Genomic DNA, 57671 nt, shown 5'->3' with positions numbered 1-57671 from the left:
ATCAGGGGATCGTCGGCGCAGAACATGGTAGCTATGAAAAACTGCAAAAAGCCATGGATCGGGCGCGTGATGAAGTTCGCGACAATTTTCGCCACGCCAGTAATCACTACTTTATCGGTCCCGGCTCGTTAGAACAGGTTGATGACTTTGTTGACCAGCAAATCGAGGCCCAACTAGGCGAAGCGATCAGCACGTCGCTGGGCGGGATATTGTCAGTTATTGGTGGCTTAAACAGCGCTGACGGTAACACCGAAGAGCGTATGCAAGCGCTCTCTGAACGGCTAGAGCAAATGTCTGTCACACTCGACAATGACGTTGGTTCGCGGGCCAACAATCTGCGTGATAAAGCCAAGTGGTTTTGTGCAAAAATCGAAGATCTAAACCGTGTTGAAGAAAAGCTGCACAATACCATTCCAGCCTTTAGTCGCTTTGACGTAATTGTCGAGAACGATTAGCTTTATATCCGGCGCACTGGCTATAACCTACCTTAGACACAGTGCTTCACCGCTATAGAATGAAAGCGAGTTGTTTTAGCGCATTTTTTTATTATATCGCTGCTGGGCGGAGTTGCTTATCCCGATTTTAGATTAATTACTTCACAACTCTTTGATATTGCAGATGCGATGCTGGAAAAATCGAAACGGTATAAAGTCAACTCACTTTAAACAAAATGCTCAAGCAGGGTATTGAGATAACGTCGGCCTAGCGCGGTGACTTGCCAGTGACTTGATGTCTGTGTGAGCAACCCTTTTTGAATACTGCTTTGAAGTGATTTATCGATAACGCTCATCTGTTTTGACGCAGCTGCGATACCGGTCAGTTGTTCCAAAGACTCGATAGGGCAAGGCTCAGTAAGACGGAACCGGTTCATGAAAAACTCAAAGGGTAAGTCATCAGTCGCCACCGGTGTTGCTGAATCGAGATAGTCTCTCCCCAATTGCATGTAGCCACGAGGATGCTTCACTTTGACCGTGCGGTGGATAGAGCCTGTCTTCGTATCAGTGATTTTGCCGTGCGCTCCACAGCCAATGCCAAGGTAATCGCCAAATCGCCAGTAGTTAAGGTTATGCTGGCATTCATGACCGAGCTTGGCGTAGCCGGAAATTTCGTATTGGTGATAGCCCGCAGCCGTTAACCGTTGATGGCCGGACTGCTGGATCTCCCATAGGACATCATCATCAGGCAGTGCAGGTGGCTTTGAATAAAACGGCGTATTAGGTTCCAACGTAAGTTGATACCAGCTTAAATGCGGCGGGTGTTGAGCAATGGCGTTGTCTAAATCATCCAGTGCATTTTGCACGGATTGCTGTGGTAAGCCGTGCATCAAATCCATATTAAAGGAACGCAATTTAGCCTGCTTGGCGTAGTGCGCTGCATTCAATGCTTGTTGGCTGTCGTGTATCCGCCCCAACGCCGATAAATGCTGCTGCTGAAAGCTTTGTACGCCCATTGATATGCGATTAACACCAGCTTGCTTAAAGCCGATGAACCGCTCACTTTCGACCGTACCCGGGTTTGCTTCCAATGTGATTTCTGCCTGTGCGTGAAGCGCGATGCGCTCTCGGATGCCGCGCAACAATGTCTCAATGGATCCCGCGGAAAAGAGGCTGGGTGTGCCGCCGCCGATAAAGATGCTGGTGACTTCTCGGCCCTTGACCCTGGCGGCATCGACGGCTAAGTCATCCAGCAAATGTGCAACGTATTCTTTTTCAGGCAAGCCACTTTTGAGCGTGTGTGAGTTGAAGTCGCAATAAGGGCACTTTTGCACACACCAGGGAATATGCACATAAAGTGATAAAGAAGGGGCAAGCATTGTCAGGCTTTTAATGCGGCAATACGGGGAACCAAAGCAGAGAGTGCTTTTCCGCGGTGGCTGATGCTGTTCTTTTCTAGCTTACTCATTTGCGCAGCCGTCGTACCGCTTTGCGGCACATAGAACACAGGATCATAACCGAACCCCTCCATACCACTGCGCTCCGTGGCAATTTCACCGTACCAACGACCTTCGCAAATCAGCGGCACGGGATCGTCTGCATGCCGCATAAACACCAAACAGCAATAAAAATGGGCAGTTCGCTGTGGGTTGCCATTAAGTGCGCGCAACAACTTGTTAATATTGTCTTCATCGGTGACCTGTTCGCCAGCATCATCCAACGCGTACCGCGAAGAGTAGATGCCTGGTGCGCCACCTAATGCATCGACAACCAAACCCGAATCATCAGCGATGGCGGGTAAACCCGTTTGAGCTGCTGCATGGCGTGCTTTGATGATGGCATTTTCAACAAAGGTCGTGCCCGTTTCAGGCACCGAATCCACTTTCAGCTCAGTTTGCGGCACGATCGAAATCTGATGTTCAGCAAACAACTGAGTAAATTCTTTGACCTTGCCTGAGTTGCCGGTGGCCAGAACCAGTTTATTCAATGATGCGGTCATTTCATTGGTCCTGTTTTGGGCTCTTGCCGCGCGTTTTGCCTTTGACCTTTTTGGCCGAACGTTTTTTGGCTTTGGCCGTCATTTTCTTCTTCACTTTAGACTTAGGCTTTTTAATTAACGCTGGCGCTTTATGTTTCGGCCGCAGCTCTTCAATAACGCGAGCCTTGAACGACTCTTTGGTATATCGGGCAACTTTGCCGACCATGGAAAAATCATGCGCTTCGATGAGCGAAATTGCGATGCCCTTCGCACCTGCTCGACCGGTGCGGCCAATCCGGTGTAGGTAAACATCGGCTTTGCGAGGCATGTCGAAATTAATCACGTGGCTTACATTGGGGACGTCAATGCCGCGCGCAGCAACATCGGTTGCGACCAAAATAGGAACTTGCCCTGATTTAAATTGCGCCATTGCTGCGTTGCGACGGTCTTGCGGCATTTCGCCTTGCAGCCACGCAACTTGAAAACCATCACGCGTTAGCATGTCTTTAATTTGCTGCAATCGCTCACGGGTTTTAACAAATACGATGGCGGTGGTGATTTGTTCGGCGAGAATGTGTTTCAGCAATGCGTACTTGTGTTCAGCGCTATCGGCAAGGTGATACCACTGCAATATTTTTGCTTTTTCTTTGCGCGAGGGCGACGCATCAAGTTCAACAGGCTCGTTTAGCAACGAATCTGCGAATCGGCGGATCCCGCCACCTTCCAGCGTCGCTGAAAACAGCAGTGTCTGCTTACGCCATCGTGCTTCAGCAGCAATCTGATTGACGATGGCTGAAAAACCCATGTCGAGCATTCGATCGGCTTCATCCAGCACGAGCCATTCAATATCACGGCACTCGGCGCTTTCCTTTTCTATGTGCTCAAACAGTCGGCCCGGTGTAGCCACTAATATGTCCAGATTTTGGCTTAGCGTTTCGCGATCCGTGCCGTAGTTGATCCCGCCTGTGATCACGCCGCACACTAAATCGGTGTGTTGTGTCACCGCTTGCGCCTGCTGATAGATTTGCAGCGCCAGTTCGCGAGTAGGAGATAAAATCAATATCCGCGTAGCACCAGGCTGTTTGCGCGGATAATCCAACAGGTACTGACAGGCCGGTAGCAAAAACGCCAGAGTTTTCCCTGTACCGGTGGGCGCGGAGGCAAGCACATCGCGGCCATTCATCGCTTCTGGGATGGCCAGTGACTGGATCGATGTTGGCTTGTTCAGCCCCATAGTGGCAAGCGCGGCACATAGCGCGTCGTCAAGATCTAACTCTTCAAACATAGCAGTGGGTAGTGGTGCATTCATGCGCGAATGATATCATCTGCTGAGCAAAAATAGGTTATCTAATTCGCCTTGAGTTGCGTCTGAATAGCTTTTAATCGAGCTTTTTCCAACTCAGGCTTAATGTGCGCCCCACTAAACCCTTGTTGAATAATGTGTTGTACATCAACCGCTGCAGCGGCGTGCGCTGCTTTTTGGATATCACGCAAGCGATTCGCCGCGTCTGGCTGCAGCATCGTCAAACAGTGAAGAAGGTCATCCAAACGGGTTTGTCGTCGCCAGAGGTCTATGCGATTGAACGATTGAAGCACGTTCTCTGCGCTTGTTTCAGTGTCATCCAGCCAACAGCGGGCTTCTTGCTGCAGAGCGCGAGCTAACCAGGCGCAATCATTGGGTATGCGCAGCATTTCGCTGATCAAAGACGCAGAGTCTTCATACTGCTGTAGCACGTACGACATACACGCAAACCGTTGGGGTAAGGTGGCTTTGAATGACGTAAATTGCGCTTCAATCTTTGCGGCCTTTTCTGCATTAGCACTGCGCCAGCCCGGAAACCAAAATGCCAGACAATCTGTCTGCGCCAGTACATCGAAATAGGTGAAAGGGTGCGGCTCCATCAGTGCGCGCGCTGTTTCCTGCCACACGCGTTCAGCCGCGATGGCTTTTATTTCCGCTTCAACCGCCATGTTACGCATGAGTGCCAGTGTCTCAGCGGCCAGAGTGAAGCCATAACCTTTATAGCGCGCCATAAAACGGGCAACGCGAAAAACGCGTAATGGATCTTCGCTGAAAGCGTTGGAAACGTGACGAAAAACGCGCGCTTCTAAATCCGACTGACCACCGTAGGGATCAATAAGCTGGCCACGCTCATCCATCGCCATTGCGTTGATGGTCAAATCACGACGCTGCAAATCCTGTTCAAGCGTGACATCTGGCGCTGCATGGCATTCAAACCCATGGTATCCATGGCCTTTTTTGCGTTCTGTGCGCGCTAGCGCATACTCTTCTTTTGTCTGTGGATGTAAAAACACGGGAAAATCCTTTCCCACCCGAGTAAATCCCATTTCGAGCATTTGCGTTTCTGTCGCGCCAACCACCACATAGTCACGCTCGGTCACGGGGCGATCCAATAATTGATCTCGTACCGCACCACCGACTAAATACGTTTGCAAAAAAGCGCTTCCCTGAATCCTGAAAAACTTTTGTCAGTGTAGCGCGGCAGGCTTTGACATCCAACTGTCGAGGGGCTAGTTTAAGCGTCGTTGTTTATTCATATAGCGCAGAACATGTACCTGAGTTACTTTGGTTTAAAAGATAATCCATTTTCGATCGCGCCCAACCCCGCGTTTCTTTATATGAGTCCTCGCCATAAAGAGGCTTTAGCGCACCTTACGTTTGGCTTACGTGAAAGTGGTGGTTTTGTGATGCTGACGGGTGAGGTCGGTACGGGAAAGACCACCGTGTCGCGGAAATTGTTGCAACAGTTACCCAACAACACTCAGGTAGCAATGATTTTGAATCCGACCTTGTCTGCTATTGAGTTACTCGCCACCATCTGCGATGAATTAGGCATTTCAGTTGACCAGCAAAGCCCTAGCCTGAAATATTATACTGATGCTATTTTAAAGAAACTGGCAAGCAATCATCAGCAGGGGCGCAACACAGTATTGATAGTCGATGAAGCGCAGCATTTGCTTCCTGAAGTGCTGGAGCAATTGCGACTGTTGACTAATCTTGAGACCAATCGCGAAAAACTACTTAAAGTCGTTTTAATCGGGCAGCCTGAGCTTCAGCAGTTACTCAAACGCAATGAGCTGCGTCAGTTGGCACAGCGCATAACCGCTCGGTATCACCTACTGCCCTTAAATGCAAACGAAGTGGGTGCTTACATCAGCCATCGTTTGCAGGTCGCGGGAGGCGATGGCAGTGTGTTCGACAACGCCACCATTGCCGCAGTATTTCGGATCACCGGTGGCGTGCCGCGGGTGATTAATCTTTTGTGCGATCGTGCACTCACACTGTCATTCACCATGCAAACGCCTGTTGTACGCAAGCATGTGTTTATCGCAGCAGCTAAACAGATACTCGGTGATGATGTCGTCGCACAACGCCGCAGCAAACGATTCGACTACACGCTGGTGATGCTGTTTATCATATCTATTGTCGCAGGTTATGCACTTGGAGGCTTATATGCTTAAAGTGATTAAGATCAGCGAATTGCAGCCAGGTATGATGATCACACAGGTGGTTGAGCAACAGGGTCCGGTCAAGATACGCAAAGTGGGTTTGGTGAAAAGTGCCGATATGGTGACCGGCTTGGCTGAAATGGGTGTGTTAAGTGTTGAGGTGGACACGGAGCAAACCATTGAAATGGAGGCGCCAATCGCAGCCACGTCAATGACGCAGAAACTGTTACAGGGCGAGTATGATCACGCCAGTCAGGTTGATAAGTCACTATCAGAGCAATTCAATCGCAGCTTGTTTCTTCCCTCTGTCAGTGAGTTACCCTCCGCATGGCAAATCTACGCGCGCCAAGTGGGAATGATTTTCGCTGTAGTTCTGATTGGCCTAGCTGTGGGTGTTTCCGGCGCCATTGCGCCTTCGTATATCAGCCAGTACATGAGTGAGGATAGGGCGATTGCGGAGGTTAAAGAGCCTGATGCTGTCGCTGTCGACGAGCCTGAACAACATGCTACAGTGCAAACACCTACCGATACGGCTGCCCAGCCAGCACAGTCGGAACAGGACGTTGTCGCGCAAGTACCTGCGGAACCAACGCCCATTCAAAATTCAGTCTCTGGCGAGGCACCATCGAGTAGTAGCGAAACTGTTCAGGAGCCAGAAGGAGAATTGTTAACACAGGGCAACGACACATCCACCGCACAAGTATCGCCTGAGTTGATGGCGCGGTTTAACAAAGCGTTAGCCGATCTTGAGAATGAGCCAGTTTCTACAGAACCAGAAACCACGGTATCCGTTTATGATGATATTCCGCGTGTCGACCAATTACCCGCACGCACACTGACATTATTGCCGAGTATGGCGTTTTCAGCGCACATGTATGCCTCGTCTCGTGACGCGCGCTGGGTCAGAGTCAACGGGCAGCAACTGTACGAAGGCGAATATATCACGGACGAGGTGCAGCTCATCAATATCGAACCACAGCGGGTCATACTCTCGTTTCGCGGGGATTTATTCTCAATGGCGGCGCTTACCGATTGGTAAGCGCAACAGGCTTTAAGGTACTTGGTGGATAAACACTTCACGGAAGAATTTGGTGAGGTTCATTTTAAACTCGTTCGGACGTACACTGGCCATAATCTCATCATCTGATTTAGCTAAATCGATGCGTTTAATTTCAGTGTGTGCTTGTGTGCGCAGGCTGTAAAAAGCCATCACAACCGGGCTGAGTGGGTCAGTTTTTCCGGCACTACTGACTAACGCTAACTTTTCACTTTTCAGCTTCACCAATGAGCCGACAGGGTGAACGCCAATGCACTTAATGAATTGCTGTACGAGAGTTTGGTCCAAGGTGGTGTCGGTCAACAATTTGCGCAATACGCCCGTCGGGGTCTGACCTTGTTGGTGTTTGCGGTCGGATACCATAGCGTCATAACTGTCAATAATTGCTGCCATACGGGCGTAGGTGGAAATCGACTGCCCCTGTTTGCCAACCGGGTAGCCGCTTCCGTCCATGCGCTCATGGTGATTTTGGATAACATCGCGAGTCACATCCGACAATTCAGCAATTGGTTCGAGCATTTCCAGCCCAGCCTCAACATGCCCTTTCATCAATTGCCAATCCTGCTTTGAAAGCTGACCGTTTTTCTGAAAAACATCCGCAGGAACAGTGGCCATGCCGACATCCATCAATAACGCACCCAAGCTTAAATCCTCAATAAGAGCTTTGTCGAATTCCATGTGGCGAGCAAATAAGCCCATGAGAATTGCGCAACTGACGCTGTGTTCGAGAAGATACTCGTCGGCGTTTTTGATCAGTGTTAAGCAAGTGATGGCATTGGTATTGTCAAAAATCGCATCGATAATCCCCTGACTCACTTGGGTGACTTTTTCGATGTCGGCACCAGAGCCTTTTTGCAACTGATCTACGAATTCGCCTTGGATCATAACGGCGTTGAGGTATAAGTCATTCGCGGCAGACAGCATATCTGAATTTGACTGCTCAGCCGGTTTAGAGGGCGCGCGGCGATCACGTAGCGAGCTTTGCGGCGTCGAGCTTGATTTTGCACTGGTGTCTACTTGGCTTTTAGTAATGTCTATCTCAAGTAATTCAATACCTTTTTGCTTCAACTGTTCGATGGTTGCCTGAGTTTTCACCAGCCCTTTAGAGCGCATTTTCAGCTTGCCAGACTGCTTAAGCACTTGATTAACGTACATGCCCGGCACTAGCTCAGCAATGGAAATCTCTTTTAACATCAATGGTTCCTGTTCACATTTACCCTGAAAGCTTAGCAAAGATTTCCGTTGCTGTTGAGCTAAATTAAACCATAGCAGACGCTAGGCCCAGTGTGACTGTTTCATTTCAAAATCGCTGATGTGAGCTTCTAGTTCAAGCGTCTGACCAATCATGTCCAAACCTTTTATCAGGTTGTGTTTATGTTGTTCGCTGATCGCAAACGAAAACTCATGCACACCAAAGGTCACCGTTTGCGACGGTAAATCGACATTAATCGTTGTTTTTGGGTCAGCATGCACCGCATCAAAGAGGGTATCCATTTGCGTGGTGGAAAGCGCGACCGGCAGCAATTGGTTGTTAATCGCGTTGCCGTAAAATATGTCCGCAAAGCTGGTCGCGATGATGGTTTTAAAGCCATAGTCAGCCAGCGCCCAAGGCGCATGCTCACGACTTGAACCGCAGCCAAAATTTTCACGCGCCAGCAAAATACTGGCGTCTGCATATTCCGGGAAGTTGAGCACAAATTCGGGATTCGGCTCTTTTTCATGCTGATCCAGATAACGCCAGTCATGCAAAAGGTGCTTGCCGTAGCCGGTTCGGGTGACTCCGGTGAGAAATTGTTTAGGGATCAGTTGATCGGTATCTACATTGGCTTGATCCAATGGGCATGCAAAACCAGAGTGGGTTTGAAATCCTGCGTTTTCCATGTCGCTCATGATTTATTTTCCTCATACTGTCGAACATCAGTAAATTTACCATTAAGCGCTGCGGCAGCCGCCATCGCCGGCGAAACCAGATGGGTACGCGCGCCACGACCCTGACGACCTTCGAAGTTACGGTTGCTGGTCGATGCGCAGCGATCCCCAGCGGTTAGCTTGTCATCATTCATGCCTAAACACATTGAGCAGCCAGGCAGTCGCCATTCAAAACCGGCATCCATAAAGACTTGATCAAGCTTTTCCTGTTCCGCTTGCTGTTTTACGGCTGCTGACCCGGGCACGACGATTGCGGTAACACCTGGGGCAACTTTACCGTGTTTGGCAACAACCGCTGCCGCGCGCAGATCTTCAATACGGCTATTGGTACACGAGCCAATAAAAACGTGCGACACGGGCGTGTCGGTTAATTTGTCACCGGGTGTCAATCCCATGTACTTTAATGCCTTGTGAGCGGACTCCCGGGCAATCGAATCGGTTTCGTCGGCAGGCTCGGGAACGGCTGAATTAACACCAATAACCTGACCGGGATTGGTTCCCCAGGTAATCTGAGGTTCGATGTCACTGGCGTCTAGCTCGACGACCTTGTCAAAGCTGGCTTCATCATCGGATTTTAGCCATTCCCAATAGGCAACTGCTTGTTCCCAATGTTCGCCCTTGGGTGCGAGTTCTCGGCCTTTAATGTACTCTACTGTGGTTTGATCCGGCGCTATCAGGCCAGCCTTGGCACCCGCTTCGATGCTCATATTACACACCGTCATGCGCTCTTCCATACTCAGCGAACGGATGGCTTCACCGGCATACTCAATCACGTGCCCGGTTGCGCCAGCGTGACCAATTTTGCCGATGATGGCTAAAATAATATCTTTCGCAGTGACGCCTAAAGGCAGTTTGCCATGCACGTTGATCAACATGGTTTTTGCCTTAGTCTGTTTTAATGTTTGCGTGGCGAGTACATGCTCAACCTGTGATGTTCCAATGCCGAAGGCCAATGCACCGAATGCACCATGTGTGGCGGTATGCGAATCACCGCACACGACTGTCATACCGGGGTGTATTAAGCCGAGCTCCGGGCCCATAACATGCACGATCCCCTGTTTTTGATGGCCTACTGGATATAACGTGATGCCATGCTTTTCGCAGTTTTTTGCGAGCGTTTGTAGCTGCAACTGATTTTCAGGGCCACACGCATCTAATGCCAATGAACGGGTGGATATGGAGTGATCCATGGTACCGATAGTGCGATCGGGTCGACGCACTTTTCGACCTTTTAAATCGAGGCCTGCAAAGGCTTGCGGTGAGGTCACTTCGTGGATCAGATGTCGGTCGATATAGATAAGCGTTTCGTCTTGGTTCTGGTGCACAATATGTGCTTGCCAGATTTTTTCAAATAATGTCGTTGGCATCAGTTAAGTTCTCCCCGCTAAAATGTGGGCCACAATGGCATCGCCAACCTGCTTCGTAGAGCTGGCTTTGTGACGGTTCTCGGCACTGAGTAGCTCGCCGGTTAACACGCCGTCTGATAATGTGCGCACCACGGCGCGATCAATCGCATCCGCAGCGTCATCTTGCTGTAAGCTATACCGCAGCATCATCGACGCGGACAGAATTTGTGCAATAGGGTTGGCAATCCCTTTGCCGGCAATATCCGGCGCTGAACCCCCGGCAGGTTCAAACAATCCAAACCCGCTGGCATTCATGCTTGCTGAGGAAAGTAGCCCCATTGAGCCCGTTAGCATGGCGCATTCATCAGAAATGATATCGCCAAACAAATTCGAGCAGAGCATGACATCAAACTGGGCAGGATCTTTGATCAACTGCATCGTGGCATTGTCAATGTAGATGTGTTCCAGTGTGACGTCGGGATAGTCTTCGGCAACCTCTTCTGTCACTTCGCGCCATAACCGGGAGCAAACCAATACGTTAGCCTTATCTACCGAAGTGACTTTCTTGCGGCGCAATTGAGCTGCTTTAAATGCGCTGTGCGCAATGCGACGAATTTCGGCTTTGCTGTAGCGCATAGTATCAAACGCTTGCATCGCTTCGCCTTCACCTTCCAGCCCTTTGGGCTGCCCAAAATAGATGCCGCTGGTGAGTTCGCGTACGACCAAAACATCGACGCCGCTGGCCGCAATATCCGCGCGCAAGGGACTGAGTGCTTCCAGGCCGGGATAAATTTTAGCCGGACGTAGATTGCTGAATAAATCAAAATGACGTCGTAAGGTTAGCAATGCCGCTCTTTCCGGGCGTTGCTCCAGTGGTAATGAGTCCCATTTTGGCCCCCCGATGGAACCAAAGAGAATCGCATCAGCGGCTTCGCACCCGGCGAGCGTGGCGGCGGGTAGTGCTTCGCCATGCTGATCAATAGCATAGCCGCCTACGGCATACTCGCTACGTTGTACTTCAAGCGAGAAACATGTCTCTATAGCATTTAATACTTTATTTGCTTCAGCCATAACTTCCGGGCCGATCCCATCGCCCGGCAATACCGCAATTTTATACGTGTTCATTCCATACCCTTTAGATTAACGTTTTGTTTTTGCTCGTCTATTTGGTCCGCGAGATAGGTGTTGTTGAGTACATGAATTAAGGCTTTAACGCCAGACTCCACAATATCGGTAGCGAGCCCGATGCCATGAAAACGACGTTTTTTATATTCTGCCACCACACTCACTTGTGCCAATGCATCAGCACCTTCACCTTTAGAGTCTAATTTGAAATCGACAATATCGATTTCATCATGACCCAGTACGCGAATAATCGCGTTGAAGGCCGCGTCGACCGGGCCGTTACCGATGGCCGACTCGGTGACCGGCTCGCCGCCAACATTCAGCGTGACCGTTGCGCTGGGAACAATATCACGGCCCGCGTTGGCGTGTAGATAAACCAACTCGTACTGCGCATGCTCCTGACGCTGTTGATCGAAAAATAAAAGCGCCTCCAAATCATAGTCAAACACCTGACCTTTTTTATCCGCAAGCCGCAAAAACGAGGCATACAAGGTGTCTAAATCATAGTCACTGTCTTTGTAGCCCAACTCGTGTAAGCGATGTTTTATCACGTGACGACCGGAGCGAGAGGTCAGGTTGAGGTGGTTCTTATTAAGACCAACGCTTTCAGGGGTCATGATTTCATAAGTATTTTGTGCTTTCAGCACACCATCCTGATGAATGCCGGAAGAGTGACTGAATGCATTCGCCCCCACAATAGCTTTATTTGCCTGCACCGGCATATTGCACAGTTGACTGACAAGACGTGAAGAACGTGTGATTTCCTGCGTATCAATGGACGTCGTGAAGCCCAGTAAAGATTCTCGTGTTTTCAGTGCCATCACGATTTCTTCCAATGAGCAGTTTCCGGCTCGTTCGCCTATCCCATTGAGCGTACATTCCACCTGTCGTGCGCCGTGCTGAACGGCTGCGAGGGAGTTCGCCACCGCAAGCCCTAAATCGTTATGGCAATGCACCGAGATGATGGCTTTGTCAATATTCGGCACGCGGTTGAACAGAGTCTCTATAATGTCGCCAAATTCGCTGGGTATTGTATACCCAACCGTGTCAGGGATATTGACGGTGGTTGCCCCAGCGTGAATAGCAGCCTCAACCATGCGACATAGATAATCAATGTGGGTTCGACCGGCATCTTCACAGGAAAACTCAACGTCGTCAGTGTAGCGGCGTGCCTGCTTAACAGCAGCAACCGCCATATCAACGATTTCATCCTGCGATTTACGCAGTTTACTGTTCACGTGAATGTCAGACGTGGCAATGAAAGTATGAATACGAAAGCGTTCAGCGACGCTCAATGCTTGGCCACAGGCGTCAATGTCGGCTTCGACAGCGCGGGAAAGGCCGCACACAATCGAGTTCTTCACTGTTTTGGCGATTTGCTGAACGGAGGCAAAATCACCGGGAGAACTGACCGGAAAACCGGCTTCGATAATGTCTACGCCGAGACGTTCAAGCGAGAGTGCGATTTGTAACTTCTCACGAGCGCTCAAACTGGCGGGTAGGGCTTGCTCACCGTCGCGAAGCGTGGTGTCAAAAATTTTAACGTGATCAGTGTCCATTGCGTCTCCATAAAAAAACCCGTGCGGGGCACGGGTTTTTGTGTTTGCGTCTTAGATGCAACCTACCCGTGCAGTCTTGCTGCCAATAGAATGAGTAGGAGTGCGCGGTCTAAAACAATCATCAATAATCTCTTAGGTCGAGTTGGCACTGTACAAACTTACGCCGGCGTAGGCAACCTTTGTTTACAATACGCTATATAACGAATAGTTATATAATGGGTATTTTTTGAATTGGGGTTGGGTAGCGTATTTATATCCCGCATTGAGTTGTGTGATAGAAGGTTTTTGCTGCAAAGGGAAGCCAGCCGCTGGTGCCAATGAACCCGAGTTTTAGGCCACTACTGGATAGCTTGAGTTGAAATAAACAATGAGTTCAGAGCTGTGCATATCTTACCAACCCGAGTTCGAGTTTAAACAAACTGCGGCTTGCCGGTGTAAGTAAACGTTTTCCAGTCGATCAGGGTGCTGAGTAACAACTCCCGTAACGTGAGTGTGCGAGGGGACAAACGGCCCTTGTGATTCCAGCAATGCCCCGCACAGGCCGCTAACATCGTTTTTTTACACGGTTTAACCAGTCTATGAATAACTTTATCCAATGGATTGTGTTGTGAACTTCGCAATACCACTGGCTCGCTGTCTGACTCGTCATTCAGCGGATGGCCAGTAAAACTAAACCAGCCGAAGCGATTTAAGTGAAGTCGATGATTGCCGCTGTCTATTCGGTCGACACAATCCAATTCAAGGTGTTCGTGATCCAGTGACTTCACGCTGACGCACACGGGTAAGCCGACACTGACGTTGTCAGTGAACCAACGATGAGTCTGCTCGTCAGTGATTGCTGTTGCCGGTGATCGGCTAGCCTGCTTTCCTTGCCAACTGCCATTATGTGCATCCACACTTAGGGGGGTCGGGTTTGCGACCAAATATTCTGCCGCGCGTTTAACATGATGGGAAAGCCCACCGAGGCGTCGCTTCATTAACGCTGCCTGCCCAGGCCCTTGCGTGGCAAGGTTCATTAGTTCGCGCTCATACAGGGCATTGCACACATCGGCGAACAATCGCTGCTCACTAATTTGCACAAAAATATCGGATTGCGGTGTGTTATCTGACGTCGACATGATTCCCGCGATAGCGGTATGAACTGATAATCGTGATAGCCTGCCTGACAGACAGGCTATCATCAAGTGGTTTAGCCGGTTTTACTGGCCTTTGATCTCACTACGGCCTTTATAGGGTGCTTTTTCACCCAACTGCTCTTCAATGCGCAACAACTGGTTGTATTTTGCCACCCGGTCAGAACGACACAATGAACCCGTTTTGATCTGTCCTGCTGCGGTGCCAACTGCCAGATCCGCAATGGTCGCATCTTCGGTTTCGCCGCTGCGATGAGAAATGACAGCTGTGTAGCCTGCTACTTTCGCCATTTTAATCGCATCCAGTGTTTCGCTCAGAGAACCGATTTGGTTGAATTTAATCAAAATGCTGTTGCCGACACCATTGTCGATACCGCGCTTGAGAATTTTTGTGTTAGTGACAAACAAGTCGTCGCCAACAAGCTGAACTTTGTCGCCGATTTTTTTAGTTAAGCTACTCCAGCCGTCCCAATCGCTCTCGTCCAAACCATCTTCAATCGAGACAATGGGATAACGCTTAGACAGGTCGGCAAGGTAGTCGCCAAAGCCTTCAGAATCAAACTTCTGACCTTCACCCGCCAAATCGTAAACGTCGTCTTTATAGAATTCAGACGCGGCACAATCCAGCGCAAGTGTGACATCGGTATTCATCGCGTAACCAGCGTTTTCAACCGCTTCTGTAATGACGGTCAGCGCTTCTTCGTTAGAGCCTAAATTCGGTGCAAATCCACCTTCATCGCCGACCGCGGTATTTAATCCTTTTGCGCTCAACACTTTTTTCAGTGAATGAAATATTTCTGCACCCATGCGAAGCGCTTCTGCAAAGTTTTTCGCGCCTACAGGCTGTACCATGAATTCCTGAATGTCCACGTTATTGTCGGCGTGCTCACCGCCATTGATGATGTTCATCATTGGCACTGGCATGGAATATTCGCCTTCTGTGCCATTCAGTTTTGCAATATGTTGATACAAAGGGATATTTTCGTCGTTCGCTTGCGCTTTCGCTACCGCCAGTGACACGGCGAGGATCGCATTGGCTCCCAGCTTTTCCTTATTTTCGGTGCCGTCCAGTTTAAGCATGGTGTTATCAATACCACGTTGGTCGGCAGCGTCCATTCCAGATAGTGCGGGTGCTATATTTTCATTAATGGCGGCAACGGCTTTCAAAACACCTTTGCCAAGATAACGGTTTTTATCGCCATCTCGAAGTTCCAAGGCTTCGCGTGAGCCTGTTGAGGCGCCGGAGGGAGCACACGCACGGCCCATGGCACCGCTAGACAAGTAAACGTCAGCCTCAACGGTTGGATTACCGCGTGAATCAAGTATTTCTCGTCCGACTATTCGACTAATGGTCGTCATGCTGCTTTCTCCTTAAAATTAATGATGTTGTTTTTGGTACTCGCCTGCTGCGGCGACAAATCCGGTAAAGAGCGGGTGGCCGTCGCGCGGGGTGGAAGTGAACTCGGGGTGAAACTGGCCCGCAACGAACCACGGATGATCTGGAATTTCAATCACTTCGACAAGCCTTTTATCAGTGGACAAACCACTGACTTTTAACCCTGCATCCTCAATTTTCTGACGTAAATTGTTGTTCACTTCGTAACGATGACGATGTCGTTCATAAATTTCTGCTGAGCCGTACAATTCGTGGACTTTACTGCCGGGGATAAGATGACACAGCTGACTGCCAAGACGCATCGTCCCGCCCAAGTCTGAATTGGTGTCGCGGTATTCTTTTTGCCCGTCTGCATCAAGCCACTCAGTAATCAAGCCCACCACAGGGTAAGGCGACTCTGGATCAAATTCCGTACTGTTGGCGTGCTCTAAACCTGCTACGTTGCGTGCAAATTCGATCAGCGCGACCTGCATGCCAAGGCAAATACCCAGATAAGGCACCTTGTTTTCGCGCGCGTAACGCGCCGCCGCAATCTTGCCTTCAATGCCTCGCTCGCCAAAGCCGCCGGGCACCAGTATCGCGTCTAAATCTTCGAGTATTTGCACACCTTTGCTCTCGACATCCTGTGAGTCAATGTGTTTAATGTTCACCGTCAGCCGATTCTTCAAACCAGCATGTTTAAGCGCTTCATTGACCGATTTATAGGCATCAGGTAATTCAACGTATTTACCCACCATACCAATGGTCACTTCGGCAGTCGGGTTAGACTCCGCGTAAAGTACTTGTTCCCACTCGGTCAGGTCGGCTTCTGGACACTCAAGACCAAAACGCTCGACAACCAGTTTATCCATACCTTGTGCTTTTAGCGCAGCTGGAATTTTGTAGATAGTATTCACGTCTTTCAACGAGATAACCGCTTTATCAGCGACATTTGTGAATAAGGCTATTTTCGAGCGTTCGTTGGCCGGCAAAGCATTAACCGAACGGCAGACTAAGATATCCGGCTGGATACCAATTGAGCGCAATTCTTTAACTGAGTGTTGCGTAGGTTTAGTCTTGACCTCACCAGAGGCTGGCATATACGGCACCAGCGTCAAATGCATGTACATGGCGCGATCGCGGCCCAGCTCAGTTCCCAATTGTCGAATCGCTTCCAAAAACGGTTGTGATTCAATGTCGCCCACCGTTCCGCCAATTTCAACAATAGCCACGTCACTGCCTTCAGCACCTAGAATGACACGGCGTTTAATCTCATTGGTAATGTGCGGGATCACCTGAATGGTTGCACCAAGGTAATCTCCACGTCGCTCGCGCCGTATGACTTCTTCGTAGACACGGCCCGTTGTAAAATTATTCCGTTTAGTCATGCGCGTACGAATAAAGCGCTCGTAATGCCCTAAATCCAAATCGGTTTCGGCACCGTCATCGGTAACAAACACTTCGCCGTGCTGAATAGGACTCATTGTGCCGGGGTCGACATTAATGTACGGGTCAAGCTTGAGCATAGTGACCGAGAGGCCTCGGGCTTCAAGAATAGCGGCTAATGAGGCAGCGGCAATACCTTTTCCAAGCGATGATACAACACCACCCGTGACGAAAATATAATGTGTCATGCGAAACCTAAGGCTTTGAGATTGAACGGCTATGTAACTGCACAAAAATGACTTGATTTGCTGACAAAAAAGCCGCAAAAAGACACGTGCTAGACGGCGTAATAGTATACGCAAAAGATTGCCGGTCTACAATTACAAAGGCAGGCTTTCAATCAATTCGCGCCGCTAATGTACTCGGTGTTGTGAACAGCCAGTCGTGTTTACTTCGCTATGAGTTTCTTCAATTCGTACAGCGCATCGAGCGCTTCACGCGGGCTCAAATTATCCGGCTGAAGTTGTTTCAAAGCCGTCATGGCTGGTGGTTCCAAATCGGTTAGTAGCGACAGTTGCGCCTCATCGTGCTGCCCTGATGCTGCTTTTTCGTTGGTTTCATTCTTGTTCGCTTCCAACGACGCCAGTTTCAACTTAGCTTGTGCGATGACTTGTGCTGGTACGCCCGCCAATTGGGCCACATGCAAACCATAGCTCTGACTCGCCGCACCTTCACAAATATTATGCATGAACCGGATAGTGTCGTTGTGCTCAATCGCATTAACGTTGACGTTAACGACGTTTGGAAGCTGTTCAGATAGCTGTGTGAGTTCAAAATAATGCGTGGCAAATAGCGTCAGTGCACCGCAGCCTTGTGCCAGATGATTGGCAGTCGCCCAAGCCAGAGAGAGCCCGTCATAGGTACTGGTGCCGCGACCAATCTCATCCATCAATACTAGGCTACGTGGCGTGGCATTGTGTAATATGTTGGCGGTTTCGGTCATTTCCACCATAAAGGTTGAACGCCCGGAGGCTAAATCATCGGATGCGCCAATACGCGTGAAAATGCGATCAATATCACCGATCACCGCATTCTCAGCCGGCACATAAGCGCCAATGTGAGCCATAAGAACGATCAATGCCGTTTGGCGCATGTAGGTGCTTTTACCGCCCATATTGGGGCCGGTGATGATCAACATGCGACGTTGGCCGTCCAGTTTGATTGGGTTGCCAATAAAGGGCTCGCTCATCACCTGCTCAACCACCGGGTGGCGACCATTCTCATAGAATAATGTCGACGTATCTGCAAACTGCGGTGCATGGTAATCCAATGCCAGTGCGCGTTCAGCAAGGCAATGCAAAACATCCAGCTGCGCAATCGATTGCGCGCAGTCAATCAGTTCGGCCAGTTTGGGTAAGCAACAATCAAATAAGCCGTCATAGAGTTGCTTTTCCAGTGCTAAAGCGCGGCTCTGGCTGGTCAGCACTTTGTCTTCATGGGTTTTTAACTCAGGAATGATATAGCGCTCGTTGTTTTTCAGCGTTTGGCGACGAACGTAGTCTGCGGGCACAAGGTGGCTGGACGCTTTGCCTATTTCGATAAAAAAGCCGTGTACTCGGTTGTAACCCACTTTTAACGAGCTGATGCCAGTACGCGATTTCTCACGCGTTTCCAACTCATCCAGATAGTCAGTGGCGCCTTGTGATAATGCGCGCAGCTCATCAAGTTCCGCGCTATAGCCTTCGGCAATGACACCGCCGTCTCGTATGACCACCGGCGGGTTGTCAATCACCGCATGGGATAACTCAGACGCGATATCCTCAAACCCCTGACAATGTGCTATCAGTCCATTGAGTCTGTGCTCAACGGGCTTTTCTTGTGCCGTCAGCCCTGCCATGGACGAGACCACGGTGCTCAATTCAGGTAAGGTGTTCAAAGCATCCCGTAAACGCGCGAAATCCCTGGGGCGTGCAGAGCGCAGGGCGAGACGAGACAGGATCCGTTCGATATCGCCGATCCGTTTTAAAATCTGTGTCAGCTCGCGTATCACCTGTTCATCAATTAGCATGCTTCGAATGGCATTCTGGCGCGCCATAATTTCCTTACGCTGTGTCACCGGATGATGTAACCAGCGTTGCAGCAAGCGACTGCCCATGGCTGTCGCGGTAGTATCCAGCGCCGACATCAAGGTGTGCTCAGTGCCACCAGACAGATTCTGGGTTATTTCCAGATTGCGCCGCGTGGCGGCATCCAGTTGCACCCAGTCACTTGGATTGTCTAACACTAAAGCGCGGATATGCGGAAGCGCACTGCGCTGAGTATCTTTAACGTACTGCAATACACAACCGGCAGCGCCAACACCGATGTGCGCGTGCTGTACACCGAACCCTAACAGATCCTGTGTACCAAATTGTTGGGTGAGTTGTTGCACCGCGGTACTGGCATCAAACTCCCATTCAGGGCGTCGCCTTGCTCCTTTGCGCTGACTGACGAGGTGCTGATATCGAAATTGCTCAGGGTACAATAATTCTGCGGCCGCGAGGCGAGTGAGGTGTGTATTTAATGCATCTTCACCCTCACATTCACACAATGTAAAGCGACCACTGCTGAGATCCAGTGCAGCAATGCCGAAGCTTTCCTTTAATGCGGTGACGGCCACCAGCAGGTTTTCCTTTCGGTCATCCAGCAGCGCCTCATCGGTGATAGTACCGGGTGTTACGATACGCTGCACAGCGCGCTCCACCGGGCCTTTACTCGTGGCAGGATCGCCTACCTGTTCACAAATAGCAACGGATACACCCAGTTTAACTAATTTCGCAAGGTAACCTTCGACCGCATGATACGGAACACCCGCCATCGGAATAGGATCGCCGCCTGCTTTTCCTCTGGCGGTCAGTGAGATATCTAATAACGCGGCGGCGCGCTTAGCGTCATCAAAAAACAGCTCATAAAAATCGCCCATGCGATAGAATAACAGGGTATCAGTATGCTCCGCTTTGATACGCAAATATTGACGCATCATTGGGGTGTGCTCTGGGTAGTCTGAAGCGGCTGTCGCAGAAGGTTTTTTTGATGGCATTGGATACTGTTTTTTTAGCTTAAGGTTAACGTATGAACAATTCAGATCGGCTCGCCGCCACGTTAGGCAAAACCCTTGAAAAGCAGGGGTTGCGTATTAGTTGTGCAGAATCTTGCACCGGCGGAGGTATAGCTTACGCGATCACCAGCATCTCTGGAAGCTCTAGCTGGTTTGATCAAAGCTGGGTGACTTACTCCAATCAGGCTAAACACGACCTACTGGGTGTCGACCTTGCACTGTTGGCGCGCTATGGTGCTGTTTCATCACAGACAGCAGAGTCAATGGTGGCGGGCGTGGTAAAGCGTACATCTGCGCAAGTTGCGGTCGCGGTGACCGGTATTGCTGGCCCGGATGGCGGCACACCGGATAAGCCGGTAGGCTTGGTGTGGTTTGGGTTTGCTATTCAAGGCCAAATAACGACGGTGGCGCAGCAGTTTTTAGGATCACGGGCGAAGGTGCGGCAACAGGCCATCGATTTTGCGCTGGCCTATCTGAACGAACGACTAGTTGAATGCGGTGGGCAAAGTACGGATAATTTAGCCGGTTAGCAGAAATCAGAAATTACACTTGATACTGTGTGCATGTACAGTATACTCTTACAGCATGATACGACGAACTCTGTTCTCGGTGAAAACGCTGAAGCAGTTTATCTCGCTGAGACTAAAAAACGATTGAGGAATATTGGGTGAACGATAATAAATCCCGCGCACTGAGCGCAGCACTGGGTCAAATTGAAAAGCAGTTTGGTAAAGGTGCAATCATGCGCTTGGGTGATAATCAAGCCATGGACATCGACGCCATATCAACCGGTTCTCTGAGTATCGATATTGCCTTGGGCATAGGTGGCTTGCCGTGTGGTCGCGTGGTGGAAATTTACGGCCCTGAATCATCAGGTAAAACGACGCTGACATTACAAGTTATCGCCGAAGCGCAGAAAAAAGGCAAAACCTGTGCATTCGTGGATGCCGAGCATGCGCTTGATCCGGTTTATGCAGAGAAACTGGGTGTTAATATTGATGACTTGCTGGTATCTCAGCCTGACACCGGTGAACAGGCGCTGGAAATCTGCGATATGCTGGTGCGTTCTGGTGCTGTTGATGTGGTGATTGTTGACTCCGTTGCAGCACTTACGCCGAAAGCCGAAATCGAAGGCGATATGGGCGACTCACATGTTGGCCTTCAAGCCCGGTTAATGTCTCAGGCGCTACGTAAATTAACCGCTAACATCAAGCGTTCAAACACATTGTGCATTTTCATCAACCAAATTCGTATGAAGATTGGTGTGATGTTTGGTAACCCAGAAACCACAACCGGGGGTAACGCGCTGAAGTTTTATTCATCGGTCCGTTTGGATATTCGCCGTATTGGTGCTATCAAGGAAGGCGATGAAGTCGTAGGTAACGAAACTCGGGTTAAGGTGGTCAAAAATAAAGTGGCGCCACCGTTTAAACAGGCTGAGTTCCAAATTTTGTACGGGCAAGGCATTTCTAAAGAAGCTGAGTTAATTGACCTAGGCGTGCAGCAGAAAATGGTTGAAAAGGCTGGCGCGTGGTATAGCTACAATGGCAATCGTATTGGTCAAGGTAAAGCAAACGTAGTGCGTTATCTGAAAGAAAACCCTGAAATCAGTGCTGAGCTAGAAAAGCGTATTCGAGAAGAATTGCTTCTTCCGAAAACGGTTAAACCAGAAGCGGTTGCGACAGAAGTTGCTGAAGAAAAGTAGTTTATAGACACACTCTCCCATGTTGTTAGCCGCGCAGTTGCGCGGCTTATCTTACTTAGTTCAACGTATCCACTCGGCCTAAAGAAAACCTAGCTCCGAGTGTCTACGCCACCTCCCGGGGGCTCCCAGCCTTCCGGTTTTTTACCTTGTAGTACATACGAGAAAGCGATGAGTTCGGCAATCACATAATACACTGACTCTGGGATTTCCTGGCCGAGATCTAAGGTTGCCAGAAAATCTGACAGGTAAGGATCTTCATGGATCAAAATACCATGCTCTTGCGCCAGCGCGATAATGTCGTCAGCTAACTCACCAAACCCTTTAGCGACAACCGTTGGCGCGTCACCTTTTTGTTGTTTTTCATAGCGTAAGCCAACCGCTTTTCTGACATTTTTTTTCATCGTTTTTCACCTAAGCCATGGTGTTTAGCAGTTGGTAAGGCTTTGGCCGTAAGCTTTCCGGCATTTTTCCGAGTTGGCATTGGCTACTGATCACGTCGAGCCCAAATACGGCCAAGCGACGCTTCAGCAGTGGCATAAAATTTAATACCGTGTCCCGTAAGGTTTCGTTGGAGGTGTAAATATCCAGACTGAGTTCAGCGTCCTCTAGCCGACACTTTGATAGCATCTCCCCCACGTCACCCACTTCAAATAGCATGGTCAGATGCCAGACACCGTGTTTAGTTTGTTCATTATTTTCTGGTTCGCGGTGGCCTTTTTCACGCTTAATAAGCAATTCAATATCCCGCTGTGATGATGTGGAATAGGACGGTAATGAATAGAAAAAGGCCTCTTGGCCCTGCGTAGTCGCTTCGTTACCAGACAACTTGTTCGCCTGATGCTGCCCTAAGGCTTTGGATAGCGTGCGTAGAAGCTGTTGGCGTTGTTCTAATTGAGCAAATTCCTGTGCTGGGCGGTTGCCAGAAGCTTGTGGTGTTGCTGCCGTTGCATTGCCACCAGTGGACGTTAGCAGGCTGGTTAATGATTGCTGTGCGCGTTCTGAAATTGGGTGTTGTGCACGTGATAGCCGACCACTCAGTGAAAGTTGAATTAAGGTGACCAAGCCAGTGAGTAAACTGTTAGTCGTCGACACCTGATTCAAAGCGGTAGTTGATAAAGGCATCGCGGGTAGTTGAAATAATGACTGAAGCTGCGCAGCATCGGGAAATTTTGTTGCCAGCAAAGGTGCCAGCGAAGTGGACAAAGAACTGGATAGCTGCTGCAAGGCCGGCTCCGGTGAAGCGGCAAGCACGGCCATAAATTGTCTCAGCGCAGTGGCCGATTCGCTGCTGCTACCGGATTGCCCGTAAGCGGTTCGAATTAATGCCTGTAGCTGTGTTTTTATATCCGTTGCGTGTTCAGCGGGAGCCGCCGACATTGCGGCTGGAGAAATCGATTTTTGCAGTGCTGAACTCAACAGACTGCTGATCTCTTGTGTTCCGCGGCCAGTGGCGCCAGGCGCATCAGGCAAGGAAGCAAAAAGAGTATTGAGTGTTTGCTGCAGACGAGGCGCAGTCGCCAGCTCTACTGCCGCCGTTTGCTTTGCGGTTAGCTGGGGTATATCCAATTGAGTCACCGGTTGATTGCTTTTCAGCAGCGAAACGGGTTGCTGTACCACGATACTCGCCCGTAGGGCCGATGTACTGTTCTCGGGTTGGGTTAGCGTGAGTCGAGGGGTAACCGCGGGCAGCTCCGATAATGTGCTCAACACATTCGCTTTTGCTTGTGGTAAGGCCGTCAATAAAGCGTTCAGTAAAGCCGATTTTTGAGTGACTGGTACGGTCAACGAAGCCGACGCCAATGCCTGTTTAACCACCTGTTGTGGCAAAGGGTGTTGCGCATCAAGTTTTCCCTGCAAGGGCTTGGCAGCGCTTGAGTCTGATGGTTGAGCCGTGAGTAGTTTCACAATCCATTGGCTGCCGTTTTGTTGCACGTGTAGGTTAACCACTTGGCCGGAAGCGAGCGGCGCACGTTGAGTGTCGACAGGCACGGACACCTGTTTAAGATCACCCAGTGGAGGCCTTAGTTCTAGGGTGACGCTATTCAATTGCGTTGCGATCACAACTCCGCTACGCAACGTCAGAGGGACTGGTGTTGCAGCTATGGATTTCAGCACGTTGGGTTGTTGTGCCAGCGCCCAGAGAAGCGCCTTTTGCTGCGCCGAAGATAGAAGCGCGTCAAACAGGGTTTTAGGCGGTGAATAAAGCGCGACATCCCCTTTATGCGTAGTGCTGGCATGCGACGCTTGTTTTAACAACGTCTCAGAGCTTGTCGCGTCGGCTGGCAGCGGCAAACTCACAGATTGATTTTTAGTCAGATCTGCAATCCGTATTCGGTCATTTTGTATGTTGACGCTAACGGGCACTGGTGTCACAGAGACCGCAGAACGGGCGGTTTGACCTTGGGCTGTCTCTGCCGATTGGGACAATGCTCGGCTGAGACTTGCCTGTGCTGCTGCGAGTAAATTTTGTAATGAGGATTCTGGCATACTCACTTATCGGTTAGCGCCGGTGAGTCTTGATTGTAGCGTATTTCGATCACGATGAGGTGAGTGTGAAAAATTTCTGACGATCCGGTCAGAAAAACTGACCGATTGCTACGGCATGAGCTTGATAGAGTATGCTATGATATGCCTCACTAAAAAACGTGTTATTTCACCGTGATTACACGGTTATTGTCGTTAGGGTTGTAAATTGTCTCAGTTGCAAGCTATTGATTTAACTTGTATCCGTCGCGATCGAGCGTTGTTCAGCGGAGTTTCTTTCGATCTCGAGCCAAGCGAGCTTGTGTTGCTTTCGGGCCTCAATGGCGCGGGTAAAACCAGCTTGTTGCGCATATTAACCGGCTTTATTCGCCCTGATGAGGGCCGTGTTATGTGGCAAGGCGAATCGATTACCAATGACATAACACGCCGCGCTTTTGCTCAACAACTGGTTTATATTGGCCATAAATCAGCGGTTAATCCGCTGGCTAGCGCACTGGAAAATTGTGTGTACTGGTGTGAGCAGCAACAGTTAACCACACCGCCATCGGTCATTTTCGACGTGCTGACGACGTTGGGTTTGGTTGGGCTGGAGGATGTGCCGTGTGGTCAACTTTCCGCGGGTCAGAATCGCCGCGTTGCATTGGCGAGGCTTTGGTTTAAGCAAAGCGCGACGGTGTGGATCTTAGATGAGCCATTCACTGCACTTGATGTCGCCGGTATCGCACTTATTGAGCAGCACATAACAGCCTTTTGTGCCGGAGGGGGAAGCGTTATCATGACGTCGCATCAGCCACTAGTATCCATTACGCAATGGCGCGATATTACGTTGGAGTATCGTATTTGATGTCGCCTTATGCCGCACTACTAAAGCGCGAGATGACGCTAGCGTTTCGACAAAAATCAGAGCTGATCCAGCCGCTGGTTTTTTTTGTATTGGTCATTACATTGTTTCCACTTGGCGTGGGTCCATCACCCGATATTTTGCAACGAATTGGACCCGGCGTGATTTGGGTAGCCGCCATCTTATCGTCGTTATTAGGCATGGAGCGGCTGTTTAGAGATGATTTTCAGCATGGCTGGTTGGAACAATTGGCGCTCAGTGATGCCTCAATGACGGGCTTGTTGATGCTCAAAGTGTTGAGTCATTGGTTGGTATCGTTTGTCCCGTTAGTGATTATTTCGCCGTTGCTTGCGCTGTTGCTCAACTTGACCGAACCCATGTACTGGGCCTTGATGGCAACGTTAGCCTTAGGCACGCCGTTGGTGAGCTTAGTTGGTGCGATTGCAGTCGGATTGACTGTGGGTTTGAATCGGGGGGGCGTGCTACTGGCATTATTACTAATACCCTTGTTCATTCCATTGTTGATCTTCGCCACGTCAGCCATCGAATCGGCCGCAATGCAATTACCTTATGGGCCGCAAATCGCTATTATTGCGGCGTTATTATTAACCACACTAGCGCTGTCGCCTTTTGCGATAAATTACGCGGTCAAAGTGAGTTTACATTAATGTGGAAATGGCTTCATCCCTACGCAAAGCCTGAGCGTGCGTATCAATTGTGTCATACGTTATTGCCTTGGTTTGCAACGGTTGCCGTGGTGAGTTTAATTATCGGCACGGTGTGGGGGCTGGTGTTTGCACCAGCGGATTATCAGCAGGGTGATTCTTTTCGAATTATATATATTCACGTGCCAAGTGCCATCTTATCGATGGGAGCCTATGTTGCCATGGCGATTGCCGCAGCCGTGGGCATGATTTGGCAATGGCGAACAGCCTACATGACGATGATTGCTATTGCACCCGTCGGGGCGGTGATGACGTTTATCGCGCTGTTTACCGGTGCAGCTTGGGGCAAGCCCATGTGGGGTGCGTGGTGGGTGTGGGATGCACGCCTGACATCAGAATTAATTTTATTGTTTTTGTATCTCGGTGTGATGGCGTTATACGCCGCGTTTGATGACAAGCTACAAGCAGGTAAAGCGGCCGGTGTGATGGCGGTTGTTGGGGTCGTTAACGTGCCAATTATCCATTACTCCGTCGAATGGTGGAATACGCTGCACCAAGGCGCCACTATCAGCAAATTTGGTAAGCCTTCTATTGCGCCGGAAATGCTATGGCCATTATTGATTAACCTTCTCGGCTTCGCGGCCTTTGTCGGAGCCATTTCACTGATGCGCTTGCGCAACGAAATTGTGCAGCGCGAGTTACATCGTCCCTGGGTGGCTGATTTAGTTGCCAATAGTAACGCTAGGGCGGAGAAAGAATGATGAGATTTGACAGTTTTTCAGAGTTTGTCGCTATGGGCGGCTACGGCTTTTTTGTGTGGTTGTCGTTTGGGGTAACCTTTGTTGTGATGTTATTGCTGGTTGTCGATAGTTTTTATGGTCAGCGGCGCGTACTGCAAAAGGCAAAACAAGAAATTGAGCGCAAGCAGCGTATTCTTGCTGCGCGTCGCGCAGCAGCAAAGGAGAGTCAAGCATGAATCCTCGTCGACAAAAGCGGCTTGCTGTTGTGGTGGGCATCGTACTTCTCGTCAGCGGCGCGATCGGCCTGATGCTGTACGCGTTAAATGAGAACATTGATTTGTTTTACACCCCATCAGAAATTATCGATGGAAAACCCGGGGCGGCGATCCCGCCGGTGGGGCAACGTTTGCGCATCGGCGGTATGGTGGTTGAAGGCTCAGTTAGCCGCGACCGGCAAAGTTTGGCGGTCAGTTTTGATTTGGTCGACGTAGATGTGAATAAAGCCGTGACGGTGAAATACGCCGGTATATTGCCGGATTTGTTCCGCGAAGGGCAGGGTATCGTCGCCACAGGGGTTCTGGTTGAACAGAGCACCATAGAAGCGCACGAAGTTTTGGCGAAACACGACGAGGAATACATGCCGCCCGAATTGGCTGAAAAAATGAAAGGGATCAAACACGTTAAACCCACTGAAGCAGGTTACTGAGCATGATCCCTGAACTTGGTAATATTGCACTGACGTTGGCACTTGTGCTGTCTATTTTGTTGTGTATTTATCCACTGTGGGGCGCGCAAACCGGTAACACGCGCTTGATGTCCACTGCCAAACCACTGGCAATAGGACTGTTTGTATTCACCGCTATCTCATATGCCTGCCTCACTTATGCTTTCGTGGTAGACGATTTCAGTGTTGCCTATGTGGCGCATCATTCCAATAGTTTGCTGCCTCTGTATTACAAAGTGACTGCGGTGTGGGGCGGGCATGAAGGCTCTTTCTTGTTGTGGGTGCTGATGTTGTCAGGTTGGATTATTGCGGTTGCCACGTTTAGTCGAGGCATTCCGCAGGCGATGGTGTCCAGAGTATTGTCGATACTTGGCATGGTGTCGGTGGGTTTTTATCTATTTATGCTGATCACGTCAAATCCATTTGAAAGCCTGTTACCGCTTTTCCCAGTAGACGGTCGAGATCTAAACCCATTGCTGCAAGATTTTGGCATGATTATTCATCCGCCCATGCTTTACATGGGCTACGTTGGGTTTTCGGTGGCGTTTGCTTTTGCGGTTGCCGCTTTAATTTCAGGACAGTTGGATTCTACATGGGCGCGGTGGTCGCGACCTTGGGTGATTTCCGCATGGGCATTTCTGACGCTTGGCATTGCATTAGGTAGTTGGTGGGCGTACTACGAACTCGGTTGGGGCGGATGGTGGTTCTGGGATCCGGTTGAGAATGCTTCGTTTATGCCATGGCTTGTTGGTACAGCGTTGATGCACAGCTTAGCGGTAACAGAAAAGCGCAAAGCGTTTAAATCATGGACCGTATTGTTAGCGATCGCCGCCTTCTCGTTGAGCCTATTAGGCACTTTCCTAGTGCGTTCAGGCATCATTGTTTCGGTTCATTCCTTTGCCAGTGACCCTGCTAGAGGCCTGTTTATCTTGGGAATTCTGGTGGCGTTAAGCGGTGGCGCTTTGCTGCTTTACGCTCTGCGTGCCAAATCGCTACGTAGTCGAGCGAACTACAATGCCTTTTCGCGCGAGGTTTTGCTGATTGGCAACAATGTGTTGCTCTGCGCTGCGACTCTGGTGGTGCTATTAGGTACTCTTTTACCCTTAGTACACAAAGAATTGGGCCTCGGTACAATTTCGGTTGGCGCACCTTTCTTCAATCAGATGTTCACACTATTGATTGTGCCTTTTGTGTTCATGCTTAGCGTCGGCCCGTTGTCGCGCTGGAAACGCCAGCCGATTGGCGCGCTGCGCAATCATATGCTGGTTGCCGCAGGCGTGAGTGTTAGCGCCGCATTGCTAATTAACGTTAGCTACGATGAACCGACTTGGATGGCGATGCTGGGAATGGTGTTGAGCGTATGGATTTTAGTCGCGACCGTGCAGGAAGTATTGCAGCGCATTGATGCGCAGCGCTCCGGCACGGCGCATGGCTCAGTCAATACCGCTGAGCCGTCCGTGGTGTTATCCTTGAAAAAACTCAGCCGCAGCCATTGGGGCATGGTGCTGGGTCATGTGGGTTTTGCGGTAACACTCATTGGGATCACTTTGGTCAGCAACTATGAGCAAGAGCGCGACGTGCGTATGGTGGCCGGTGACACAGTGGCGATGGCAGGTTATGAATTTGTTTTTACTGGTGTAAAGAAAGTGCAAGGGCCTAACTATTCTGCCGATGTCGGTGTGTTTGATGTGTTTGAAGACGGCCGTAAAATCGTGCATTTAGAGCCTGAAAAGCGCTTTTATCCTGTTCAACGGACTTCCATGACTGAAGCCGGAATACACGCAACTTTAACGCGAGATCTGTTTATTGCGTTAGGAGAGCCTCTTGATAACGGAGCATGGTCGGTGCGAGTTTACTATAAGCCTTTCGTGATATGGATTTGGGCAGGGGCGTTTATCATGGCGATGGGGGGCGCTTTTTCAATTGCAGACAAGCGCTACCGACTCGCGAAGGTTGCAGGCATTAAACGCCAATTCAGTAAACGCGGCAATACGCCAACGGAGGCACTGTCATGAATAAATCATTGTGGTTTGCGGTTCCAGCCGTCATTTTTACTTTGTTGGTGGTTTTCTTGTTTCAGGGGTTATTCGGCGATCCGCGTGAGCGAGATTCAATGGTACAGGGGCAGCCTTTACCGCCGTTTTCTCTGCCAGACCTAATGGATTGGGAGACATATTATACCGAACAAAGTTTGCTGGGCGAGGTCACTATTCTTAACGTCTGGGGTGTATGGTGCGTGACGTGCGCCGTTGAACTGCCTTACCTGACACAACTGCGCGAGCAACAGGGGGTACGATTTGTAGGGCTTTACTATGACCAAGACCTTGACCCTGACTTTGGCACAAAAACCCTAGAGAGAGTGCGCGGTGAAGTGAGTCAGATGCTACGCCGTTTAGGGGATCCCTACCAATTCCAAATTTTCGATGTGGTGCGAGATTACTCTCTTGATTTGGGTGTCACGGGAGCGCCGGAGCATTTTGTGATAGATAAGCGTGGGCATATCCGAATGCACCACGTTGGCGACATCAACGAACGGGTCTGGAAGCACAAAATAAAGCCGCTGTATGAACAGCTTCTTAATGAGCCTAAATTGGCAGTGCAGCCATGAAAATAATCGATTTTTCAATCATCGTAAAAATGAGCGTCGTGCTATTGATGACCAGTTGTATGGCGCTTGCTCAGGTACAACCGACTGAAAACTCACCAACGAAGGAGTCGTTAGATAGCTATCAGTTTTCAAGCGAGGCTCAGCGGCAAACGTTTTTATCGTTGACGGCTGAATTGCGATGCCCAATGTGCCAAAACCAGAATATTGCCGATTCAGATGCGATGATTGCACACGATATGCGCAGAAAAGTTTATCAATTGCTGCAGCAGGGGCGCTCTGAGCAAGACGTGATTAATTTTATGAAACAGCGTTACGGGGATTTTGTGCATTATCAACCGCCGGTCACAGCATATACGATGTGGCTTTGGCTCCTACCGGTTGTATTTGCCGTGGTTGCGCTATTGGCCATTACACGGAAACGTAATACGCAGTCTACCACTGATATCGATGAAAAATTGGCTGAAGCCGATAAACTGCTGGCGCGCGAGGATTAAATGAGTTGGGCTGTATTCTATCTAATTGTGGCTGGGTTTATTACGGCAGTCGCTGCCACGGTTTACATCCCTTGGGCTCGCGCTCGGGATCAACATGCTGTCGACCAGGTTCGCAATGCTCAGATTGTCAAGCAACGCCTCGCTGAGTTGGATAAAGAAGTTGACCAAGGGTTGATATCTGAGTCAGATAAACAGTCAGCGATCACTGAACTCAAGCTTGCGTTAGTTGAGGAGTCAGGTTCAACAAATGATAGGGCGACCGGCACGGCGGCGGCGCCTTTGATAATCGGCTTTATTGTCGCCATGGGTATTGGCGGCGCAGTGTATTCGCAATCAAACTACCTCAGCGAAGTGCAACAGATGGTGTCTGCGAGGGAGTCGATTGCTGAGTTGAGCCAGAAGTTGCTGGCGGTGGTTGAGAACGGAGCAGATATATCTCCGCAGGAGCTGCAATCGCTATCACTGGCTATCCGTCAGCGCCTTCGTGAGACACCCACCGACACGCAGGCATGGCTAAACTTAGGTCGACTTTACATGAGTATCGGCTTTGCTGAGCAATCGTTACAGGCCTTTGAACGCGCGTTTAACCTTGCGCCCGAAGACACCGCGATGCGCCTTAACTTTGCTCAGGCATTGATGCTCAGTGGTGAGGAGGATAACCTTCAGCGTGCCAAGCGCCTGCTTCAGTTTGAGCTAAAGCAACAGCCGAATAACGATAATATCATGTTGATGCTGACCGTTATCAGCTCACAGCTCGGGCAGTTATCAGAAGCCGAAGGTTATTTTGCAAACATTGAAAGCAAAATGTCAAAAGATAGCGCTATGTATCAGAGTATTGTGGCTGAGCTAAACGCGTTGCGTGGAAGCGGGGGCGAAACAGTTCAACAGCGCCAATCCGATTCAGCTTCAAGTGAAGCGGCTAGGGAAGGAATGACCGGCTTCCAACTAACGGTGACCATTGCCAATCAGTTTCGGGATCAAATTCCTACGAGTGGGTATTTATTTGTGTTTGCGCGCGATGCTGACAGTGAGATGAGAATGCCGGCGGCTGCGGTAAAATTGTCGTTGAAAAATTTTCCAACCAGCGTGACGCTTTCCCAAAATAATGCCATGATGCCCAACTATTCGCTTCAGCAGCTCAAACGTGTGGAGTTAGTTGCGCGTATTTCGATGGACGACAATGTCGACGTTGATGTTGGAGAATGGCAGGGAACGACAGTTCAGACGGTGTCTGAAGGCGAACTAATCGACGTTCAAATCGAGATTAATCAGGAACTTTAATGAAATATCCTCAGCGTATTGCAACGCTTATTGCTGTTTTTTTACTGACAGCCTGTGCAGCAAATAATGCCAACCAGCAGGCAACTGCTGATGAGGGCGACCCCAGAGACCCGTTCGAACCCGTTAACCGAGTGGTATGGGATTTTAATTACGATGTATTGGACGAGTACATCGTCAGACCCGTCACCGTAGGTTATGTCACAGTGATGCCTCAGTTCGCCAGAACAGCGTTATTAAATGCTGCGCAGAACTTAGAAGAGCCTCTGAATGTCATCAACAACCTACTGCAGGGAAAGGCGAGTGAATCAGCGGACAGTTTTGCGCGTTTCGTGATCAATTCAACCATTGGCCTTGTCGGCACCATTGATGTGGCTGAAAAGATGGGGGTGCCACGCCAAGAAGAAGACTTCGATGAAGTATTGGGTGTCTGGGGCGTAGGCAATGGCCCGTACCTGATGGTGCCCGCGGCTGGGCCCTACGATGCACGCGGTGTGTCAGGTCAAGTCGTTGATATCGCTTACTTTCCCAGTATTGTCGATTTCCAGTTCACCCTCGCTCGCCTGTTTGTTGAAACAATTGAAGCTCGAGCGCGCTTGATGGAGCAAGAGCAGCAACTGGAGAACTCACCAGATCCCTATGCCTTTGTTAAAAACGCTTACTTTCAGAACAAAGAGTTTCAGGTCACCGATGGCAAAAGCGGTGAGAAAGAAATTGATGATCAGCAGTTAGAAGATTTTGAAGCGTTTGAAGATATGTTGGAAGATTTGTAGCCTGAATTCGGAATTCGGAACTGCGTCCAGCAGCTTTCTTCACTTAAATGCCATGATCTTGAGCCCGCCACTGGACAGCTTCGGGCTTTTGTCAATGCTCCAGCATCAACTTCATTTTTTTTCGCTAATTTGGATCAAACAAATCGCACTCCTCATTCCTCGTAGGTGAGAGAATCAGACTCCAGTCTGTGCCGGTCACCAGTTGAAAAGATGAAAGATCAACATGCCCTAAGCTTCATCCATAAAAAACGCCTCAAAGTAGAGGCGTTTTAAGTTTTACCGATAACCGTTCGGATTAGTCGATTGCCAGCGCCAACCGTCAGCACACATTTCGGCTAAGCCTTTTTGTGCTTTCCAGCCTAACTCTTTTTCCGCAAGCGCCGGATCTGCGTAACATGCGGCCACATCACCGCTGCGGCGGGGAACAAACTCATAAGCAATTTTTTGCCCGCTTTGTGCTTCAAACGCTTTTACCATGTCCAGCACACTGTAACCTTGCCCTGTGCCGAGATTGAAAGTACATAAACCGGCGTTGCGCTGCAGTTTATCGAGTGCCTTAAGGTGTCCATTGGCTAAATCGTCAACATGAATGTAATCGCGCACTCCGGTGCCATCGTGCGTGTCGTAGTCATTTCCAAATACACTCAGATGAGGGCGCTTGCCCGTTGCTACCTGACTAATAAATGGCATAAGATTGTTAGGTATACCATTCGGATCTTCACCGATTAGACCGGAGGGATGAGCTCCCGCTGGATTGAAGTAGCGTAGCAATACAATGTTCCAGTCTGGATCGGCGGTGTGTAGGTCACGCAACATCAATTCAACCATTAATTTCGACTGGCCATAAGGGTTTGTGGGTGTGCCCGTTGGCATATTTTCATGTAAAGGGAGCGACACAGGGTCGCCATATACTGTTGCAGAGGAGCTGAAGACGATGTTCTTAACGCTATGCTCAGCCATTACCTTACACAACTGTAACGTGCCATACACGTTATTCTCATAATACATTAATGGTTTTTCAACCGATTCGCCAACGGCTTTCAGCCCCGCAAAATGGATCACGGCATCGATGTCGTTGTCACTGAACAGCGCCCTCAACAGTTTTTCATCACGAATATCACCCTCTACCAGCGTAACCGATTTTCCGGTGATCTGTTCAACTCGACGCAGTGATTCAGGCGACGCGTTACTCAGATTATCCAAGACCACGACGTGATAGTTTTGCTCCAACAGTTGCAGTACCGTGTGACTCCCAATATAGCCTGCGCCTCCGGTTACTAAGATAGATTTCATGATGGTTCCTGTTTCGTTTCGGGTAAGTATTTCGCGCTGAGAGAGTACTGCAGCGGTTTAACAAAAAGGGGATAAGTCAAAAATACCAGCGCAGCCCACAGGAGGGCTGTCCAGTCGTCCGTTGACTGCAATATAAAGATAAAAACAGGCACGATGACGAGCAACTTCAACACATTCAGCAACGATCGCTCTGGCACGGTCATTTTAAAAGCTGCCTGCTCAAGTGCCGCCATGCGTTCTTTAAGCGGTAGATCCCGCAAAGGCGGGATCTGTCGTGTTGAAAAATAGAGCTTCACTAGGCGTTGTCACTCTTGGCTTCGATGGGCGCTTTTTCCCAGTGACGGGTTTTCAGCGTCATCAACAAGACAACAATACCGATGGCGATGCTGAATAAGCTGATTTGCATATACAGGCCAGGCATCTCGTCAAGACGGTCAGGGGCGAAGTTACCTGCCAATAGGCCAGCGACGACGTTACCAATTGAATAAGTCAATACAAACACGCCCATCATTTGACCGGCAAATCGCTTAGGTGATAAGCGACTCACCGCGCTTAGCGCGACGGGGCTTAGACAAAGCTCACCCACGGTGTGCAGGAAGTAGGTCATAACCAGCCAATACGGCGCAACTTTTAAGCCACTAGCTGCAATTTGAGCTGCGAAAAACATGACGATGAAGCCTGTTGCCATGATAATCAGGCCGATAGCACATTTAAAACCGTAGGATGGATCCATCATGCGCTTGCCAAGATTTATCCAGAGAGCGGCAAAAAACGGCGACAGAATGATGATGAAAAATGAGTTGGCTGACTGGAACCATGCTGGTGGTATCTCAAAGCTGCCAATCATACGTTCAGTGTAGTCACGGCCAAACAAATTCAAGGATGAACCGGCTTGTTCAAAACCAGCCCAAAAACAGATTGAGGCAATGCATACTAGAAACAATGCACCAAGGCGACGTTTTTCATTGGGCGTTAGATTACCCATAAAAAAGATCGCGGCGTAGTACGCTAAAAATACCAAGGTAAAGAAGATGGCGACATATTTCGCTACCGCAACCGCGTCTATAATGATAGTACCGTTTGCTACCAGCATCGTGAGCACTGCGGTGCCAGCGACAAAGGCGATGATGGTCATCCAGCTGAGTTTGTGCGCGCCCGGCGATAGTGCCACAGTGGGTTCAGCAGCTGCACCCTCTAAGCGTGGCTGAGTCAGGCGGTATTGAATCAAGCCAATACCCATACCCACTGCCGCTGCACCAAATGCCCAGTGATAACCCATTTCCGTGGCAAGATAGCCACACACAATGTAACCAATCACTGAGCCGATATTTATGCCCATATAGTAGAGGGTGTAACCGCTGTCCCGACGGGCGTCATTGTCGCTGTACAGCATGCCGACCATCGCACCGATGTTGGGTTTCAATAGGCCAGTACCGACAACCACTAGAATCAAACCAATAAAGAAAGTTTGCGTGCTGGGAATGGCTAGCACGATATGGCCACACATGATGATGATACCGCCGTACCACACCGCGCGCTGACCTCCAATCAGACGATCGGCCATCCATCCACCGGGCAAGCCCATAAAGTAAACGGCACCGGTATAAAGCCCGTAAATAGCCGTTGCTGTTGCTACGGTGAATGCAAGCCCCTCTTCCTGTAAACTAGCGGTCATAAACAGAACCAGCAGCGCACGCATACCGTAGTAACTCATGCGCTCCCACATCTCGGTGAAGAACAGTGTTTGCAATCCGGCCGGATGGCCGAAGAACTTAGTGTCGTTTGTTGTTTTTATAGTCATAAGCCTATCGCAGGATTGTTTTAAAGTTCGCCAGCCATTATGCAAGACTCACGCTAGGTTACGCAAGGTAAAAGCCGCTTGATAACTACGCAATCACCATTAAAAACACATGAAAAATGCATCATTTTTAGACTAATTGACGCTTTCGTTCAACATTTTGGACATTGCTGAGACAGTCAATATTTTGCCTTCATAAGGACTGCAAGAGGGCAGTTTGATTAATTAAATGGTGACAGAGTTAAAATAAACCGTCGTTCTAATTGCATCAAGTCAACGCTATTAACGCTAGATTAGTAGAGTGCTCTGTTGCTATACTATTCCACCAGTCGCGCCTAGGGCTTGGCATGATAAATGCATAATCATGCCATAACATGTGTAGCGTGCGTAAATGAAATCAATAACCATCATGGTTCATTGCATAAAAAGCTATGTCGCATAGGGACAAGATAATTAGATGTTTGCTTATTTGGAAGTGATTCCATTACTAACCGTTTTTTTTGCGGCAGTACTCCTGCTAGTGTTTATGACTCCTTTTGCTCGACAGCTCGGACTTGTCGACCACCCGAGTGGTCGCAAAACTCATACAGGTGTAGTTCCTTTGACCGGAGGCGTCGCGATATTCGGTGCTGTTTTTTCTGCTAGCGTCATGACAGATGCATGGTTTAAAAATGGCTCTTGGTTCTTTACAGCGTCCTTTTTTATTGTATTGCTCGGTATGCTTGACGACAAATTTGATCTGAGTGCTAAGGGGCGGTTGATTTGCCAGTTTTGTGTTGCATCGATCATGGCGTGGGCGGCTCAAAATTACATCACCTCGGTGGGGAATATACTTGGCACTGGCGCGATAGAACTCGAATTTATGGGTTATTTTTTTACACTCGTGTGCGTTGTCGGTGTTATTAATGCTTTCAATATGATCGACGGTATAGATGGATTAGCGGGCGGTATAAGTTTGATTGTGTTACTTGCTGTCGTCTTTTTATTGTTAATATCCGGAAAAGGACAAGAAATCATGGCTCCGATGATGATTGTCGCTGCCTTGGTCCCATTCTTAGCATTTAACCTCAGCCTCAAAGGATTCAAGGGCAATAAAATTTATATGGGTGATAGTGGAAGTATGTTTGTAGGACTAACCATAGTTTGGTTGATGGTAGATTTTACTCAAGGTAGTGATCCCGCAATGCGGCCTATCACAGCTGTCTGGATAATCGGTCTCCCGCTTATGGACATGGCTGGAATTATGTACCGTAGAGCGCGGAAAAAACAGTCGGTTCTTCGTCCCGACAGGCAGCATTTACATTTCATATTTATGCGAGCGGGATTGTCACCTCGTCGTGCCTTATCGATGATTCTTATGCTGGGGGTATTGTATGCCGCAGTGGGTATTTTAGGCGAACTTTATGAAGTTCCAGAATACGTCATGTTTTGGAGTTTTATCGCTTTGCTAGTGGTCTACAGTGCGATATTGCAGAATATTTGGACAATTCTACGTTATATCAGAAAACGTAAGCACGTTTAACCTGAAGTGTTTGGCAACATTGCGTGTGTTAAAATTAGCGGTATCATGTTTCGCATATATTATAGTGTCAGAGTTTATGATTAAAAGAATAGTAATGATTAGCAGCGCTTCGGTTCTATTTGCATGTTCCTCGATTCATCAACCCGTCGCTAAAGTTTCATTAGTGGATATTTCTGAGCAAGGCAATTACAGGGTTGCAGGGGATTCATTGCAAAAAGTACTTGAACAAACGCCACCACATGGTTCGAGTACGTCCTTTGGTGTATCGCGAATTTATTATTCTGCAACGGGAAGTTACTGCCGGTATGTCACAAGCGGATTGACAAAAACATTGTATTGTAAAGAACGCACGGGAAAATGGATTCAAATTCCGTCAGTGCTTTCCGGTATACAGACGATAGGTAGAGGCGATAGCGAGTGAAGAGTTTAATAGAATGCCGACTGTGGGTATGTTTAATTTTCAGTCTTCCTGTTTTTAGCGCGAATATTGTGGCTCAAACCCTCACTCAGCAGCAGTTGCAACAGGCTCAACTTGCGTCTCAATCTCAACAAGTCGATTTGTCGCAGTATATTCAGTCTGATGGAAGAAGTAGTGGTAGGTATATCACTCAGTCTAAGCCCCCGGTAACTCCCTCGCCTAGCGAGCATGATGCCCCTAAACCTTTTGGAGCAAATTTATTCAAAGGTGGTTATGTTGCTGAACGCAGTGACGGACTTAATAGTCAGTATCGAGTGGCGCCGGGAGATAAAATCGCCATACAGATGTGGGGTGCAGTCGTTCGTTCTCAAGTGGTAACAGTCGATAACCAAGGCAATATATTTGTTCCTGAAGTGGGTCCAATTTTGGTGAGCAATGTGCCCGCAGTGAATCTCAATAATGTTGTAACAAGCAATATTAAGCGAATATACCCGAATAATGTCAATGTATATGTGAACTTATTAACAGCAACGCCCGTAAGTGTGTTTGTTGCCGGACCCGTTGAACGTCCCGGTCAGTACGCAGGTTTAGCGTCAGACTCGGTATTGTTTTTTTTAACCAATGCTGGAGGTATTGATTCTAAAAGGGGTAGTTACCGCCATGTGTCAGTTTTAAGAAACGGTGAAAAAGTCATTTCCTATGACATTTATGAGTTTCTCAAGCATGGAGATTTGCCAAGCTTCTCATTTAAAGATGACGATGTGATATTGGTGGCTGAGCAGGGCCCAATGGTCACGGTAGAAGGATCTGCGCGCTATCCATTTCGATTCGAATTAACGCCAAATAACCGCTCAGGAAGCGATCTTGTTCGTTACTCGCGACCTCTGAAGAAAACCACGCATGTGGCCGTTACAGGAAACCGTGAATCTGGGCCTATATCGATTTATGTTCCGTATAAGGAATTTATTAACTTTGAAGTAGAAGATGGCGATGTTGTGCTATTCAATGATGACATTCGTCCCCAAGTCATCAGTGTTCAGTTGTCAGGAAGTTATGAAGGCCCGTCATTTTATACATTACAGAAAGGCACTCGGCTTAATGACTTACTCAGTCACATTCAGATTGACCCCGAATCAGCGAATTATAAAAATGTTTACATCAAGCGAGAAAGTGTTGTAGAGCAACAAAAGTTTCTTATCGAGCAGTCTCTGCAACGGTTAGAGAGAAGTATTTTTACGGCACCAGCATCAAGCGATGGTGAAGCCGTGATTCGAGCGCAAGAAGCCGAATTAGTGGCGCAATTTATAGAGCGAGCACGAAAAGTCGAACCATTAGGCAAAGTAGTTGTCGCAGACAATAATAACGTCGCAAATATTCGCTTAGAACAAGGTGATGAAATCATAATACCCGAACATACTGATCTAATTCAGGTTTCTGGTGAGGTACTCATGCCACAAGCATTGGTGTTTAATCAAAATGCCAGTATTGGAGACTATATCGCTTGGGCTGCGGGTTATACAGAGCGAGCGGATCCGGAACAAATAATCGTTGTACAAGCAAATGGTTTAAGCCGATTCGTGACTGCAGAAGAAAGTAGCTATTGGTTTTCGGATAGAGAGCGCTACGTTCTACAGCCGGGTGACCAGATTTTGGTACTTCCTAAAGTGGACAGTAAGTTGATGCAAAGTGTTAAAGATATTACGCAGATACTGTATCAAATTGCTATCACAGCCAATGTCGCAATTGATTAAAAAAGAAAGCGCATTTTGACCTCGGTTATCTTGCAAAAAAGAACTAAATGGCAGATATGGCAAGATGTTATATTTGCATTATTTATTCGAGAAATTCGAACTGGATTTAATGATAAGTTCGGCTTAAGTTGGGCGGTAATAAATCCCGTTGCATTCATTGTTGTGTTGTCGTCCATTCGAGGATTTATTAATGGTCCCTACACACATTCTTTACCAACGTTCACTTTTATGGCGATTGGTGTTCTGTTTATTCAAAGTTTTTTGCGGACGCTTAATTCGTGTGCATCGTCTATTAAAAAGAATAAAGCGCTGTTTGCGTTTAGGCAGGTTCAGCCTATCAGTGCAGTTATTGCTGCAGCTTTGTTTGAATTTTTAGTTAAAATATTTTCAGCTACCAGTATTCTGGTTATTATGTATTTTATTGGCTTGGAAATTCAAATTTCAGATGGACTATCGTTCATCGCAAACTTTACGTTAATGATTCTGCTTGCCTGCTCTCTCGGGTTATTTTTCGGGATTATTGAACAGTATGTGAGTGAAATTGGTAAGATACGCGAGATGGTTTCGCGCCCGATGTTTTTTATTTCAGCGTCATTTTTCTCATTACAGGATATTCCCCGAGAATTTTGGCCCTATCTTACTTGGAATCCAGTTCTTCATGCGATTGAGCTAACGCGTTATGCGTTGATGCCAAGCTATGGTAATGAAGGTGTTAGTTTTTACTATTTCTGTGCAGTCGTGCTTGGTGTTTTATTTTTGTCACTAGCGGTGTATTTTGTATATTGGAAACAGGCTATAAGCCGATGATTAGCCTGAAAAAAGTAACAAAGTACTACCCTAGTGCGTTGGGAAATCAATACATTTTCCGTGAATTAAGTTTCGAAATACCGAGAGGTCATAATATTGCCATTCTTGGCGCTAATGGTTCAGGCAAGTCCACACTATTCAGGTTGATTGCCGGTAGCGAATATCCTAGCTCGGGACATATTCGAACCGACGTAAGTCTATCTTGGCCAGTTGCGTTAGCCACTGGTATCCATCCCCAAATGACAGGAAGAGAAAATGCACGCTTCATTGCCAGAATTAACGGTGTAGAAAACCTTTTTGCTTATGAGGAGAGAATCCTGGCGTTCTCTGAACTTGGTGTTCAGTTTGATCTGCCTGTGAAATCTTACTCAAGCGGAATGCGGTCTCGGCTCGCGTTTGCCTGCTCTATTGGGATCGACTTTGATGTCTATTTAATTGATGAAGTAACCTCGGTAGGAGACGCCAAATTTCGAAGCCGAGCAAAGGAAGCACTAATGGAAATTCGTAAAGGCGCAAATATTATTATGGTTAGTCACCAGATGAATGAACTTAGACATTTTTGTGACAGTGCAATAGTGTTAGACCGAGGCCAACTCACTTTTCATAATGATCTTGAGCAAGGGATCAAACGATATCAGGCGCTTTGACGATGGTACACACACTTAATTTAAAAATTTTTAATAACAAATCAAAGCTTATCGGATATTTAAAGCGCCCATCGGTCCTTTTCGTTGCGATTCCGTTGCTTGTATTCAGTATCTATCAGTGTTTTTTCGCGTCAGATCGGTATGTCAGTCACGCTAAACTCATCGTCAAAGAGCAAGACTCTGCAATGACGCTTGATCCTTCTCTTGCCTTGTTGAGTGGTTTTGGAGTGGGGTCTACGGGTACCGATACTGAACTGGTCAAAGCGTTCATTTACTCTAATGATATGTTGCAACATATTGAGAAGACACTGGCTTTTTCTGGGCACTATTCAAGTCAAGAATACGATTTTTTTAGTCGCTTGGAAAGTGATGCTAGTCGGGAAGATTTGCTAGACTTCTATGAGCAACATGTCGAAGTTATTGTTGATGAGAAATCACAAGTAATCGAGGTATCTGTGCAGGCGTTTGAGGTAGATTATGCCTTTAAGTTATCAACAGCGATTGTTGAACGTGCGGAGTGGTATATCAATGAAATAGGCCACACACTAGCAAAAGAACAGTTACGGTTTGTTGAGCGAGAACATCAGGTAGTTGACAATAGACTACGGGAGATTAAAACTAAATTGCTTGATTTCCAGCGCCGACACAATTTACTTGATCCTCAAGCAGAGGGTATGGCATTTCAGAAAATAACATATACATTAGAGGCTGAGATAGCGCTTAAGCAAACGCAGTTGCGATTGCTACTCAGTAGCATGAGCGCCGACGCGCCACTGGTAATACAAACGCGTAGTGAACTGGATAGTCTTGAGCAACAACTCGAGAATGAACGCTCAAGACTTTCTCAGCAAGCAAATCTCGACCCCTTATTACCTGAATCAGAGCAGAGCCTAAGTGTTAGTCAATTACTAGCCAAATTTAGTGAGTATAAAATTGATATGGAGTTAGCCCTTAAAGCCTATGCGTCGTCACAAGTATCGCTTGAAAAATCTCGAATTGAAGCTTATCGGCAACTCAAATACTTAGTAACAGTTGAATCGCCAACCGTTCCAGAAGAGGCAACTCATCCTGAGAGGTTTTACAATATATCTTTGTTCTTGGTTCTAAACTTGTTGCTGTTTGGCATTGCGAGAATTCTAGTCGCTACTGTTTATGAGCTCCGACGTTAGATACTATGTCAGAGACCACATTGATGCGAGCTGTTTTGCGATTTCTTTTGTCGGGCTTTAGGAGGCTGCTGCACGTTCTTCCCGATACCTGGCGTGCAAGCTTGCGGAATCAACATCGATTGATGGCCATTTATTCGAGAGCCTTGCACACTTCTCATCTTTTTTACGGAACTCTATCTGCACGAAAATCACAGAGCCGCTATGTCCGACTGATAAAAAGTCAGTTACAACAATTAGCGGTTAAAGAGCAGGCGCTTGCGCAGAGTTTATCGGCAAACTGCTTGGTGCAGGTATGTGACCCTGAGGGACTGTTCACGTCGCTTCAAAACCTACAGTCACTGAAACGTATCAAGCAGATATTTGTGCTGTGTGGACATGACTTAAAAAATCTAAAGTGCTGGAAACATTACAGTAAAGTGTGTTTTGTGGAGTGTCACGAAGATATTCATGGTGAGCTGCCTTTAATAGTGCTTCGAAGTGGCGAACTGTTACATGAATACGCGGTTGCATGCTATCTATCTGAGCCACGCACGCAGTCGTGTGTAATTAGCTGTGATAGCGATAGTATCGATGAACAGGGGGCGCGGACAGCGCCAAGATTTTATCCGCAGTGGGACCCAGATTTGCAGTTGTCTTCAGGGTATATCAACTCAGGGTTTTGCGTATTCGGTGAGAATTTACAATATTCGCTGATCGACGCAGTATTAAATCAAAACGATACCTATAGCTTTGCAATGTGGATAGCTCATCTTTACTTTAATGAGCACAAAGTCTCTATACATCATATTCCTTTAACGCTATTCCATCGAAAAGCGATTTACGAAAATAACTGGGGAGAGTATTTGTCGCGTTCAATTGCAGCGAGACAGTGGCCTTTTAGTATTTCTTCCGCACTCAGTCGCAAGGTGGCTACAATCAATTGGCCGATACAATCAGCTCCCTTTGTTTCTATTATTATCCCTACACGTAATGGCAAAGACTTAGTAGAAACGTGTATTCAATCGATATTGAAGAAAACGACATACCAGAAGTTTGAAATATTACTTATTGATAATAAGTCAGACGACCTTGAATCCATCAGTTATTTTAACTTTCTGCAACAGTGTCATTCTAAGGTTCGCGTCATTCAGTATCCGTTTGTATTTAACTACTCCGCCATTAACAACTTTGCAGTCAAACACGCCAATGGCAGTGTGCTGGCTTTTGTTAACAACGATATTGAAGTTATATCGCCGGATTGGCTAACTCATATGGTTAGCCATGTGCGTCGCCCTACGATTGGTTGCGTGGGCGCAAAACTCTATTATCCGAATCGCCGTGTTCAACATGCGGGTGTTATCCTTGGTTATGGTGGTGGGGCTGGGCATGCGCATAAACACTTTCCAGATTATCACGAAGGATATCTTAACCGACTTATTTGTACCCATGCTTTCAGTGCTGTTACTGCCGCATGCCTGCTCATCGAAAGACATGACTTTGACCGAGTTAACGGCTTCGATGAGAAGGCGTTTCCGATTGCCTTTAATGATGTTGATCTTTGCCTCAAAATTGCTGAGCTAGGTCTACGCAATCTATTTTGTGCAGAGGCTGAATTATACCACTATGAATCTATTTCGAGAGGGGCGGAGAACACGCAGGAAAAGCGTATCCGTTTTGAGAGTGAATTGAAGCATCTCAAGCAACGATGGGCACACTATATTGAAGCTGATCCCGCATACAACCCGAATTTAACATTGCGTCAGGAAAACTTTGCAGTTAAAGAGTGATCAGAGGATTTTTTGTCATATAAGCTTCATATCAAGGTTTGTGCCAAATAATCTTTAGTATATTCACACTTCACATTTGCTATACTTTAAATATTAATTTTTGACTATCATCAATCTGTTAACTTATTTGATGGCAGTGTGAGGTACCATTTTTCATTGAGTAATTCTTTCACAATCAGCAGTTCTGCTGAGTCTTCATTCCAGTTTGAGTCTGTGGTAGCGATGGCTGTTTATTCTGGTGACCGTTTAGCTTGGATGACCCATGCGGTAGAGAGTATTCTCGCGCAAACTTATAACGACTTCTTGTATGCCATCGTTATCGATGGCGATATTGCTCCAGAAATGCGCACTTATCTTGAGCGTAAGGAGGAACAGAATAGAAATCTTATGTTATTTAAAAGTACTCAGAATATCGGACTTAGTCGATGCATGAACTACGTCATCGATTATGTAATCGCGTACTCGCCGACCACGCGATTCTTTTTTAGGATGGACGCTGACGATATCTCTGATTGTGATAGGTTACGTCAGCAGGTGGAATTTCTCAATGATAACCCTGATGTTTCTGTATTGGGCAGCTCCCTTGTCGAGATCAATGAAAAGGGCAACATTGTCGGGAAACGATTGTTACCTTTACATCATGACCAAATTTTAGAGGTTCTGCCGAGACGCTGTGCTTTGAATCATCCTACTGTGGCTGTTAGGTTCTCCGTTTTCTCTCAGGGCTTCAGATATCGCTCTGAGCTAAGAAATACTCAAGATTATTTTTTATGGATAGAGTTATGCGCTAAAGGATTTAAGTTTGCAAACCTACCCAACGCGTTACTACAATTTAGACGTGTTAATGATTTTTATAAACGAAGGGGATTGAGTAAATCCGTCCACGAATTTAAGGCACGCTTTTATGCAATGAGTGCTTTGGATGATTTGACTTTGTTTAATGTTTTGTATGCTTTCTCTGTGATTTTATTACGCGCGATGCCAGCTAAAGTAATTAAGCTAGCTTACAAGGTAGACCGTTATTTCCTTAATAGGTAAGAAATACTATGATTGGTGCTGCTGTCGTTTTGTACAAACCTGACATGAGGCAAACTGAACGCTTACTGCACTCAGCGTTCAAGCAGTTTGATGTCGTGTCGATTATCGACAATTCACCTGAGGTGACAAAAATTGACCTGGAATTCGATAATATTCACTACCATCATTTTTCTAACAATATAGGAGTTGCTGCTGCGCACAATATTGGCCTTAGAGATTTAATAACAGTGGGGTGTGAATTCGCAATGTTGCTTGATCAAGATAGTGAGATAAACGAAACGTTTGCTTTCAGACTATCTTCATTATTAGTCGCCTCTCGTCAACAGAATCGCCCACTCATCGCCGTTGGTCCCAGAATTATTTGTTCATTCTCAGAGAAAACCATCAGGCCTAGAATCCAAAGAGAAATATCCAGATATGAAGATCTAGTCTGCGTAACACAGATTATTTCGTCTGGTATGATGATAGATTTGTCGAAGATTTCTTATACTGGTTTAAAAGATGAATCACTTTTTATTGATGGTGTCGATCATGAATGGTGCTGGCGCGCGCGAGATAGAAATTTTTTGGTTGCAATAGCTGATAAGGTCGAAATGGTGCATCGCTTAGGGGATTCTCGAAGCAAGTTCGCGGGTGTAACTTATAAGGTGGGTTCACCTGTTAGGTTGTATTATCAGTTTAGAAATATTCTTCTGTTGTTGCGCAGGGGCTACGTGCCTAACTACTGGAAGGTACGCAATGTATGCGTTTTACCCATTCGATTTTTAGCAAACAGTCTGTTACAAGAAAGACGATTAGAACGGATTAAGTTTATGTTATGTGGTATCTGGGATGGCTTATTGGGCGCAACCGGTGCTTATTCGGATAATTGGAAATAATGCTCCTAAATTTCACCTAGGGATATTGGAGCTGTATAAGACAGTATTCAGTAATTTTTGAATTCTCAGCACAGTGTAAACAGATTTGATATTATCCTTTTAAGAATACACTGCCTCACGACTTCAAGTTATCTTCTATGCTCATCAGCCACAGCCATTCGTTACTTTATATACATATTCAAAAAACGGCTGGTACTAGCTTAAGTCGTTATTTAAGGGATGAAATAGCAGATTTACAAGATTTTTTGCGTCCACACGACCCATTGGTTTATGCTCAGCGTACACTGGGAGCGTCATTCTGCAAGTATACTAAGGTTGGTTTTGTGCGTAATCCATTTGATCGTCTTGTATCTTGGTACAGTATGATTTCAGCACATGGGAAAGCGCTGTCAGAGCGTGAAATAACTCAGAATCCAAATTACAATCGCATCTGGCAGTATGTGTTGACTCATTCTTCGTGTTTTGAAGAGTTTATTGTTGCATGTAGTCGAGCGACCGATCGTTCTGGTTGGAAGCCCTTTTTATTCAATCAAACAGACTACTTTAAGACGTCAGATGGCATCATTGACGCAGACTTTATTGGTCGCTTCGAGCACCTAGATAAAGATTTTGGTCGTTTGTGTGGTTTGTTAGGTATTTCTCATCGTCGATTACCGCATGTGAATAAGTCGAACCATTTGGATTATCGCAGCTACTATAGCGATAAATCGCGGGCTATTGTGGAGCAACGTTTTGCGGAAGATTTAGACTACTTTGGCTATACATTTTAATCGGCGAGCTATCGCCAGCGAAGAGCACTATATGGGGACGTGAAAAAGTGGCGAATCAGTTGTGTATTGTCTTTGTCTGTCAGGCTGGAGAGTTGGAACTAAAAGGGCTTTTGCTGGCAGCCTCGATTCGCCGATATTCAAGGCTCAAAAATATAGATTTGGTTGCAGCGGTGCCCGATCCTGTGACCTGGGGCCATTTAGCTGACGAGACTAGCGAAATGCTAAATAGCCTGTCCGTTAGACAGGTTACTATTGACTGTCCATTTGGCCGTGACTACCCGATAGGCAATAAGATTTCAGCGATTGGCGTCGAGACGCAAGCCCCTGTTACCGTATTTATGGACAGTGACATTCTATGTTTAGGACCACTCAGCGAATTCGATTTGCTCACGTCGAATCTCAAAGCTAAGCCGGCCGACCTTAACACCTACACTGGTGGATATAACCAGTGGCAGCAAGCATATCGATTAATCAATGCAGATGTACCGTCATTAAGGGTGTTGTCGACTGTTTCAAACGAAGTCATGGTCCCTTACTTTAACGCTGGGCTTATCGCGGTTAGGAATGGTAAATCCTTTGCACGGGCTTGGTTGGCCGCCGCTATACAGATTGACCAGTGTGACATTATTCAGTATAAACGTCCGTGGTTAGATCAGATTGCGTTGCCAGTAGCTGCGACATCACTTGGGTATTCATTCGAAATACTCACCGAGGAGTTTAACTTTCCAGCCCATCTGAAACGGCTCAATCAGAATTATTTGCCTACGTTGTGTCATTACCATTCGCCTGACATCATTTCTCAAGAACCGGTTTTGAGCAGACTTGTAGCTAACTTATGTGAAATGCACCCGTTTCTCCTCACGTTGATACAAAAATATCAATTCTGGAAGTCAGTAATAAAACGTTCAGAGGTAGAAAAACCTGTTAGAAAAAGCTTTTTATCTCGGATACAACTTCCGTTCTCAGGCTTCCATGCTGATAAAAAAACATCTCCCCGAGATTTTTTGATAACAGGTCTACCACGTTCTGGCACGAGTCTGTTGTGTAACTTATTGCATAAGGCGCCAGATGTTGTGGTCGTCAATGAGCCAACGGAAGTGTTTTCAGCACTAGAGAAAGACCCTACATGTTTACCACTTGATCGACTATACCGATCCTTAAGAACCGACATTGTAATCGGCAATGGTATTAAAAACAAAGTCAGCGCGTCTGGAAATGTGATTGAAGACACTCGCATTAACGATGGTCGTCGCCACTATCAACCGCACTTTCAAAGTACTGACTTTCGACTAGGGACAAAAAACCCGTTGGCCTATTTATCACGCTTGCGCGTGTTGTGTGATGCACTGCCTGAGATGCCTATAATCGTAATGGTTCGGCATCCACTGGACGTTATTGCATCTTGGAAAGCCAGCTTTAGTCATCTTAACAATGTTGATTTCAATATCATTCCCTTTGCTGATGAAACTGATCCGTTGCTTGATCCGGTGCAAATAAGATTACTCCATGCTATTCGACACGAGCCATATTTACCCGTAAAGCGAGTTTTATACTTCAATTACTTGGCTGAGATGATACGGCGCGATAAAGAGCGGGTGCTCGTAGTGCGCTATGAAGACCTGGTAGGGCGTCCTAAATCGACCATGCTAAGCGTGACACAGCATATTGGTATCCCGCGTTTATCCTGGAGTATACTTAGTACGGTGCGCTCCAGCCATTCTAAAAAGATATTAGATGGTCAAGATGAGGCAGCTGTAACTACCTTATGTGGCGACTTTATGAATGATTGGGGGTATGAAGTTTGAATGATTAACTTAGGGACACAACACAATTGAATGCTCTATTGTGGCCCTTGGTTAAAATTACGCTTAGTTTCGCGCTTGTTAATTAGTGCTCGCTGTATCGGGTGAATCAATACTGAAGCCGTCGAAGGTATTTAACTTTCGGTATTCTGCCATCTTAAATAATTGGTCAACCTCATAAACAAACTCGTCCTGATCGTATTGATGTGTTTTTTGTATATAAAGCCAATAAGTTTCACCTTTAGTATCGCTTTCCAATGCCACCGGCCAGAAGTCAAGGAGATGAGCCGTTTGCGCAAAATCTTCTAATGAAGACATCACATTACTGGTAAAACGAAACTCCCATTTATAAGGCTGTGACGTATCCAATCCGCTTGCTTGAATTTTTTCAAATTGCTTAACTAATTCTTCCTTACTGATAGCACCATTTAGCTTCACTGATTGATCGGTATAGTCAGTGTTCAGTGGTTCAACCGACGGCTGTTCTTCCGCATAGGTTGCTATTGATACAGCCAAAAATAAAAGAACTAAAATACGCATGACGAATGTCTCCGTTGTAACAGTGTTATAAGGGTTGAGAACCTAAAATTTTCCGGTTTATTGATGCAACGTCAATTCTTTTTTAAAAGCTTCAGTAACAGCATTGGCGTCATCTGCATTACTTATGACGTACGGAGCGATAAGAATCATCAACTCGGTACGCTCAGTTTGGGTTGACGTTGAAGAAAAGAGTTTGCCAATAAGTGGTAAATCGCCAATAAAGGGGACTTTCGAATCATTGATATCTTCCTTGGTCTGAATCATCCCGCCAACCAGTACCGAACCACCATCGTGAATACTTAGCGAAGTCGTTACACGCCGAGTGAAAATAGTAGGTGAACTTATCGAACTGTTTGGATCAGCAACGGAGGAACTCAGCTCCTGACTCAGTGATAAGTCGACTTCGCCACCGGCATACACGACAGGCTTCACAGATAGGCTATTACCAGTGCTTCGGTATTGCACCTCTTGCGTGATTGCACCGCCCTCTTCGCTCGCACGGGTAGAGGACAAAATGGGTACTTCGTTACCTACCGTGATTGTGGCTTCTTGGCCGCTTCTAACTAATATTCTTGGCGTTTGAAGCACATTAACTTTACTGTCAGTGGCCAACATTTCCAACACAGCTCTTGTATAGCCAGAGGAGCTGATAGGAAAAAAGCTTAGCGCCCCATCAGAAATCGCAATCGATTCTGGCGTTGCGCCATTGAACAAATTTGAGCCTAAGTTGTTAATTGCCCAATCAACACCGAATCGAAAGCTATCTGTTAACGTGACTTCTGCAACAATGACTTCAATCAATACTTGTAGCGGCTTTCGGTCTAGCTTTTCAATAGCAGGTAAAACGGTAACCCAGTCGGTATTTGAACCGTAAAACAACAAGGCGTTTCTGCCAAGGTCAACAACAAGCTCTCCGCGTTGTTGTCCACTATCTGCATTAGAATTAGAATTGGAATTCGAACTAGAGCCCGTACGTGAACTACTGGATTCAGACTGCCGTCTACCTATTAAGTTATTGATGGCATCTGCTACGTCCTGTGCGGCAGTATTTTTTACTTCATAGTAAAATACGCTATCGCCTTTAGTTTGCTTCAACGGTACATCTAAATCGACTACCCAATCTTCGACGTAACCAAGCACTGCTTTGTCATTAGCAAACACAATAATACTATTGGTTTCTTCAATGGTGAACAAACTAACCGCGCCAGGTTTGCCTTGGTTTGCAAAATAGCCTTGTGCCTGAAGAATCTCAGTGAGTCGCTTCGATAGTGTATCGGCGCCAAGATATCTGGGTTCGATACGCATGCTATGGCGACCTCGCATAAGAGGCTGGTCAACCAGCTTCACTACCTCGGCCGCTTGCTTAACAACTTCTAGTGATCCTCTCAACCACACTGCATTACGTTCTGGATCAGAACTGAATTTCGCATCTTGGCCTTCGAAAGCTTGCGCCAACCAACCAACAGCTCGCTGAGACTGCACAACGTTAAGGTCCATCAAGTAAAAAACCGGGCGATGAGTGGTGGGAACACTCGGTAGTGCCTCACCACTAATCAAAATTGGCGGTTCGGTACTCGCTCCCGACGGAGAAAATTCAACCTTGATGAGTCCATCATCATTTCGAAGCGCTACTCCGTAGGCCTGCAAAACATTTTGTACGGTGCGATAGAGATCTTTCGGTGGTACTGGTGTTTCTATATTGAGTGTAACTAAATCTTTTTTTCCTTCCAGTCGTGGATCTAAATAATAGCTCAGTCCTAACTGATTACTGAGGACTTCATTGATAAATTGAGGCAATGGCAAACCCGCAATATTGACAGCGATAGATGCTCCGTCTAAATTCATAGGATCACTGAAGGTTAATGCTGACGTTGTGTTTTTGCCGCGGGGAGGTTGCGGAAGATTCCGTTTAATCCGACGGTCCTGATCATTTCTTCTATTCTCTGAAGAGATGGTCTCATTCGATTGCGTTTCTACGTTTGTTTTGGCTGGGGTATCTAATGACCTAGCTGAAAAGTCGTATTCTCGTGTCGTAGAGCATCCCGCTATGGAGCCGGCGATAATTAACAAAACTAATTTCTGTATCAACTGAATATTCATCTTCTCACACTGTAATTTAATTGGTATTGCCTTTGATTGACGTTGTACTGTTGGTAAATGGCTTTTATGCGCTATTCGTAAAGACGCTTGATGTGTTTAACCCCATTGGTTTCATATTCAACATGATTCTTAGCTATGCGGATCAGTGTAGAGCCGCTCGGTAGTCGCGCTCCTTCGCGAAAACGGACAAACCGCTCCCTACTTATATTCGTTGCTTCGGCATCTACGTCTATAATCGCGATACGAGATTCGCCCTCTTCAATGATACCTCTCAGCGCCCATTCGTCATCACTCGTCGCTTCGCCCTTAGGAGTATCACTAACTCCCCACAACTGAGCAACGTCAAGTGCCGCGATTTGTGCTTCTGTGGCTGTTTGGTACTGATAGTCTGCGGTTCGCCACCCCAGATCTCGCTTTTCCCAGCTGATGGGTTCTAAAGAGGGTCTTTGTGCCATAGTGGCAACCAAAGCGACCAGCACGGAAGCGCCTATTATGAGAAGAACCCACTTAGAACGTATGAGCGTTTTAATTAACATAAATGTTGTCAGCTCTCGACCTTAAAATATGCTGCAATCACCAATCTCTGTGAGGCTCTACCACGCTGGCTGATATTCATTCGTTCTATGACAACTTTTTCTTCGTTTGTTTCAATATCGTATACAAAAGCAATATTGTTTATCGCATCGAACGCGACATCTATTTGCCCTGACACACGATATATATTAGGTTGGGCCTCTACAAGAAAAGGTTCTTCTAGTCTGATTTGAACATTGTCGAGCGCATTATTTTCGGCCCAAGAAGTTAATGCTTGAAATAGTGTTGCTTTAGCTATTCCCTTTGATGGTGCTTTCCAGAGGGCACTATCAACCCGATCGCTAAGCTTATCAAGCTCTTCGGCGCGCTGAAACCATTGTTTTTCGCTAGCGGTGCGTAAAATTCGAGCTTCTTTCTCAAGCTCTTGCGCCACTTTGTCTCTCATGCTTTGGTTATAGTCACTAATGACAAGTATAGGATAGCAAACGACAATAAATAAAATAACCCATAAGCTGACTCTCAAGCGTTTATTGGATTTAATTTGTTTAACGACTTCTTGCGATTGTCGACGTATTTGCGGCTTCAACTTTTTCATCAAATTACTCAGGAGAAGTTAATGTGAGTACAAAACGATTTTGTGACGGTTCTCTCAAAGATGAAACCGACGCACTTTCAATCCACTTTAGCGTTTCAAAATCTCTCACGACATCTAACGTATTTACGTTTCCTTGTGTAATAACCTCTAGGGTTGCGCCTTTGAAATCCCAGCCGTTCAACGTCAGGTTAAATGGCATCAATACAGCTGAAACATCAACCATCATTGCAGTTTGCGATGGATAATCAATGAGTAACAACAAAGAATTTGTTTGATTATTCAATAACTCGGCCGTGCTGCGGGCGTCAAGCACGCTTTCAACGCCTTCGGTCAACTTAGCAGTTCTTTTTTCGACAATATCAAGCGAACGGGTAGCTGCGATGGATGCTGAAAATATCCATATATACGCCGTTAGTATGCCAAAGCCGATTATCAGGAGTAAATTGTGTTCCCAAGGCAACTTTTGAACGATTGACCATGTCTTGTTTTTTGCTCCCCACGGTGTTGGCAAAAGGTCAAGCTGCTCTGCCTCATTAGGTGTCTGGCAAATCTGCTGAAGACGTGACCATTCCATTTTAAGGCTGGAAGGTAACGCTAGCGAACGCAGGAAAAGGTCAAACCGCGCTGCAGAAGGACGCTTTAGAAACCATTTTTCGACAACTAAAATACCAGCTACCCATAATTGAAAAATATTGCCAGAGTCAACCGACGCAAGCCATCTGGCTCTTGTCTCACTAAACTTAGCGTAGTAAACCGATTCAGGTAGTACTGAAATTGGTTGTACACCCACTTCTTCAATGTTTTTGTTAGCCTTATCTTGGTCCCACGCCCATACACTCACGCAATGTTCAGTCCAAACGGCGTGAAAACCCACAGTAGCGAATGGCGCCCAACGCTTGATTTTTAGATGCAGCGCGCTCTCACCATTTTTATTTGGTAGTTCGGAACGTTCAAATGTGCGGTAGAGACACTGACTTCTGCCGATAATCCATTGCGCACGGGTGGTCAATTTTTCAGGCAGCAAAATATCCTGCGTTGCTTGCACATACTGGCTAGCGGAGAAGGCGTGTTTGAGGTTGGCGGGGTTCAACAAGGGCATCAGATTCCGTAACAGGCACGATAAGGTCTCTACTGACTATCCATGGTGAATCGCCAGCTCTTATAACGACTGGAAAGTATACATCAATCTCTCGCTTAAGTCTCGCCTCGGGATACCAAAAAGAAAAGCGCAAGTGGTTAGATGGGTTGACAGTAATGTCGTTAAATTTCGGGTACAGATTCAGCCCGGTTCGATCTACCAGATCTTTAAAAGTTCTATACTTTTGTTGTCGCCCTTCGCTAACTAACAATTCAGCATCAGCACCGGACAAACCCAGTGCAATTTCAGCGACAATCGGTGGCATTGCATTAACGTTATACCGAGCGGTAGAAGCCGCCACAAGAGCAGACTGTATTTGCGGGTTGTCCCACAGATTTTCGATGCTATTCCACCCCAGTACGTTGCGAAGCTCGTATCGCGATAAAAGCGGTGAATTGGGGGGAGGGGGCAGTCCTCTTTGTTGATATTGAAAAGCTTCTGCTCCATTGGGCCTAAGCACGTCGTCTTTATCAATGTAGTCTTGCACGGCACTTGCTAGGGCTTGAACCTTCGCATGATCGATGCCAAGGTAATCGAGTAACATCTCTGTATGTATCGGTGATCTAGAATTCAATGGAACTAATCCGGACACGTCAACGACTGAAAAAAGTGACCCTCCGATTCCGATGTAAGCCATACCATCAACGCTGATTTCCGTTCCTTCAATGGAGACTAGCTTTGATCCCATATCGTCGACATCGGCTCCTACAAAGAAGTCGTCCAATGTGACATCCGTGAACTCGCTTGGCCCAACGGTACCTGCGGGAGTCTTTATGCCGGCAGGGGTGCCGCTCTGAGTGGCAGCCAAGTAAAGCAGCACTGATTTTGTCGATGTCGCGTGCATTTGCATAGTCGCGCGGTGATTTTGCAGAATAGCTTTATCTAAACTACTTTCCACCCACATCGCAAAAGCGCCTACCATGAGTACCAGCGCTGCCATTACCCATATAGAAGCGACTAAAATAAAACCACGCTGATGGAATTGTCTGTGCTTCATAGCGCAAAATCTACTTCGGGAGGAGTATTGCTGCTGATAGAAACATACCAGAATAAAGCATATTCTTCGTTAGTATCGATTATCACGACTCCTTTGGGCAAGGCACTTGCTGACCTATTTTGAAAAACATCAGATGCGGACACGTTTAGCTCGTCAGGTGGCCACGATTTGCTTACTTCTCCATCCGCATCTATGTAGCGAAATTCAGGTTTTTCACTTGTCCATGACATGACCTCAACGGGCTCATATTGTGCCTCTTGGTAAGTTAAGATCGAACGTTTTTGCTCATTATTAATGCGCCACGTAATGTTAGTCGGCATTCCTATTTGACCATTTAAGGGCTGTAATGCTAACCCTGAAAAGACATCGGATTCGCCAGTGAATGAATCATTGTCTGCGTCTCTGCCCCGGTGGTATGACCGAACGACCAACCTGAACCACTGCTCCCTTAATTCGATATTCTGAATTAAGACTAACTGCTGACGGATCCGTTCTTGCAGGCTAACAACAAAACTAAACCCTTGCATGAGCAATACTGTGATCAAGCTTACCAGAACCAATACAACCATCATTTCCAGAAGCGTGAATCCATCGTTTTTTTTGTTTCGACGTACGCCAATTTGGTTAGAATACGTCATCAGATAACGCCCTATAACCTACTTGAATAAACTCAAACCTAACACGCTCGCCGGACATATCTTCGACATTTACTGAAACGCGATATAACCCAACTTCGAAAGGTGTTTTGTCGCCGCGAAGATTGATGCCTTCCTGAATAGGTTCAATCAAATTTGCTGTCCAGCTAATGTCAATACCGCCCAGTGATCGATTCCCGTCGGGTTGTGTCATAACGTTTACGTCGGAAATGAACTCGCTAACATTTCTTTTTATTTGGTTGGTATATGCGTTTTCTTCTAGCTTGCCTACTGAAAGTAACAGGTTACTGATCCACGAAAAAGATGCCATACTAAGCATCGTGACAAGAAGCAGGGCGACAATCGCTTCAAGTAAGGAAAAGCCGCTGTAGCAAGATATTCGGCTTGGGCGCATGTCAATCATACAAAATGCGTGGGCGGCACATTGGAGGCTCAAGCTGCACTCGTAGTTGCCGTTCATTTTTGACAAACAACGCTCCTCCTCCGGAACAATAGCCGAAAGCATTGTAAATAATATTAGAAGTTTCGTCGCTCTCCAATCGCCATCCATCTGGCAATGTTATAACGTCCGTTGAGTCGGCTTTTTCGATATCTAGTAACTTGAAGGCTTGCCCGCGCTGATAGACCATAAATGGTAAGCTTCCGAGTTGATATAAGACATCGTCTCTTTCTATCGAAAAACTGACCGATTCGTACATTTGGATTAGCCTTGGCGTGGTCAGACCCATCAATAGGCCCATCAACAATAAAACAATCAGCAATTCGAGGAGTGTGTAACCACGGTTAGCGACAGATTTGGTCAATGTTTGGGCCGTCATCAATCCTCCTTATCGGACTGCGATGTAGCCAATGTCTGCGTCATAATCTTCACCACCGCGTTTCCCATCAGCGCCAAAAGAATACAATTCAAAGGGACGATTTTGAGTTTTTTGGGTAGAGTATTGATAAGGTCTATCCCATGGGTCTAGCGGTAACTCGTCCTCCAAGTATGGCCCGTCCCAGTTGGGGTTTTCTGGCGTACTATTATTTAGCAATAAGGCAAGTCCCTCTTCATTAGTGGGAAATCGATTAATATCTAAACGCATGGTTTGTAGCGCCCCCTTGAGCATGGTGACTTGGGCCTCAGCGGTTTGCACTTTGGCTTTATCAGCCTGCTTAAACACCCGAGGTCCCACCAAACCCATTAGCAAGCCAATGATGACTAAGACAACAATCATTTCTAACAATGTGAAACCGGTACTGGCTCTTTTCATTACACCCCCCCTTAGTTTAATTAGCAAAGTTAACTATTTACGACTATATCGCTATGTCGTTAGCGCTAGTAATAGCAAGGATAATACCCATAATAATCACTCCGATTACTACGCCAATCACTAAAATTGCAATTGGCTCAATCAAAGACAAAAGCGTTTGCATGCGCTTCTTACTGGCTTGGTCGTAGAGTCGCGACACAGAGGCTAATGTGGTTGATAAATCTCCCGATTTTTCGCCGACTTTGACGAGATTAACAGTAGTAGGAGACACCACGTCCTCGCGCTTCAGTGCCGCAGAAAGCGCCATTCCGGATTTAACCCCAGACTTAACCTGAGCTAACCGCGCTTTGCGCCACGGAATTCTGCTCGATTTTGCTGCCAGAGACAACGCTTCTAACATAGGCACTTTGCTTTCAAGTAAAATCCCAAGCATTTTCGACCACACGGCGATGTCACTTTCATTCAGCCAACCACCAATAACCGGAGATCGACTGAGGAAATTCAATAATGGAATTTTAAAACGCTCTTGTGTTACTACCAAACTGATTGCGATGACAATTACAACAAAACCGATTAATACCCCCAACTTATTATTGTTAACCCACACCCCGGACGAAATGACTAGCCATGCTAGGGTTGGCATATCGTCGGCGCTGCTTAGTAAAGAAGAAAACTTGGGAACGACGAACAGAAACATGATGCCCACAGCAACTACACCAGAGAGCACCAGGATGGTAGGGTAGATAAGAGCACTTTTCGTTTCCGATTGTATTTTTACATCGTACTCCATTTGCTCTACACCCTGCTCGATGGCTGCCGCTAACTGCCCCGTCATTTCACCCGATTCTATAAGGTGAAACATATAATCTGGGATTTTAAGTTCAGTATTACGCACTGCAGCTGAGAACGCTGCGCCGCTTTTCAACTGTGAAAGCAAACTTTTAAAAACGTTGAGAACAGCATCTGTATGACCCGATTCACATTGAGCTTCCACTGCCTCCTTCAAACTCACACCTGCACGAAGCATGGTTGCAATTTCATAGAATATAAGGATCACGTCATCTTTAGATATCTTTGTCTTGCGAGTGGAGACAGCTTTAGAAGCTTTGGGTGTTACTACATCCAAAGAGATAATTTTCAGGTTCCTGGACTCTAGCTGCCGAGCGGCGGCGCGGAAGTTATCTGCCATGATAACTCCGCCGGTCTTCTCGCCAGACTTGTCAATACCTTCATAAGCAAACTGGCTCATTCGATGTTAGCCTCGCTGGTGCGGCAAACGCGGAAGACTTCTTCGACGCTCGTGCTGCCCATAAATGCTTTAAGCATTCCGTCTTCATACAAATCTCGATGACCTTGTTTTTTAGCCAACTTATACATTTCATTGACTGGTTTTTGCTCTAAAATGAGTGAGCGCATTTGGTCTTTGATTTCAATCAACTCGTAAATACCAACTCGCCCCTTATAACCGGTGCCTTGGCAATCTTTACATCCCACGGCAACGTGCCAATTGGCTTGTTGGCTAAATCCTAGCGATTCGGCGAGCTCAGTAATCACATCAGCATCGCGTGGCGATGCTGAAGCTGGCTGGCGGCAATGGGTACACAGTTTGCGCAGCAGGCGTTGTGCTTGAGTGGCAATAACGGGGGTTGCCGCCATAAATGGTTCCACCCCCATATCGACTAGGCGAGTGAACGCACTCAACGAATCATTTGTGTGCAAGGTAGATAAAACTAAGTGACCTGTTATAGCGGCTTGCATCGCAATTTCAGCGGTTTCTAAATCGCGGATTTCACCAATCATGATGACATCTGGGTCTTGCCGTAAAATAGTGCGAAGGCACACTGCGAATGTAAGGCCGATATCTTCGTTAGTCTGTGTTTGAGTGATGCCCTCTAACTTAAATTCAACCGGATTTTCGACCGTGATAATTTTCTTGTCGTGGTCGTTAGATTCGTCCAATGCGGTGTATAGTGTAGTAGATTTGCCTGACCCAGTTG

General features: G+C 47.2%; 55 protein-coding genes (2 of these 55 only partly in view). 25 read left to right on the top strand and 30 right to left on the bottom strand.

Translation table 11 applies throughout. From position 1 onward, the window contains the following. Window positions 1–455: the 3' portion of a DUF2884 family protein gene (locus tag KIU71_RS01610; protein ID WP_214129412.1), read on the top strand. It extends 325 nt beyond the left edge of the window; only the last 455 of its 780 coding nucleotides appear in the window; its start codon lies beyond the left edge, outside the window; the stop codon is at window positions 453–455. A 206-nt stretch (window positions 456–661) separates the two neighbouring features. Here KIU71_RS01610 and hemW read toward each other — a convergent pair whose 3' ends face one another. The 4 genes from hemW to KIU71_RS01590 all read right to left on the bottom strand — a co-directional run bounded on the left by hemW (window position 662) and on the right by KIU71_RS01590 (window position 4869). Beyond that, window positions 662–1813: a radical SAM family heme chaperone HemW gene (gene hemW, locus KIU71_RS01605; protein WP_214129411.1), complete on the bottom strand. Its 1152-nt coding sequence runs from the start codon at window positions 1811–1813 to the stop codon at window positions 662–664. A 2-nt stretch (window positions 1814–1815) separates the two neighbouring features. After that, window positions 1816–2433, bottom strand: a complete 618-nt coding sequence (rdgB, locus tag KIU71_RS01600) for an RdgB/HAM1 family non-canonical purine NTP pyrophosphatase (RefSeq protein ID WP_214129410.1) — start codon at window positions 2431–2433, stop codon at window positions 1816–1818. Window position 2434: 1 nt separating this feature from the next. Then, on the bottom strand, window positions 2435–3697 hold the full coding sequence (srmB, locus tag KIU71_RS01595) for an ATP-dependent RNA helicase SrmB (RefSeq protein WP_214129711.1): 1263 nt from the start codon (window positions 3695–3697) through the stop codon (window positions 2435–2437). Window positions 3698–3759: 62 nt separating this feature from the next. After that, window positions 3760–4869 carry a hypothetical protein gene (locus KIU71_RS01590; protein ID WP_214129409.1) on the bottom strand — a complete coding sequence of 370 codons (1110 nt, stop codon included), beginning with the start codon at window positions 4867–4869 and terminating at the stop codon, window positions 3760–3762. Between the two features lie 114 nt (window positions 4870–4983). On the opposite strand from KIU71_RS01590, the gene KIU71_RS01585 reads away from it, so the two are divergent. Beyond that, complete coding sequence (locus tag KIU71_RS01585) at window positions 4984–5895, top strand: ExeA family protein (RefSeq protein ID WP_214129408.1); 912 nt, start codon at window positions 4984–4986, stop codon at window positions 5893–5895. Then, window positions 5888–6922 (top strand): general secretion pathway protein GspB, encoded by a 1035-nt coding sequence (locus tag KIU71_RS01580; protein WP_214129407.1) that lies wholly within the window; start codon window positions 5888–5890, stop codon window positions 6920–6922. Before KIU71_RS01585 ends, KIU71_RS01580 begins: the two co-directional genes overlap by 8 nt. Window positions 6923–6934: 12 nt before the next feature. On the opposite strand, the gene KIU71_RS01575 is transcribed toward KIU71_RS01580, so the two are convergent. The 9 genes from KIU71_RS01575 to mutS all read right to left on the bottom strand — a co-directional run bounded on the left by KIU71_RS01575 (window position 6935) and on the right by mutS (window position 19872). Then, a complete protein-coding gene (locus tag KIU71_RS01575) occupies window positions 6935–8134 on the bottom strand; it encodes an HD-GYP domain-containing protein (RefSeq protein WP_214129406.1) in 1200 nt (399 codons plus the stop codon). Between the two features lie 81 nt (window positions 8135–8215). Next, entirely contained in the window at window positions 8216–8830 is a 615-nt protein-coding gene (gene leuD / locus KIU71_RS01570; protein WP_390881756.1) for a 3-isopropylmalate dehydratase small subunit, read from the bottom strand. Continuing rightward, complete coding sequence (gene leuC, locus KIU71_RS01565; RefSeq protein ID WP_214129405.1) at window positions 8827–10236, bottom strand: 3-isopropylmalate dehydratase large subunit; 1410 nt, start codon at window positions 10234–10236, stop codon at window positions 8827–8829. Before leuC ends, leuD begins: the two co-directional genes overlap by 4 nt. A 3-nt stretch (window positions 10237–10239) precedes the next feature. Continuing rightward, window positions 10240–11340 (bottom strand): 3-isopropylmalate dehydrogenase, encoded by a 1101-nt coding sequence (gene leuB, locus KIU71_RS01560; protein WP_214129404.1) that lies wholly within the window; start codon window positions 11338–11340, stop codon window positions 10240–10242. Next, window positions 11337–12899, bottom strand: a complete 1563-nt coding sequence (leuA, locus tag KIU71_RS01555) for a 2-isopropylmalate synthase (RefSeq protein WP_214129403.1) — start codon at window positions 12897–12899, stop codon at window positions 11337–11339. The genes leuB and leuA overlap by 4 nt, the downstream gene beginning before the upstream one ends. A gap of 410 nt (window positions 12900–13309) precedes the next feature. Beyond that, complete coding sequence (locus tag KIU71_RS01550) at window positions 13310–14017, bottom strand: hypothetical protein (protein WP_214129402.1); 708 nt, start codon at window positions 14015–14017, stop codon at window positions 13310–13312. An 81-nt stretch (window positions 14018–14098) separates the two neighbouring features. Beyond that, window positions 14099–15391, bottom strand: a complete 1293-nt coding sequence (eno, locus tag KIU71_RS01545) for a phosphopyruvate hydratase (RefSeq protein ID WP_214129401.1) — start codon at window positions 15389–15391, stop codon at window positions 14099–14101. An 18-nt stretch (window positions 15392–15409) separates the two neighbouring features. Further along, window positions 15410–17041: a CTP synthase gene (locus KIU71_RS01540; RefSeq protein ID WP_214129400.1), complete on the bottom strand. Its 1632-nt coding sequence runs from the start codon at window positions 17039–17041 to the stop codon at window positions 15410–15412. A gap of 200 nt (window positions 17042–17241) precedes the next feature. Continuing rightward, window positions 17242–19872 (bottom strand): DNA mismatch repair protein MutS, encoded by a 2631-nt coding sequence (mutS, locus tag KIU71_RS01535; RefSeq protein ID WP_250207178.1) that lies wholly within the window; start codon window positions 19870–19872, stop codon window positions 17242–17244. A 32-nt stretch (window positions 19873–19904) separates the two neighbouring features. Here mutS and KIU71_RS01530 point away from each other — a divergent pair, with 32 nt between their 5' ends. Together KIU71_RS01530 and recA are read left to right on the top strand one after the other, a co-directional pair. Continuing rightward, complete coding sequence (locus KIU71_RS01530; protein WP_214129393.1) at window positions 19905–20420, top strand: CinA family protein; 516 nt, start codon at window positions 19905–19907, stop codon at window positions 20418–20420. Between the two features lie 137 nt (window positions 20421–20557). Next, on the top strand, window positions 20558–21595 hold the full coding sequence (recA, locus tag KIU71_RS01525) for a recombinase RecA (protein WP_214129391.1): 1038 nt from the start codon (window positions 20558–20560) through the stop codon (window positions 21593–21595). 89 nt (window positions 21596–21684) lie between these two features. On the opposite strand, the gene KIU71_RS01520 is transcribed toward recA, so the two are convergent. Further along, window positions 21685–21996 (bottom strand): EscU/YscU/HrcU family type III secretion system export apparatus switch protein, encoded by a 312-nt coding sequence (locus KIU71_RS01520; protein WP_214129389.1) that lies wholly within the window; start codon window positions 21994–21996, stop codon window positions 21685–21687. A gap of 10 nt (window positions 21997–22006) precedes the next feature. Then, window positions 22007–24082, bottom strand: coding sequence for a hypothetical protein (locus KIU71_RS01515; RefSeq protein ID WP_214129388.1), 2076 nt, complete (start codon window positions 24080–24082; stop codon window positions 22007–22009). Between the two features lie 205 nt (window positions 24083–24287). Between KIU71_RS01515 and ccmA the strand changes: the two genes are divergently transcribed. Genes ccmA through KIU71_RS01465 form a run of 10 tightly spaced genes read left to right on the top strand, consistent with a single transcriptional unit; the run spans window position 24288 to window position 32202 of the window. Further along, on the top strand, window positions 24288–24923 hold the full coding sequence (gene ccmA, locus KIU71_RS01510; RefSeq protein WP_214129386.1) for a cytochrome c biogenesis heme-transporting ATPase CcmA: 636 nt from the start codon (window positions 24288–24290) through the stop codon (window positions 24921–24923). Next, window positions 24923–25588, top strand: a complete 666-nt coding sequence (ccmB, locus tag KIU71_RS01505; protein ID WP_214129384.1) for a heme exporter protein CcmB — start codon at window positions 24923–24925, stop codon at window positions 25586–25588. The genes ccmA and ccmB overlap by 1 nt, the downstream gene beginning before the upstream one ends. Further along, complete coding sequence (gene ccmC, locus KIU71_RS01500) at window positions 25588–26346, top strand: heme ABC transporter permease CcmC (protein WP_214129382.1); 759 nt, start codon at window positions 25588–25590, stop codon at window positions 26344–26346. Before ccmB ends, ccmC begins: the two co-directional genes overlap by 1 nt. Beyond that, the gene (gene ccmD / locus KIU71_RS01495) at window positions 26346–26561 is read left to right on the top strand and encodes a heme exporter protein CcmD (protein WP_214129708.1); all 216 of its coding nucleotides are present in this window, start codon (window positions 26346–26348) and stop codon (window positions 26559–26561) included. Before ccmC ends, ccmD begins: the two co-directional genes overlap by 1 nt. Next, window positions 26558–27031 carry a cytochrome c maturation protein CcmE gene (gene ccmE / locus KIU71_RS01490; protein WP_214129380.1) on the top strand — a complete coding sequence of 158 codons (474 nt, stop codon included), beginning with the start codon at window positions 26558–26560 and terminating at the stop codon, window positions 27029–27031. The genes ccmD and ccmE overlap by 4 nt, the downstream gene beginning before the upstream one ends. A gap of 2 nt (window positions 27032–27033) precedes the next feature. Beyond that, a complete protein-coding gene (locus KIU71_RS01485) occupies window positions 27034–29064 on the top strand; it encodes a heme lyase CcmF/NrfE family subunit (protein ID WP_214129374.1) in 2031 nt (676 codons plus the stop codon). Then, window positions 29061–29657: a redoxin family protein gene (locus tag KIU71_RS01480; RefSeq protein ID WP_214129372.1), complete on the top strand. Its 597-nt coding sequence runs from the start codon at window positions 29061–29063 to the stop codon at window positions 29655–29657. The genes KIU71_RS01485 and KIU71_RS01480 overlap by 4 nt, the downstream gene beginning before the upstream one ends. Window positions 29658–29716: 59 nt before the next feature. After that, entirely contained in the window at window positions 29717–30151 is a 435-nt protein-coding gene (locus tag KIU71_RS01475; RefSeq protein ID WP_250207216.1) for a cytochrome c-type biogenesis protein, read from the top strand. Further along, window positions 30152–31432: a c-type cytochrome biogenesis protein CcmI gene (gene ccmI / locus KIU71_RS01470; RefSeq protein WP_214129369.1), complete on the top strand. Its 1281-nt coding sequence runs from the start codon at window positions 30152–30154 to the stop codon at window positions 31430–31432. Next, on the top strand, window positions 31432–32202 hold the full coding sequence (locus KIU71_RS01465; protein ID WP_214129367.1) for an MlaA family lipoprotein: 771 nt from the start codon (window positions 31432–31434) through the stop codon (window positions 32200–32202). The genes ccmI and KIU71_RS01465 overlap by 1 nt, the downstream gene beginning before the upstream one ends. A gap of 276 nt (window positions 32203–32478) precedes the next feature. On the opposite strand, the gene galE is transcribed toward KIU71_RS01465, so the two are convergent. From galE to KIU71_RS01450, 3 genes are read right to left on the bottom strand one after another with little or no spacing between them, the layout of a single operon-like run. Next, the gene (gene galE / locus KIU71_RS01460; RefSeq protein ID WP_214129366.1) at window positions 32479–33495 is read right to left on the bottom strand and encodes a UDP-glucose 4-epimerase GalE; all 1017 of its coding nucleotides are present in this window, start codon (window positions 33493–33495) and stop codon (window positions 32479–32481) included. After that, entirely contained in the window at window positions 33492–33791 is a 300-nt protein-coding gene (locus KIU71_RS01455; protein WP_214129364.1) for a DUF6170 family protein, read from the bottom strand. Before KIU71_RS01455 ends, galE begins: the two co-directional genes overlap by 4 nt. Further along, complete coding sequence (locus KIU71_RS01450) at window positions 33791–35296, bottom strand: peptide MFS transporter (protein WP_214129362.1); 1506 nt, start codon at window positions 35294–35296, stop codon at window positions 33791–33793. Before KIU71_RS01450 ends, KIU71_RS01455 begins: the two co-directional genes overlap by 1 nt. A 454-nt stretch (window positions 35297–35750) precedes the next feature. Between KIU71_RS01450 and wecA the strand changes: the two genes are divergently transcribed. From wecA to KIU71_RS17985, 10 genes are all read left to right on the top strand, one after another. After that, window positions 35751–36815, top strand: a complete 1065-nt coding sequence (gene wecA, locus KIU71_RS01445) for a UDP-N-acetylglucosamine--undecaprenyl-phosphate N-acetylglucosaminephosphotransferase (RefSeq protein ID WP_214129361.1) — start codon at window positions 35751–35753, stop codon at window positions 36813–36815. A gap of 417 nt (window positions 36816–37232) precedes the next feature. Beyond that, window positions 37233–38984 carry a polysaccharide biosynthesis/export family protein gene (locus tag KIU71_RS01440; RefSeq protein ID WP_214129359.1) on the top strand — a complete coding sequence of 584 codons (1752 nt, stop codon included), beginning with the start codon at window positions 37233–37235 and terminating at the stop codon, window positions 38982–38984. A gap of 15 nt (window positions 38985–38999) precedes the next feature. After that, on the top strand, window positions 39000–39791 hold the full coding sequence (locus tag KIU71_RS01435; RefSeq protein ID WP_214129358.1) for an ABC transporter permease: 792 nt from the start codon (window positions 39000–39002) through the stop codon (window positions 39789–39791). Beyond that, window positions 39788–40438, top strand: a complete 651-nt coding sequence (locus KIU71_RS01430; RefSeq protein ID WP_214129357.1) for an ABC transporter ATP-binding protein — start codon at window positions 39788–39790, stop codon at window positions 40436–40438. Before KIU71_RS01435 ends, KIU71_RS01430 begins: the two co-directional genes overlap by 4 nt. A 95-nt stretch (window positions 40439–40533) precedes the next feature. Next, window positions 40534–41607 (top strand): lipopolysaccharide biosynthesis protein, encoded by a 1074-nt coding sequence (locus KIU71_RS01425; protein ID WP_250207177.1) that lies wholly within the window; start codon window positions 40534–40536, stop codon window positions 41605–41607. Window positions 41608–41729: 122 nt separating this feature from the next. Further along, window positions 41730–43373, top strand: a complete 1644-nt coding sequence (locus KIU71_RS01420; RefSeq protein ID WP_214129355.1) for a glycosyltransferase family 2 protein — start codon at window positions 41730–41732, stop codon at window positions 43371–43373. Window positions 43374–43529: 156 nt separating this feature from the next. Beyond that, window positions 43530–44411: a glycosyltransferase gene (locus KIU71_RS01415; protein ID WP_315853220.1), complete on the top strand. Its 882-nt coding sequence runs from the start codon at window positions 43530–43532 to the stop codon at window positions 44409–44411. 8 nt (window positions 44412–44419) lie between these two features. Further along, on the top strand, window positions 44420–45289 hold the full coding sequence (locus tag KIU71_RS01410) for a glycosyltransferase family 2 protein (protein ID WP_214129354.1): 870 nt from the start codon (window positions 44420–44422) through the stop codon (window positions 45287–45289). A 137-nt stretch (window positions 45290–45426) separates the two neighbouring features. Continuing rightward, entirely contained in the window at window positions 45427–46059 is a 633-nt protein-coding gene (locus KIU71_RS01405) for a sulfotransferase family 2 domain-containing protein (RefSeq protein ID WP_214129352.1), read from the top strand. Window positions 46060–46106: 47 nt separating this feature from the next. Then, entirely contained in the window at window positions 46107–47864 is a 1758-nt protein-coding gene (locus KIU71_RS17985; RefSeq protein WP_214129351.1) for a sulfotransferase family protein, read from the top strand. 78 nt (window positions 47865–47942) lie between these two features. Here the strand turns inward: KIU71_RS17985 and KIU71_RS01395 are convergent, their stop codons facing one another. From KIU71_RS01395 to KIU71_RS01340, 12 genes are all read right to left on the bottom strand, one after another. After that, the gene (locus KIU71_RS01395; protein ID WP_214129350.1) at window positions 47943–48401 is read right to left on the bottom strand and encodes a ribonuclease E inhibitor RraB; all 459 of its coding nucleotides are present in this window, start codon (window positions 48399–48401) and stop codon (window positions 47943–47945) included. Between the two features lie 57 nt (window positions 48402–48458). Next, entirely contained in the window at window positions 48459–50246 is a 1788-nt protein-coding gene (locus KIU71_RS01390) for a secretin N-terminal domain-containing protein (protein WP_214129349.1), read from the bottom strand. Window positions 50247–50572: 326 nt separating this feature from the next. Continuing rightward, window positions 50573–50956 (bottom strand): hypothetical protein, encoded by a 384-nt coding sequence (locus tag KIU71_RS01385; RefSeq protein ID WP_214129348.1) that lies wholly within the window; start codon window positions 50954–50956, stop codon window positions 50573–50575. Window positions 50957–51045: 89 nt separating this feature from the next. Beyond that, a complete protein-coding gene (locus KIU71_RS01380) occupies window positions 51046–51630 on the bottom strand; it encodes a hypothetical protein (RefSeq protein WP_214129347.1) in 585 nt (194 codons plus the stop codon). Window positions 51631–51634: 4 nt separating this feature from the next. Next, a complete protein-coding gene (locus tag KIU71_RS01375; protein ID WP_214129346.1) occupies window positions 51635–52723 on the bottom strand; it encodes a hypothetical protein in 1089 nt (362 codons plus the stop codon). Next, complete coding sequence (locus KIU71_RS01370) at window positions 52683–53765, bottom strand: type II secretion system protein GspK (RefSeq protein WP_214129344.1); 1083 nt, start codon at window positions 53763–53765, stop codon at window positions 52683–52685. Before KIU71_RS01370 ends, KIU71_RS01375 begins: the two co-directional genes overlap by 41 nt. Beyond that, entirely contained in the window at window positions 53762–54403 is a 642-nt protein-coding gene (locus KIU71_RS01365) for a PulJ/GspJ family protein (RefSeq protein WP_214129343.1), read from the bottom strand. The genes KIU71_RS01370 and KIU71_RS01365 overlap by 4 nt, the downstream gene beginning before the upstream one ends. Further along, window positions 54390–54824 (bottom strand): type II secretion system protein, encoded by a 435-nt coding sequence (locus KIU71_RS01360; protein WP_214129342.1) that lies wholly within the window; start codon window positions 54822–54824, stop codon window positions 54390–54392. The genes KIU71_RS01365 and KIU71_RS01360 overlap by 14 nt, the downstream gene beginning before the upstream one ends. Further along, window positions 54817–55239 carry a prepilin-type N-terminal cleavage/methylation domain-containing protein gene (locus KIU71_RS01355; RefSeq protein WP_214129341.1) on the bottom strand — a complete coding sequence of 141 codons (423 nt, stop codon included), beginning with the start codon at window positions 55237–55239 and terminating at the stop codon, window positions 54817–54819. The genes KIU71_RS01360 and KIU71_RS01355 overlap by 8 nt, the downstream gene beginning before the upstream one ends. 9 nt (window positions 55240–55248) lie before the next feature. Further along, the gene (gene gspG / locus KIU71_RS01350) at window positions 55249–55674 is read right to left on the bottom strand and encodes a type II secretion system major pseudopilin GspG (protein ID WP_214129340.1); all 426 of its coding nucleotides are present in this window, start codon (window positions 55672–55674) and stop codon (window positions 55249–55251) included. 43 nt (window positions 55675–55717) lie between these two features. Continuing rightward, a complete protein-coding gene (locus KIU71_RS01345) occupies window positions 55718–56923 on the bottom strand; it encodes a type II secretion system F family protein (protein WP_214129339.1) in 1206 nt (401 codons plus the stop codon). Further along, window positions 56920–57671, bottom strand: the end of a protein-coding gene (locus KIU71_RS01340; protein WP_214129338.1) for a GspE/PulE family protein. 946 nt of this gene lie beyond the right edge of the window; the window shows 752 of its 1698 coding nt (coding positions 947–1698); the start codon falls outside the window, past its right edge; the stop codon is at window positions 56920–56922. The genes KIU71_RS01345 and KIU71_RS01340 overlap by 4 nt, the downstream gene beginning before the upstream one ends.

It is taken from the genome of Alteromonas oceanisediminis, assembly GCF_018474025.1.
Classification (GTDB): Bacteria; Pseudomonadota; Gammaproteobacteria; order Enterobacterales; family Alteromonadaceae; genus Alteromonas_E; species Alteromonas_E oceanisediminis.
This window is presented reverse-complemented; position numbering and strand designations above follow the sequence as displayed.

What these genes read in the sequence shown, in the direction of transcription:
- hemW (WP_214129411.1), bottom strand. Translation starts at nt 1,813, where the DNA reads ATGCTTGCCCCTTCTTTATCACTTTATGTGCATATTCCCTGGTGTGTG.
- rdgB (WP_214129410.1), bottom strand. Translation starts at nt 2,433, where the DNA reads ATGACCGCATCATTGAATAAACTGGTTCTGGCCACCGGCAACTCAGGC.
- srmB (WP_214129711.1), bottom strand. Translation starts at nt 3,697, where the DNA reads ATGTTTGAAGAGTTAGATCTTGACGACGCGCTATGTGCCGCGCTTGCC.
- KIU71_RS01585 (WP_214129408.1), top strand. Translation starts at nt 4,984, where the DNA reads ATGTACCTGAGTTACTTTGGTTTAAAAGATAATCCATTTTCGATCGCG.
- KIU71_RS01580 (WP_214129407.1), top strand. Translation starts at nt 5,888, where the DNA reads ATGCTTAAAGTGATTAAGATCAGCGAATTGCAGCCAGGTATGATGATC.
- KIU71_RS01575 (WP_214129406.1), bottom strand. Translation starts at nt 8,134, where the DNA reads ATGTTAAAAGAGATTTCCATTGCTGAGCTAGTGCCGGGCATGTACGTT.
- leuD (WP_390881756.1), bottom strand. Translation starts at nt 8,830, where the DNA reads ATGAGCGACATGGAAAACGCAGGATTTCAAACCCACTCTGGTTTTGCA.
- leuC (WP_214129405.1), bottom strand. Translation starts at nt 10,236, where the DNA reads ATGCCAACGACATTATTTGAAAAAATCTGGCAAGCACATATTGTGCAC.
- leuB (WP_214129404.1), bottom strand. Translation starts at nt 11,340, where the DNA reads ATGAACACGTATAAAATTGCGGTATTGCCGGGCGATGGGATCGGCCCG.
- leuA (WP_214129403.1), bottom strand. Translation starts at nt 12,899, where the DNA reads ATGGACACTGATCACGTTAAAATTTTTGACACCACGCTTCGCGACGGT.
- KIU71_RS01550 (WP_214129402.1), bottom strand. Translation starts at nt 14,017, where the DNA reads ATGTCGACGTCAGATAACACACCGCAATCCGATATTTTTGTGCAAATT.
- eno (WP_214129401.1), bottom strand. Translation starts at nt 15,391, where the DNA reads ATGACGACCATTAGTCGAATAGTCGGACGAGAAATACTTGATTCACGC.
- KIU71_RS01540 (WP_214129400.1), bottom strand. Translation starts at nt 17,041, where the DNA reads ATGACACATTATATTTTCGTCACGGGTGGTGTTGTATCATCGCTTGGA.
- mutS (WP_250207178.1), bottom strand. Translation starts at nt 19,872, where the DNA reads ATGCCATCAAAAAAACCTTCTGCGACAGCCGCTTCAGACTACCCAGAG.
- KIU71_RS01530 (WP_214129393.1), top strand. Translation starts at nt 19,905, where the DNA reads ATGAACAATTCAGATCGGCTCGCCGCCACGTTAGGCAAAACCCTTGAA.
- KIU71_RS01520 (WP_214129389.1), bottom strand. Translation starts at nt 21,996, where the DNA reads ATGAAAAAAAATGTCAGAAAAGCGGTTGGCTTACGCTATGAAAAACAA.
- KIU71_RS01515 (WP_214129388.1), bottom strand. Translation starts at nt 24,082, where the DNA reads ATGCCAGAATCCTCATTACAAAATTTACTCGCAGCAGCACAGGCAAGT.
- ccmB (WP_214129384.1), top strand. Translation starts at nt 24,923, where the DNA reads ATGTCGCCTTATGCCGCACTACTAAAGCGCGAGATGACGCTAGCGTTT.
- ccmC (WP_214129382.1), top strand. Translation starts at nt 25,588, where the DNA reads ATGTGGAAATGGCTTCATCCCTACGCAAAGCCTGAGCGTGCGTATCAA.
- ccmD (WP_214129708.1), top strand. Translation starts at nt 26,346, where the DNA reads ATGAGATTTGACAGTTTTTCAGAGTTTGTCGCTATGGGCGGCTACGGC.
- ccmE (WP_214129380.1), top strand. Translation starts at nt 26,558, where the DNA reads ATGAATCCTCGTCGACAAAAGCGGCTTGCTGTTGTGGTGGGCATCGTA.
- KIU71_RS01485 (WP_214129374.1), top strand. Translation starts at nt 27,034, where the DNA reads ATGATCCCTGAACTTGGTAATATTGCACTGACGTTGGCACTTGTGCTG.
- KIU71_RS01480 (WP_214129372.1), top strand. Translation starts at nt 29,061, where the DNA reads ATGAATAAATCATTGTGGTTTGCGGTTCCAGCCGTCATTTTTACTTTG.
- KIU71_RS01475 (WP_250207216.1), top strand. Translation starts at nt 29,717, where the DNA reads ATGGCGCTTGCTCAGGTACAACCGACTGAAAACTCACCAACGAAGGAG.
- ccmI (WP_214129369.1), top strand. Translation starts at nt 30,152, where the DNA reads ATGAGTTGGGCTGTATTCTATCTAATTGTGGCTGGGTTTATTACGGCA.
- KIU71_RS01465 (WP_214129367.1), top strand. Translation starts at nt 31,432, where the DNA reads ATGAAATATCCTCAGCGTATTGCAACGCTTATTGCTGTTTTTTTACTG.
- galE (WP_214129366.1), bottom strand. Translation starts at nt 33,495, where the DNA reads ATGAAATCTATCTTAGTAACCGGAGGCGCAGGCTATATTGGGAGTCAC.
- KIU71_RS01450 (WP_214129362.1), bottom strand. Translation starts at nt 35,296, where the DNA reads ATGACTATAAAAACAACAAACGACACTAAGTTCTTCGGCCATCCGGCC.
- wecA (WP_214129361.1), top strand. Translation starts at nt 35,751, where the DNA reads ATGTTTGCTTATTTGGAAGTGATTCCATTACTAACCGTTTTTTTTGCG.
- KIU71_RS01430 (WP_214129357.1), top strand. Translation starts at nt 39,788, where the DNA reads ATGATTAGCCTGAAAAAAGTAACAAAGTACTACCCTAGTGCGTTGGGA.
- KIU71_RS01420 (WP_214129355.1), top strand. Translation starts at nt 41,730, where the DNA reads ATGGCCATTTATTCGAGAGCCTTGCACACTTCTCATCTTTTTTACGGA.
- KIU71_RS01410 (WP_214129354.1), top strand. Translation starts at nt 44,420, where the DNA reads ATGATTGGTGCTGCTGTCGTTTTGTACAAACCTGACATGAGGCAAACT.
- KIU71_RS01405 (WP_214129352.1), top strand. Translation starts at nt 45,427, where the DNA reads ATGCTCATCAGCCACAGCCATTCGTTACTTTATATACATATTCAAAAA.
- KIU71_RS01395 (WP_214129350.1), bottom strand. Translation starts at nt 48,401, where the DNA reads ATGCGTATTTTAGTTCTTTTATTTTTGGCTGTATCAATAGCAACCTAT.
- KIU71_RS01390 (WP_214129349.1), bottom strand. Translation starts at nt 50,246, where the DNA reads ATGAATTTAGACGGAGCATCTATCGCTGTCAATATTGCGGGTTTGCCA.
- KIU71_RS01385 (WP_214129348.1), bottom strand. Translation starts at nt 50,956, where the DNA reads ATGGCACAAAGACCCTCTTTAGAACCCATCAGCTGGGAAAAGCGAGAT.
- KIU71_RS01380 (WP_214129347.1), bottom strand. Translation starts at nt 51,630, where the DNA reads ATGAAAAAGTTGAAGCCGCAAATACGTCGACAATCGCAAGAAGTCGTT.
- KIU71_RS01370 (WP_214129344.1), bottom strand. Translation starts at nt 53,765, where the DNA reads ATGAAGCACAGACAATTCCATCAGCGTGGTTTTATTTTAGTCGCTTCT.
- KIU71_RS01365 (WP_214129343.1), bottom strand. Translation starts at nt 54,403, where the DNA reads ATGACGTATTCTAACCAAATTGGCGTACGTCGAAACAAAAAAAACGAT.
- KIU71_RS01360 (WP_214129342.1), bottom strand. Translation starts at nt 54,824, where the DNA reads ATGATTGACATGCGCCCAAGCCGAATATCTTGCTACAGCGGCTTTTCC.
- KIU71_RS01355 (WP_214129341.1), bottom strand. Translation starts at nt 55,239, where the DNA reads ATGACGGCCCAAACATTGACCAAATCTGTCGCTAACCGTGGTTACACA.
- gspG (WP_214129340.1), bottom strand. Translation starts at nt 55,674, where the DNA reads ATGAAAAGAGCCAGTACCGGTTTCACATTGTTAGAAATGATTGTTGTC.
- KIU71_RS01345 (WP_214129339.1), bottom strand. Translation starts at nt 56,923, where the DNA reads ATGAGCCAGTTTGCTTATGAAGGTATTGACAAGTCTGGCGAGAAGACC.